The sequence below is a fragment of the Streptomyces seoulensis genome (genome assembly GCF_004328625.1).
GTDB lineage: Bacteria > Actinomycetota > Actinomycetes > Streptomycetales > Streptomycetaceae > Streptomyces > Streptomyces seoulensis.
The window spans coordinates 3676348-3729852 of sequence record NZ_CP032229.1; the positions used below are offsets into that span (position 1 = coordinate 3676348).

General features: G+C 70.0%; 66 protein-coding genes (1 of these 66 only partly in view). 55 read left to right on the forward strand and 11 right to left on the reverse strand.

Annotated elements, in window-relative coordinates; all coding sequences use genetic code 11:
• From fusA to truA, 33 genes are all read left to right on the forward strand, one after another.
• A protein-coding gene (gene fusA, locus D0Z67_RS17190; RefSeq protein WP_031180868.1) for an elongation factor G crosses the window boundary here: on the forward strand, window positions 1–1407 show its 3' portion. The gene continues 720 nt to the left of window position 1, outside the view; only the last 1407 of its 2127 coding nucleotides appear in the window; its start codon lies beyond the left edge, outside the window; its stop codon occupies window positions 1405–1407.
• 142 nt (window positions 1408–1549) lie between these two features.
• Window positions 1550–2743 (forward strand): elongation factor Tu, encoded by a 1194-nt coding sequence (gene tuf, locus D0Z67_RS17195; protein ID WP_031180867.1) that lies wholly within the window; start codon window positions 1550–1552, stop codon window positions 2741–2743.
• A gap of 612 nt (window positions 2744–3355) precedes the next feature.
• Complete coding sequence (gene rpsJ, locus D0Z67_RS17200) at window positions 3356–3664, forward strand: 30S ribosomal protein S10 (protein ID WP_003948644.1); 309 nt, start codon at window positions 3356–3358, stop codon at window positions 3662–3664.
• 17 nt (window positions 3665–3681) lie between these two features.
• Window positions 3682–4326 (forward strand): 50S ribosomal protein L3, encoded by a 645-nt coding sequence (gene rplC / locus D0Z67_RS17205; RefSeq protein WP_030811658.1) that lies wholly within the window; start codon window positions 3682–3684, stop codon window positions 4324–4326.
• A 5-nt stretch (window positions 4327–4331) separates the two neighbouring features.
• A complete protein-coding gene (gene rplD, locus D0Z67_RS17210; protein ID WP_030811662.1) occupies window positions 4332–4988 on the forward strand; it encodes a 50S ribosomal protein L4 in 657 nt (218 codons plus the stop codon).
• Window positions 4988–5407: a 50S ribosomal protein L23 gene (rplW, locus tag D0Z67_RS17215; protein WP_030811665.1), complete on the forward strand. Its 420-nt coding sequence runs from the start codon at window positions 4988–4990 to the stop codon at window positions 5405–5407. Before rplD ends, rplW begins: the two co-directional genes overlap by 1 nt.
• A 40-nt stretch (window positions 5408–5447) precedes the next feature.
• Window positions 5448–6284, forward strand: a complete 837-nt coding sequence (gene rplB / locus D0Z67_RS17220) for a 50S ribosomal protein L2 (RefSeq protein WP_030811669.1) — start codon at window positions 5448–5450, stop codon at window positions 6282–6284.
• Between the two features lie 12 nt (window positions 6285–6296).
• The gene (gene rpsS / locus D0Z67_RS17225) at window positions 6297–6578 is read left to right on the forward strand and encodes a 30S ribosomal protein S19 (protein ID WP_030619138.1); all 282 of its coding nucleotides are present in this window, start codon (window positions 6297–6299) and stop codon (window positions 6576–6578) included.
• Window positions 6579–6622: 44 nt separating this feature from the next.
• The gene (gene rplV, locus D0Z67_RS17230; RefSeq protein WP_003974262.1) at window positions 6623–6970 is read left to right on the forward strand and encodes a 50S ribosomal protein L22; all 348 of its coding nucleotides are present in this window, start codon (window positions 6623–6625) and stop codon (window positions 6968–6970) included.
• Window positions 6970–7800, forward strand: coding sequence for a 30S ribosomal protein S3 (gene rpsC, locus D0Z67_RS17235; RefSeq protein ID WP_030811675.1), 831 nt, complete (start codon window positions 6970–6972; stop codon window positions 7798–7800). The genes rplV and rpsC overlap by 1 nt, the downstream gene beginning before the upstream one ends.
• 5 nt (window positions 7801–7805) lie before the next feature.
• Window positions 7806–8225 (forward strand): 50S ribosomal protein L16, encoded by a 420-nt coding sequence (rplP, locus tag D0Z67_RS17240; RefSeq protein WP_030811678.1) that lies wholly within the window; start codon window positions 7806–7808, stop codon window positions 8223–8225.
• The gene (rpmC, locus tag D0Z67_RS17245; RefSeq protein ID WP_007494763.1) at window positions 8225–8449 is read left to right on the forward strand and encodes a 50S ribosomal protein L29; all 225 of its coding nucleotides are present in this window, start codon (window positions 8225–8227) and stop codon (window positions 8447–8449) included. The genes rplP and rpmC overlap by 1 nt, the downstream gene beginning before the upstream one ends.
• Window positions 8449–8733 (forward strand): 30S ribosomal protein S17, encoded by a 285-nt coding sequence (gene rpsQ, locus D0Z67_RS17250; protein WP_030811683.1) that lies wholly within the window; start codon window positions 8449–8451, stop codon window positions 8731–8733. Before rpmC ends, rpsQ begins: the two co-directional genes overlap by 1 nt.
• Before the next feature lie 110 nt (window positions 8734–8843).
• The gene (gene rplN / locus D0Z67_RS17255) at window positions 8844–9212 is read left to right on the forward strand and encodes a 50S ribosomal protein L14 (protein WP_003992364.1); all 369 of its coding nucleotides are present in this window, start codon (window positions 8844–8846) and stop codon (window positions 9210–9212) included.
• Window positions 9213–9214: 2 nt separating this feature from the next.
• Entirely contained in the window at window positions 9215–9538 is a 324-nt protein-coding gene (gene rplX / locus D0Z67_RS17260; protein WP_018543913.1) for a 50S ribosomal protein L24, read from the forward strand.
• Entirely contained in the window at window positions 9538–10095 is a 558-nt protein-coding gene (gene rplE / locus D0Z67_RS17265) for a 50S ribosomal protein L5 (protein ID WP_007494758.1), read from the forward strand. Before rplX ends, rplE begins: the two co-directional genes overlap by 1 nt.
• Window positions 10096–10100: 5 nt before the next feature.
• Window positions 10101–10286, forward strand: a complete 186-nt coding sequence (locus tag D0Z67_RS17270; RefSeq protein ID WP_003948630.1) for a type Z 30S ribosomal protein S14 — start codon at window positions 10101–10103, stop codon at window positions 10284–10286.
• A gap of 211 nt (window positions 10287–10497) precedes the next feature.
• The gene (rpsH, locus tag D0Z67_RS17280; protein WP_030811690.1) at window positions 10498–10896 is read left to right on the forward strand and encodes a 30S ribosomal protein S8; all 399 of its coding nucleotides are present in this window, start codon (window positions 10498–10500) and stop codon (window positions 10894–10896) included.
• Between the two features lie 24 nt (window positions 10897–10920).
• Window positions 10921–11460, forward strand: a complete 540-nt coding sequence (gene rplF / locus D0Z67_RS17285) for a 50S ribosomal protein L6 (RefSeq protein ID WP_031180866.1) — start codon at window positions 10921–10923, stop codon at window positions 11458–11460.
• Window positions 11461–11463: 3 nt separating this feature from the next.
• Complete coding sequence (gene rplR / locus D0Z67_RS17290; protein ID WP_030811697.1) at window positions 11464–11847, forward strand: 50S ribosomal protein L18; 384 nt, start codon at window positions 11464–11466, stop codon at window positions 11845–11847.
• Window positions 11848–11915: 68 nt separating this feature from the next.
• A complete protein-coding gene (gene rpsE / locus D0Z67_RS17295; protein WP_007494753.1) occupies window positions 11916–12521 on the forward strand; it encodes a 30S ribosomal protein S5 in 606 nt (201 codons plus the stop codon).
• Window positions 12521–12703 carry a 50S ribosomal protein L30 gene (gene rpmD / locus D0Z67_RS17300; RefSeq protein ID WP_003974250.1) on the forward strand — a complete coding sequence of 61 codons (183 nt, stop codon included), beginning with the start codon at window positions 12521–12523 and terminating at the stop codon, window positions 12701–12703. Before rpsE ends, rpmD begins: the two co-directional genes overlap by 1 nt.
• A gap of 2 nt (window positions 12704–12705) precedes the next feature.
• Window positions 12706–13161, forward strand: coding sequence for a 50S ribosomal protein L15 (gene rplO, locus D0Z67_RS17305; protein ID WP_031180865.1), 456 nt, complete (start codon window positions 12706–12708; stop codon window positions 13159–13161).
• Window positions 13162–13362: 201 nt separating this feature from the next.
• On the forward strand, window positions 13363–14676 hold the full coding sequence (gene secY / locus D0Z67_RS17310; protein WP_031180864.1) for a preprotein translocase subunit SecY: 1314 nt from the start codon (window positions 13363–13365) through the stop codon (window positions 14674–14676).
• Entirely contained in the window at window positions 14676–15341 is a 666-nt protein-coding gene (locus D0Z67_RS17315) for an adenylate kinase (RefSeq protein ID WP_031180863.1), read from the forward strand. Before secY ends, D0Z67_RS17315 begins: the two co-directional genes overlap by 1 nt.
• Before the next feature lie 103 nt (window positions 15342–15444).
• On the forward strand, window positions 15445–16281 hold the full coding sequence (gene map, locus D0Z67_RS17320) for a type I methionyl aminopeptidase (protein ID WP_031180862.1): 837 nt from the start codon (window positions 15445–15447) through the stop codon (window positions 16279–16281).
• Window positions 16282–16554: 273 nt separating this feature from the next.
• Window positions 16555–16776, forward strand: a complete 222-nt coding sequence (gene infA, locus D0Z67_RS17325; RefSeq protein WP_003948620.1) for a translation initiation factor IF-1 — start codon at window positions 16555–16557, stop codon at window positions 16774–16776.
• A 60-nt stretch (window positions 16777–16836) separates the two neighbouring features.
• A complete protein-coding gene (gene rpmJ, locus D0Z67_RS17330; RefSeq protein ID WP_003974245.1) occupies window positions 16837–16950 on the forward strand; it encodes a 50S ribosomal protein L36 in 114 nt (37 codons plus the stop codon).
• 188 nt (window positions 16951–17138) lie between these two features.
• Window positions 17139–17519: a 30S ribosomal protein S13 gene (gene rpsM, locus D0Z67_RS17335; RefSeq protein ID WP_030811707.1), complete on the forward strand. Its 381-nt coding sequence runs from the start codon at window positions 17139–17141 to the stop codon at window positions 17517–17519.
• A gap of 70 nt (window positions 17520–17589) precedes the next feature.
• Complete coding sequence (gene rpsK / locus D0Z67_RS17340) at window positions 17590–17994, forward strand: 30S ribosomal protein S11 (protein ID WP_003956432.1); 405 nt, start codon at window positions 17590–17592, stop codon at window positions 17992–17994.
• A gap of 124 nt (window positions 17995–18118) precedes the next feature.
• A complete protein-coding gene (locus D0Z67_RS17345; protein ID WP_003966937.1) occupies window positions 18119–19141 on the forward strand; it encodes a DNA-directed RNA polymerase subunit alpha in 1023 nt (340 codons plus the stop codon).
• A 179-nt stretch (window positions 19142–19320) separates the two neighbouring features.
• Window positions 19321–19806: a 50S ribosomal protein L17 gene (gene rplQ, locus D0Z67_RS17350; protein ID WP_031180861.1), complete on the forward strand. Its 486-nt coding sequence runs from the start codon at window positions 19321–19323 to the stop codon at window positions 19804–19806.
• Window positions 19807–19895: 89 nt separating this feature from the next.
• The gene (gene truA, locus D0Z67_RS17355; protein ID WP_031180860.1) at window positions 19896–20750 is read left to right on the forward strand and encodes a tRNA pseudouridine(38-40) synthase TruA; all 855 of its coding nucleotides are present in this window, start codon (window positions 19896–19898) and stop codon (window positions 20748–20750) included.
• 16 nt (window positions 20751–20766) lie between these two features.
• Here the strand turns inward: truA and D0Z67_RS17360 are convergent, their stop codons facing one another.
• Entirely contained in the window at window positions 20767–21645 is an 879-nt protein-coding gene (locus D0Z67_RS17360; RefSeq protein ID WP_031180859.1) for a hypothetical protein, read from the reverse strand.
• Between the two features lie 330 nt (window positions 21646–21975).
• Here D0Z67_RS17360 and rplM point away from each other — a divergent pair, with 330 nt between their 5' ends.
• The 3 genes from rplM (at window position 21976) to glmM (ending at window position 24521) form a co-directional block, all read left to right on the forward strand.
• Window positions 21976–22419 (forward strand): 50S ribosomal protein L13, encoded by a 444-nt coding sequence (rplM, locus tag D0Z67_RS17365; RefSeq protein WP_030811719.1) that lies wholly within the window; start codon window positions 21976–21978, stop codon window positions 22417–22419.
• Window positions 22420–22461: 42 nt separating this feature from the next.
• On the forward strand, window positions 22462–22983 hold the full coding sequence (gene rpsI / locus D0Z67_RS17370; protein ID WP_031180858.1) for a 30S ribosomal protein S9: 522 nt from the start codon (window positions 22462–22464) through the stop codon (window positions 22981–22983).
• Between the two features lie 179 nt (window positions 22984–23162).
• The gene (gene glmM, locus D0Z67_RS17375) at window positions 23163–24521 is read left to right on the forward strand and encodes a phosphoglucosamine mutase (RefSeq protein ID WP_031180857.1); all 1359 of its coding nucleotides are present in this window, start codon (window positions 23163–23165) and stop codon (window positions 24519–24521) included.
• Here glmM and D0Z67_RS17380 read toward each other — a convergent pair.
• Window positions 24518–25483, reverse strand: a complete 966-nt coding sequence (locus D0Z67_RS17380) for a DUF389 domain-containing protein (RefSeq protein WP_031180856.1) — start codon at window positions 25481–25483, stop codon at window positions 24518–24520. The two genes, glmM and D0Z67_RS17380, sit on opposite strands and share 4 nt — an antisense overlap.
• 22 nt (window positions 25484–25505) lie before the next feature.
• A complete protein-coding gene (gene coaA, locus D0Z67_RS17385) occupies window positions 25506–26474 on the reverse strand; it encodes a type I pantothenate kinase (RefSeq protein ID WP_051887629.1) in 969 nt (322 codons plus the stop codon).
• Between the two features lie 212 nt (window positions 26475–26686).
• Between coaA and D0Z67_RS17390 the strand changes: the two genes are divergently transcribed.
• The 9 genes from D0Z67_RS17390 (at window position 26687) to D0Z67_RS29705 (ending at window position 35972) form a co-directional block, all read left to right on the forward strand.
• Window positions 26687–27472 carry a hypothetical protein gene (locus D0Z67_RS17390; protein ID WP_031180854.1) on the forward strand — a complete coding sequence of 262 codons (786 nt, stop codon included), beginning with the start codon at window positions 26687–26689 and terminating at the stop codon, window positions 27470–27472.
• A gap of 113 nt (window positions 27473–27585) precedes the next feature.
• On the forward strand, window positions 27586–28797 hold the full coding sequence (locus tag D0Z67_RS17395; RefSeq protein WP_031180853.1) for an acyltransferase family protein: 1212 nt from the start codon (window positions 27586–27588) through the stop codon (window positions 28795–28797).
• A gap of 147 nt (window positions 28798–28944) precedes the next feature.
• Window positions 28945–30792: a glutamine--fructose-6-phosphate transaminase (isomerizing) gene (glmS, locus tag D0Z67_RS17400; protein ID WP_031180852.1), complete on the forward strand. Its 1848-nt coding sequence runs from the start codon at window positions 28945–28947 to the stop codon at window positions 30790–30792.
• Between the two features lie 23 nt (window positions 30793–30815).
• Window positions 30816–31187: a holo-ACP synthase gene (locus D0Z67_RS17405; RefSeq protein WP_031180851.1), complete on the forward strand. Its 372-nt coding sequence runs from the start codon at window positions 30816–30818 to the stop codon at window positions 31185–31187.
• A gap of 46 nt (window positions 31188–31233) precedes the next feature.
• Entirely contained in the window at window positions 31234–32667 is a 1434-nt protein-coding gene (locus D0Z67_RS17410) for a bifunctional ADP-dependent NAD(P)H-hydrate dehydratase/NAD(P)H-hydrate epimerase (RefSeq protein WP_031180850.1), read from the forward strand.
• Between the two features lie 65 nt (window positions 32668–32732).
• A complete protein-coding gene (alr, locus tag D0Z67_RS17415; protein ID WP_031180849.1) occupies window positions 32733–33887 on the forward strand; it encodes an alanine racemase in 1155 nt (384 codons plus the stop codon).
• Window positions 33888–33977: 90 nt separating this feature from the next.
• On the forward strand, window positions 33978–35219 hold the full coding sequence (locus D0Z67_RS17420) for an alpha/beta fold hydrolase (protein WP_031180848.1): 1242 nt from the start codon (window positions 33978–33980) through the stop codon (window positions 35217–35219).
• On the forward strand, window positions 35185–35697 hold the full coding sequence (gene tsaE, locus D0Z67_RS17425; protein WP_031180847.1) for a tRNA (adenosine(37)-N6)-threonylcarbamoyltransferase complex ATPase subunit type 1 TsaE: 513 nt from the start codon (window positions 35185–35187) through the stop codon (window positions 35695–35697). The genes D0Z67_RS17420 and tsaE overlap by 35 nt, the downstream gene beginning before the upstream one ends.
• A gap of 128 nt (window positions 35698–35825) precedes the next feature.
• Window positions 35826–35972: a hypothetical protein gene (locus D0Z67_RS29705; RefSeq protein WP_165507352.1), complete on the forward strand. Its 147-nt coding sequence runs from the start codon at window positions 35826–35828 to the stop codon at window positions 35970–35972.
• A gap of 7 nt (window positions 35973–35979) precedes the next feature.
• Here D0Z67_RS29705 and D0Z67_RS17430 read toward each other — a convergent pair whose 3' ends face one another.
• Window positions 35980–36531, reverse strand: a complete 552-nt coding sequence (locus D0Z67_RS17430) for a hypothetical protein (RefSeq protein ID WP_031180846.1) — start codon at window positions 36529–36531, stop codon at window positions 35980–35982.
• A 132-nt stretch (window positions 36532–36663) separates the two neighbouring features.
• On the opposite strand from D0Z67_RS17430, the gene tsaB reads away from it, so the two are divergent.
• Genes tsaB through D0Z67_RS17450 form a run of 4 tightly spaced genes read left to right on the forward strand, consistent with a single transcriptional unit; the run spans window position 36664 to window position 39167 of the window.
• Complete coding sequence (tsaB, locus tag D0Z67_RS17435) at window positions 36664–37320, forward strand: tRNA (adenosine(37)-N6)-threonylcarbamoyltransferase complex dimerization subunit type 1 TsaB (RefSeq protein WP_031180845.1); 657 nt, start codon at window positions 36664–36666, stop codon at window positions 37318–37320.
• Between the two features lie 17 nt (window positions 37321–37337).
• A complete protein-coding gene (gene rimI / locus D0Z67_RS17440; protein ID WP_031180844.1) occupies window positions 37338–37820 on the forward strand; it encodes a ribosomal protein S18-alanine N-acetyltransferase in 483 nt (160 codons plus the stop codon).
• The gene (tsaD, locus tag D0Z67_RS17445; RefSeq protein WP_031180843.1) at window positions 37813–38916 is read left to right on the forward strand and encodes a tRNA (adenosine(37)-N6)-threonylcarbamoyltransferase complex transferase subunit TsaD; all 1104 of its coding nucleotides are present in this window, start codon (window positions 37813–37815) and stop codon (window positions 38914–38916) included. The genes rimI and tsaD overlap by 8 nt, the downstream gene beginning before the upstream one ends.
• Window positions 38913–39167 (forward strand): hypothetical protein, encoded by a 255-nt coding sequence (locus D0Z67_RS17450; protein ID WP_031180842.1) that lies wholly within the window; start codon window positions 38913–38915, stop codon window positions 39165–39167. The genes tsaD and D0Z67_RS17450 overlap by 4 nt, the downstream gene beginning before the upstream one ends.
• Before the next feature lie 217 nt (window positions 39168–39384).
• On the opposite strand, the gene D0Z67_RS17455 is transcribed toward D0Z67_RS17450, so the two are convergent.
• Genes D0Z67_RS17455 through D0Z67_RS17470 form a run of 4 tightly spaced genes read right to left on the reverse strand, consistent with a single transcriptional unit; the run spans window position 39385 to window position 44723 of the window.
• Window positions 39385–41691 (reverse strand): beta-xylosidase/alpha-l-arabinosidase, encoded by a 2307-nt coding sequence (locus D0Z67_RS17455; RefSeq protein ID WP_031180841.1) that lies wholly within the window; start codon window positions 41689–41691, stop codon window positions 39385–39387.
• A gap of 44 nt (window positions 41692–41735) precedes the next feature.
• Complete coding sequence (locus D0Z67_RS17460) at window positions 41736–42554, reverse strand: carbohydrate ABC transporter permease (RefSeq protein WP_031180840.1); 819 nt, start codon at window positions 42552–42554, stop codon at window positions 41736–41738.
• Between the two features lie 4 nt (window positions 42555–42558).
• Window positions 42559–43419, reverse strand: coding sequence for a carbohydrate ABC transporter permease (locus tag D0Z67_RS17465; protein WP_031180839.1), 861 nt, complete (start codon window positions 43417–43419; stop codon window positions 42559–42561).
• On the reverse strand, window positions 43416–44723 hold the full coding sequence (locus D0Z67_RS17470; RefSeq protein ID WP_031180838.1) for an ABC transporter substrate-binding protein: 1308 nt from the start codon (window positions 44721–44723) through the stop codon (window positions 43416–43418). The genes D0Z67_RS17465 and D0Z67_RS17470 overlap by 4 nt, the downstream gene beginning before the upstream one ends.
• 118 nt (window positions 44724–44841) lie before the next feature.
• On the opposite strand from D0Z67_RS17470, the gene D0Z67_RS17475 reads away from it, so the two are divergent.
• Window positions 44842–45864 carry a LacI family DNA-binding transcriptional regulator gene (locus D0Z67_RS17475; RefSeq protein ID WP_031180837.1) on the forward strand — a complete coding sequence of 341 codons (1023 nt, stop codon included), beginning with the start codon at window positions 44842–44844 and terminating at the stop codon, window positions 45862–45864.
• A gap of 25 nt (window positions 45865–45889) precedes the next feature.
• Here the strand turns inward: D0Z67_RS17475 and D0Z67_RS17480 are convergent, their stop codons facing one another.
• Complete coding sequence (locus D0Z67_RS17480; protein ID WP_031180836.1) at window positions 45890–47074, reverse strand: class I SAM-dependent methyltransferase; 1185 nt, start codon at window positions 47072–47074, stop codon at window positions 45890–45892.
• Window positions 47075–47164: 90 nt separating this feature from the next.
• On the opposite strand from D0Z67_RS17480, the gene D0Z67_RS17485 reads away from it, so the two are divergent.
• The 4 genes from D0Z67_RS17485 (at window position 47165) to groL (ending at window position 50965) form a co-directional block, all read left to right on the forward strand.
• Entirely contained in the window at window positions 47165–48079 is a 915-nt protein-coding gene (locus D0Z67_RS17485; RefSeq protein ID WP_031180835.1) for a polysaccharide deacetylase family protein, read from the forward strand.
• Complete coding sequence (locus D0Z67_RS17490) at window positions 48076–48594, forward strand: hypothetical protein (RefSeq protein ID WP_031180834.1); 519 nt, start codon at window positions 48076–48078, stop codon at window positions 48592–48594. Before D0Z67_RS17485 ends, D0Z67_RS17490 begins: the two co-directional genes overlap by 4 nt.
• A gap of 322 nt (window positions 48595–48916) precedes the next feature.
• Window positions 48917–49225, forward strand: coding sequence for a co-chaperone GroES (groES, locus tag D0Z67_RS17495; RefSeq protein WP_018543953.1), 309 nt, complete (start codon window positions 48917–48919; stop codon window positions 49223–49225).
• A 117-nt stretch (window positions 49226–49342) separates the two neighbouring features.
• Window positions 49343–50965, forward strand: coding sequence for a chaperonin GroEL (gene groL, locus D0Z67_RS17500; protein ID WP_031180833.1), 1623 nt, complete (start codon window positions 49343–49345; stop codon window positions 50963–50965).
• Window positions 50966–51031: 66 nt separating this feature from the next.
• Here groL and D0Z67_RS17505 read toward each other — a convergent pair whose 3' ends face one another.
• Together D0Z67_RS17505 and D0Z67_RS17510 are read right to left on the reverse strand one after the other, a co-directional pair.
• Window positions 51032–51805, reverse strand: coding sequence for an SDR family NAD(P)-dependent oxidoreductase (locus tag D0Z67_RS17505; protein ID WP_031180832.1), 774 nt, complete (start codon window positions 51803–51805; stop codon window positions 51032–51034).
• A 42-nt stretch (window positions 51806–51847) separates the two neighbouring features.
• The gene (locus D0Z67_RS17510; protein WP_031180831.1) at window positions 51848–52516 is read right to left on the reverse strand and encodes an MOSC domain-containing protein; all 669 of its coding nucleotides are present in this window, start codon (window positions 52514–52516) and stop codon (window positions 51848–51850) included.
• A 79-nt stretch (window positions 52517–52595) separates the two neighbouring features.
• Here D0Z67_RS17510 and D0Z67_RS17515 point away from each other — a divergent pair, with 79 nt between their 5' ends.
• Window positions 52596–53495, forward strand: coding sequence for a LysR family transcriptional regulator (locus D0Z67_RS17515; RefSeq protein WP_031180830.1), 900 nt, complete (start codon window positions 52596–52598; stop codon window positions 53493–53495).
• The last annotated feature ends 10 nt before the right edge of the window (window positions 53496–53505 follow it).

The window sequence follows — 53505 nt, forward strand, 5'->3', positions numbered from 1 at the left end:
GAGCCCACCGAGGAGCAGCTCTACGCCGCGATCCGCCGGATCACCATCGCGTCCGGCAAGTCCGAGGGCGTCACGGTCACCCCGGTGTTCTGTGGCACCGCGTTCAAGAACAAGGGCGTCCAGCCCCTGCTCGACGCGGTCGTGCGCTACCTGCCGACCCCGCTCGACGTCGAGGCCATCGAGGGCCACGACGTCAAGGACCCCGAGGTCGTCGTCAAGCGCAAGCCGTCCGAGGACGAGCCGCTGTCCGCGCTCGCGTTCAAGATCATGAGCGACCCGCACCTGGGCAAGCTCACCTTCGTCCGGGTCTACTCGGGCCGCCTGGAGTCCGGCACCTCGGTGCTGAACTCCGTCAAGGGCAAGAAGGAGCGCATCGGCAAGATCTACCGCATGCACGCCAACAAGCGTGAGGAGATCGAGTCGGTGGGCGCCGGCGACATCGTCGCCGTCATGGGCCTGAAGCAGACCACCACCGGTGAGACGCTGTCCGACGACAAGAACCCGGTCATCCTGGAGTCCATGGACTTCCCGGCGCCGGTCATTCAGGTCGCCATCGAGCCCAAGTCCAAGGGTGACCAGGAGAAGCTGGGTGTCGCCATCCAGCGTCTCGCGGAGGAGGACCCCTCCTTCCAGGTCCACTCGGACGAGGAGACCGGCCAGACCATCATCGGCGGTATGGGCGAGCTGCACCTCGAGGTGCTGGTCGACCGCATGCGCCGTGAGTTCAAGGTCGAGGCGAACGTCGGCAAGCCGCAGGTGGCTTACCGCGAGACGATCCGCAAGGCCGTCGAGCGGCTCGACTACACCCACAAGAAGCAGACCGGTGGTACCGGTCAGTTCGCCAAGGTGCAGATCGCGATCGAGCCGATCGAGAGTGGCGACACCTCGTACGAGTTCGTGAACAAGGTCACCGGTGGCCGCATCCCGAAGGAGTACATCCCTTCGGTGGACGCCGGTGCGCAGGAGGCCATGCAGTTCGGCATCCTGGCCGGCTACGAGATGACGGGCGTCCGCGTCATTCTTCTCGACGGTGGCTACCACGAGGTCGACTCCTCCGAGCTCGCCTTCAAGATCGCCGGTTCGCAGGCCTTCAAGGAGGCCGCGCGCAAGGCTTCTCCCGTGCTCCTCGAGCCGATGATGGCCGTCGAGGTCACCACGCCCGAGGACTACATGGGTGAGGTCATCGGCGACATCAACTCCCGCCGTGGCCAGATCCAGGCCATGGAGGAGCGGGCCGGTGCCCGCGTCGTGAAGGGCCTCGTGCCCCTCTCGGAGATGTTCGGCTACGTCGGAGACCTCCGCAGCAAGACCTCGGGTCGCGCAAGCTACTCGATGCAGTTCGACTCCTACGCCGAGGTTCCCCGGAACGTCGCCGAGGAGATCATCGCGAAGGCCAAGGGCGAGTAACGCACCCCGTTTACACGCTTTAGGCTTGACACCGACCGCCGGGGTCGGACCACACGGAAGGATCCCGGCGGGCGGCATCCCAGCAAAGATCACCTGGCGCCGATGAGTAAGGCGTACCAGAACCACTCCACAGGAGGACCCAGTGGCGAAGGCGAAGTTCGAGCGGACTAAGCCGCACGTCAACATCGGCACCATCGGTCACATCGACCACGGTAAGACGACCCTCACGGCCGCCATTACCAAGGTGCTGCACGACGCGTACCCGGACCTGAACGAGGCCTCGGCCTTCGACCAGATCGACAAGGCTCCCGAGGAGCGCCAGCGCGGTATCACGATCTCGATCGCGCACGTCGAGTACCAGACCGAGACGCGTCACTACGCCCACGTCGACTGCCCCGGTCACGCGGACTACATCAAGAACATGATCACCGGTGCCGCGCAGATGGACGGCGCGATCCTCGTGGTCGCCGCCACCGACGGCCCGATGCCGCAGACCAAGGAGCACGTGCTCCTGGCCCGCCAGGTCGGCGTTCCGTACATCGTCGTCGCCCTGAACAAGGCCGACATGGTGGACGACGAGGAGATCCTGGAGCTCGTCGAGCTCGAGGTCCGTGAGCTCCTCTCCGAGTACGAGTTCCCGGGCGACGACCTGCCGGTCGTCAAGGTCTCGGCGCTCAAGGCGCTCGAGGGCGACAAGGAGTGGGGCAACACCGTCCTCGAGCTCATGAAGGCCGTGGACGAGAACATCCCGCAGCCCGAGCGTGACGTCGACAAGCCGTTCCTGATGCCGATCGAGGACGTCTTCACGATCACCGGTCGTGGCACCGTCGTCACCGGCCGCATCGAGCGTGGTGTCCTCAAGGTCAACGAGACCGTCGACATCGTCGGTATCAAGCAGGACAAGACCACCACCACGGTCACCGGCATCGAGATGTTCCGCAAGCTGCTCGACGAGGGCCAGGCCGGTGAGAACGTCGGTCTGCTCCTCCGTGGCATCAAGCGCGAGGACGTCGAGCGCGGCCAGGTCATCATCAAGCCCGGTTCGGTCACCCCGCACACCGAGTTCGAGGCCCAGGCCTACATCCTGTCCAAGGACGAGGGTGGCCGCCACACGCCGTTCTTCAACAACTACCGCCCGCAGTTCTACTTCCGCACCACGGACGTGACCGGCGTCGTGACCCTCCCCGAGGGCACCGAGATGGTCATGCCGGGCGACAACACTGAGATGACCGTTTCGCTCATCCAGCCCGTCGCCATGGAAGAGGGCCTGAAGTTCGCCATCCGCGAGGGTGGTCGCACGGTGGGCGCCGGCCAGGTCACCAAGATCGTCAAGTAAGCACCCCTTGCTTGAGGGTCACTGACTGACCCAGAGAGGCCCGCACGACTTAGGTCGCGCGGGCCTCTTTGCTGTTGCGTGAGCGGTGCGTACAGCGGTGCTCAAGCGCTTCGTGGGCTCTCCCAGGGACCTTTGGTGCCCTCAAGGGGCCAAGGCCGCGGTGTGGGCGGGTCGTTGCGCGTGACGTTCACCTCAGGCGCTGATCCCGATGGGTTTGACCTGCGTCACTATCGGGGTAATCTACTCGGCTCGATTGGCCAGGGGGGTAGGCCATATGGCAGACTGTCGGAGTTGCTCGGTCGAGTGTTGATGCTGCGCGCCTCCCGCCGGGAGGACCGGAAGCGAGTCCCACAGTACTCGTCAACCCCCTGGGGTTGGACGTACGGGAATCTTCCGGGAAGCGTGGGCGCAGCACCGACCAGGCGCCCGGTGGGCCTTCCGCCCCCGGTCCGCGGTTCCGGCAGGGCCGTGTGCATTCCCTGAAGGGATGTTCCAGCGATGGGCATTCTCGTTAGCGGCAGTGCGACACGCCCGACCGCGTGGGTCGGAGAGAAGGCAGTGTGAAACTGCCGGGTTCCAGAGCGTGAGAGAAGACAGGACTACTGAGTAGCCATGGCGGGACAGAAGATCCGCATCCGGCTCAAGGCCTACGACCACGAGGTCATCGACTCCTCGGCGAAGAAGATCGTCGAGACGGTGACCCGCACTGGTGCGTCGGTCGCGGGCCCGGTGCCGCTGCCCACTGAGAAGAACGTGTACTGCGTCATCAAGTCGCCGCACAAGTACAAGGACTCGCGCGAGCACTTCGAGATGCGCACGCACAAGCGCCTGATCGACATCCTCGACCCGACGCCCAAGACCGTTGACTCCCTGATGCGACTCGACCTCCCGGCCGGTGTCGACATCGAGATCAAGCTCTAGGGATCGGTGATCTGAGAATGGCTAAGCAGATCAAGGGCATCCTGGGCGAGAAGCTCGGCATGACGCAGGTGTGGGACGAGAACAACCGTGTTGTTCCGGTCACCGTCGTCAAGGCCGGCCCCAACGTCGTCACCCAGGTCCGTACGAACGACGTCGACGGCTACGAGTCGGTCCAGATCGCCTTCGGCGAGATCGACCCGCGCAAGGTGAACAAGCCCCTCAAGGGCCACTTCGCCAAGGCCGACGTCACCCCGCGCCGCCACCTGGTGGAGCTCCGCACCTCCGACGCCAGCGACTACACGCTGGGCCAGGAGATCACTGCCGAGGTCTTCGAGTCGGGCGTCAAGGTCGACGTCACCGCGAAGAGCAAGGGCAAGGGCTTCGCGGGTGTCATGAAGCGCCACAACTTCAAGGGTGGCAAGGCGTCCCACGGTGCCCACCGTGTGCACCGCATGCCTGGTTCCATCGGTGGCTGTGCCACCCCCGGCCGTGTCTTCAAGGGCATGCGCATGGCGGGTCGCATGGGCAACGAGCGGGTGACCACCCAGAACCTGACCGTTCACGCCGTTGACGCGGAGAAGGGCCTGCTCCTCATCAAGGGCGCGGTTCCTGGTCCGAACGGCGGCCTCGTCCTGGTCCGCACCGCGGCCAAGGGGGCCTGAGGACTATGAGCACCATTGACATTCTGTCGCCCTCCGGCGACAACGCCGGGACCGTAGAGCTCCCGGCCGAGATCTTCGACGTCGAGAAGATCAGCGTTCCGCTGCTTCACCAGGTCGTCGTCGCGCAGCTTGCCGCCGCCCGTCAGGGCACGCACAAGGTCAAGCGTCGTGGCGAGGTCCGCGGTGGTGGCCGCAAGCCGTACCGCCAGAAGGGCACCGGCCGCGCGCGCCAGGGTTCGACCCGTGCGCCGCAGTTCGCCGGCGGTGGCGTCGTCCACGGCCCCACGCCGCGTGACTACTCGCAGCGGACCCCGAAGAAGATGAAGGCCGCGGCCCTGCGCCACGCCCTCACCGACCGGGCCCGCAACGCTCGTATCCACGTCATCACCGGCGTGGTCGAGGGCGACACCCCCTCCACCAAGGCCGCGAAGAGCTTCCTCGGCAAGGTCAGCGAGCGCAAGAACGTGCTCCTGGTCATCGAGCGCTCCGACGAGGCCGCGCTGCTTTCCGCGCGCAACCTGCCCCAGGTCCACATCCTGGAGCCGGGCCAGCTGAACACGTACGACGTTCTCGTCTCGGACGACGTGGTCTTCACCCAGGCCGCTTTCGAGTCCTTCGTGTCCGGCCCGAAGGCCAATGACACCGAAGGGAGCGAAGCCTGATGGCTACGCGCCACCCGAGCATCGCCTCGAAGGCCGCCAAGGCCGCCAAGGCCGCGCGCGTCGCCAAGGCGAAGCGTCACGCCACCGAGGGCAAGAACACGGTCGAGACCCCGCTGAGCAAGTCCTTCACGGACCCCCGTGACGTGCTGCTCAAGCCGGTCGTCTCGGAGAAGAGCTACGCGCTCCTCGACGAGGGCAAGTACACGTTCATCGTCGCCCCGAACGCCAACAAGACCCAGATCAAGCAGGCCGTCCAGGCGGTCTTCGACGTCAAGGTCACCGGGGTCAACACGATCAACCGCCAGGGCAAGCGCAAGCGCACGAAGACCGGCTTCGGTCAGCGTGCCGGCAGCAAGCGTGCGATCGTGACCCTCGCCGAGGGCGACCGTATCGACATCTTCGGCGGTCCGACCGCCTGACGGCGGTCTGGATCGTCCGATATCGGACGAGGACTGAGAAATGGGAATCCGCAAGTACAAGCCGACTACGCCGGGCCGTCGTGGCGCCAGCGTCGCCGACTTCGTCGAGGTCACGCGGTCCACGCCGGAGAAGTCGCTGGTCCGCCCGCTGCACAGCAAGGGCGGCCGTAACAACGCCGGTCGTGTGACCGTTCGCCACCAGGGTGGCGGACACAAGCGCGCCTACCGAGTGATCGACTTCCGTCGTCACGACAAGGACGGCGTGCCGGCGAAGGTCGCGCACATCGAGTACGACCCCAACCGCACCGCGCGCATCGCGCTGCTGCACTACGCGGACGGCGAGAAGCGCTACATCCTCGCCCCGCGCAACCTGCAGCAGGGCGACCGCGTCGAGAACGGTCCGGGCGCCGACATCAAGCCGGGCAACAACCTGGCGCTCCGCAACATCCCGGTCGGTACCACGATCCACGCGATCGAGCTCCGTCCCGGTGGCGGCGCCAAGTTCGCCCGCTCCGCCGGTGCGTCCGTGCAGCTGCTCGCGAAGGAGGGCTCCATGGCCCACCTCCGCATGCCGTCCGGCGAGATCCGTCTCGTCGACGTGCGCTGCCGCGCCACCGTCGGTGAGGTCGGCAACGCCGAGCAGAGCAACATCAACTGGGGTAAGGCCGGCCGTAAGCGGTGGCTGGGCGTTCGCCCGACCGTCCGTGGTGTGGTCATGAACCCGGTCGACCACCCGCACGGTGGTGGTGAGGGCCGGACCTCCGGTGGTCGCCACCCTGTGTCCCCGTGGGGCAAGAAGGAAGGCCGTACTCGTTCGCCCAAGAAGGCGTCGAACAAGTACATCGTCCGCCGCCGCAAGACGAACAAGAAGCGCTAAGGACGGGTTGAGATGCCTCGTAGCTTGAAGAAGGGACCCTTCGTCGACGACCACCTGATCAAGAAGGTGGACGTCCAGAACGAAGCCGGTTCCAAGAACGTCATCAAGACCTGGTCCCGTCGCTCGATGATCGTCCCGGCCATGCTCGGCCACACGATCGCGGTGCACAACGGCAAGACCCACATCCCGGTGTTCGTCACCGAGTCGATGGTCGGCCACAAGCTCGGCGAGTTCTCGCCGACTCGCACCTTCCGCGGCCACGTCAAGGACGACCGGAAGTCGAAGCGCCGCTAGTAGCGGATCGCATTCAGACACGTAAGTAACTGAGAGGGACAACCATGGAAGCCAGGGCCCAGGCGCGGTACATCCGCGTTACGCCCATGAAGGCCCGCCGCGTGGTGGACCTTATCCGTGGCATGGATGCCACGGAGGCTCAGGCTGTTCTGCGATTCGCTCCGCAGGCAGCCTCCGTGCCGGTCGGCAAGGTGCTCGACAGCGCCATCGCCAACGCCGCGCACAACTACGACCACACCGACGCCGACAGCCTCTTCATTTCCGAGGCCTACGTCGACGAGGGCCCGACCCTGAAGCGGTTCCGGCCGCGCGCCCAGGGCCGTGCCTACCGGATCCGCAAGCGGACCAGCCACATCACCGTGGTCGTCAGCAGCAAGGAAGGAACCCGGTAATGGGCCAGAAGGTAAACCCGCACGGGTTCCGGCTCGGTGTCACGACCGACTTCAAGTCGCGTTGGTACGCCGACAAGCTGTACAAGGACTACGTCAAGGAAGACGTGGCCATCCGTCGCATGCTGACGCAGGGCATGGAGCGCGCGGGCATCTCCAAGGTGGAGATCGAGCGCACCCGTGACCGTGTCCGCGTGGACATCCACACCGCGCGTCCGGGCATCGTCATCGGCCGCCGCGGTGCGGAGGCCGACAAGATCCGCGGTCAGCTGGAGAAGCTGACGGGCAAGCAGGTCCAGCTGAACATCCTCGAGGTCAAGAACCCCGAGACGGATGCGCAGCTCGTGGCCCAGGCCGTCGCCGAGCAGCTCTCCTCGCGTGTCTCCTTCCGCCGTGCCATGCGTAAGAGCATGCAGTCGGCGATGAAGGCCGGCGCCAAGGGCATCAAGATCCAGTGCGGTGGCCGCCTCGGTGGCGCCGAGATGTCCCGCTCGGAGTTCTACCGCGAGGGCCGTGTGCCCCTGCACACGCTCCGCGCGAACGTGGACTACGGCTTCTTCGAGGCCAAGACGACCTTCGGCCGCATCGGCGTGAAGGTCTGGATCTACAAGGGCGACGTCAAGAACATCGCCGAGGTCCGCGCCGAGAACGCTGCGGCCCGTGCGGGTAACCGCCCGGCTCGTGGCGGCGCCGACCGCCCGGCCCGTGGTGGCCGCGGCGGCGAGCGTGGCGGGCGTGGTCGCAAGCCGCAGCAGGCTGCCGGCGCCGAGGCCCCCAAGGCCGAGGCTCCCGCTGCCGCCGCTCCGGCTGAGAGCACCGGAACGGAGGCCTGACCGTCATGCTGATCCCCCGTAGGGTCAAGCACCGCAAGCAGCACCACCCGAAGCGCAGTGGTATGGCCAAGGGTGGCACGCAGGTCGCGTTCGGCGAGTACGGCATCCAGGCGCTGACCCCGGCGTATGTGACGAACCGTCAGATCGAAGCGGCTCGTATCGCCATGACCCGCCACATCAAGCGTGGCGGCAAGGTCTGGATCAACATCTACCCGGACCGTCCCCTCACCAAGAAGCCTGCCGAGACCCGCATGGGTTCCGGTAAGGGTTCCCCGGAGTGGTGGATCGCCAACGTCAAGCCCGGACGCGTCATGTTCGAGCTGTCGTACCCCAACGAGAAGATTGCGCGTGAGGCCCTCACTCGTGCGGCTCACAAGCTGCCGATGAAGTGCCGGATCGTCAAGCGCGAGGCAGGTGAAGCGTGATGTCGGCCGGTACCAAGGCGTCCGAGCTGCGCGAGCTGGGCAACGAGGAGCTTCTTGCGAAGCTCCGCGAGGCCAAGGAAGAGCTTTTCAATCTCCGCTTCCAGGCGGCGACTGGTCAGCTCGAGAACCACGGCCGTCTGAAGGCGGTCCGCAAGGACATCGCGCGGATCTACACCCTGATGCGCGAGCGTGAGCTGGGCATCGAGACGGTGGAGAACGCCTGATGAGCGAGAAGAACGTGACTGAGAACGCAGAGGCCCGCGGCTTCCGCAAGACCCGCGAGGGTCTCGTCGTCAGCGACAAGATGGACAAGACCGTCGTCGTCGCTGTCGAGGACCGCGTGAAGCACGCGCTGTACGGCAAGGTCATCCGCCGTACGAACAAGCTCAAGGCTCACGACGAGCAGAACGCCGCCGGCGTCGGCGACCGTGTCCTCCTCGCGGAGACCCGGCCGCTGTCGTCGACGAAGCGCTGGCGCATCGTCGAGATCCTCGAGAAGGCCAAGTAATTTTCCTGCGGGATAATCCGCAGGACAGTTCCGCCAGGCTCGGTCGGGGTTCCCGTTCCTCATAGGGACGGGACCCCGGCCGGGAACCGGCAGACAAACAGGAGATAGACGTGATCCAGCAGGAGTCGCGGCTGCGTGTCGCCGACAACACTGGTGCGAAGGAGATCCTTTGCATCCGTGTGCTCGGTGGCTCCGGTCGCCGCTACGCGGGCATCGGTGACGTCATCGTCGCCACCGTCAAGGACGCGATCCCCGGCGGCAACGTGAAGAAGGGTGACGTCATCAAGGCGGTCATCGTTCGCACCGTCAAGGAGCGCCGCCGTCCCGACGGCTCGTACATCCGCTTCGACGAGAACGCCGCTGTCATTCTCAAGAACGACGGCGACCCTCGCGGCACCCGTATCTTCGGCCCCGTCGGCCGTGAGCTGCGCGAGAAGAAGTTCATGAAGATCATCTCGCTCGCGCCGGAGGTGCTGTAAGCATGAAGATCAAGAAGGGCGACCTGGTCCAGGTCATCACCGGTAAGGACAAGGGCAAGCAGGGCAAGGTCATTGCCGCTTACCCGCGCGACGAGCGTGTCCTGGTCGAGGGTGTCAACCGGGTCAAGAAGCACACCAAGGCCGGCCCCACCGCCAGCGGTTCGCAGGCGGGCGGCATCGTCACGACCGAGGCGCCCATCCACGTCTCCAACGTCCAGCTGGTCGTTGAGAAGGATGGCAACAAGGTCGTCACGCGTGTCGGCTACCGCTTCGACGACGAAGGCAACAAGATCCGCGTTGCCAAGCGGACGGGTGAGGACATCTGATGGCTACCACCACCACTCCGCGTCTGAAGACGAAGTACCGCGAGGAGATCGCGGGCAAGCTGCGTGACGAGTTCAAGTACGAGAACGTCATGCAGATCCCCGGCCTCGTCAAGATCGTGGTCAACATGGGTGTGGGCGACGCCGCCCGCGACTCCAAGCTGATCGAGGGCGCCATCCGCGACCTCACCACGATCACCGGTCAGAAGCCGGCCGTCACCAAGGCCCGCAAGTCCATCGCGCAGTTCAAGCTGCGCGAGGGTCAGCCGATCGGTGCCCACGTCACGCTCCGTGGCGACCGCATGTGGGAGTTCCTGGACCGCACCCTGTCGCTGGCGCTTCCGCGCATCCGCGACTTCCGCGGCCTGTCCCCCAAGCAGTTCGACGGCCGTGGCAACTACACCTTCGGTCTCACGGAGCAGGTCATGTTCCACGAGATCGACCAGGACAAGATCGACCGCGTCCGGGGTATGGACATCACCGTGGTCACCACGGCGACCAATGACGCTGAGGGCCGCGCGCTCCTTCGTCACCTCGGCTTCCCGTTCAAGGAGGCGTGAGCGAGATGGCGAAGAAGGCTCTTATCGCTAAGGCTGCTCGCAAGCCCAAGTTCGGTGTGCGTGGCTACACGCGCTGCCAGCGCTGCGGCCGTCCGCACTCCGTGTACCGCAAGTTCGGCCTCTGCCGCGTGTGCCTTCGTGAGATGGCTCACCGTGGCGAGCTGCCGGGCGTGACCAAGAGCTCCTGGTAATCCCCCTAATCAGGGATTCCGGAAGCTCTCGGTAAGCAACTGGGTCGACAGGGCCCGCCCCCACATGCCGTAGGCTTGCGGGGTCGGGCGTCTGTCGCGCCCGTACGACTTACTACGCCGTAGGTCCACCGCGCCGCACCCGTCCCGTCCCGGATCGGGGAGAGGGATGGCGCACCAGGAAACCCCGGCGAGAGAGGCCGAAGGCCAATTCATGACCATGACTGATCCGATCGCAGACATGCTTACGCGTCTGCGGAACGCGAACTCGGCATACCACGACTCCGTGACGATGCCGTCCTCGAAGATCAAGTCTCACATCGCAGAGATCCTCCAGCAGGAGGGCTTCATCACGGGCTGGAAGGTCGAGGACGCCGAAGTCGGCAAGAACCTCGTCCTGGAGCTGAAGTTCGGCCCCAACCGTGAGCGCTCCATCGCGGGGATCAAGCGCATCTCCAAGCCCGGTCTCCGGGTTTACGCGAAGTCCACCAACCTGCCGAAGGTGCTCGGCGGCCTGGGCGTGGCGATCATCTCCACGTCGCACGGTCTCCTCACCGACAAGCAGGCCGGCAAGAAGGGCGTGGGTGGGGAAGTCCTCGCCTACGTCTGGTAACGGAAGGGAACGGAGGAAACAGCTATGTCGCGTATTGGCAAGCTCCCCATCACGGTTCCCGCCGGCGTGGACGTCACCATCGACGGCCGCACGGTCGCGGTCAAGGGCCCCAAGGGCTCGCTGACCCACACCGTCGTCGCGCCGATCGACATCGTCAGGGATGAGGACGGCACCCTCGCGGTGACCCGTCCCAACGACGAGCGTCAGAACAAGGCCCTGCACGGCCTGTCCCGCACGCTGGTGGCGAACATGATCACCGGCGTGACCCAGGGTTACGTGAAGAAGCTCGAGATCAGCGGTGTCGGTTACCGCGTCGTGGCCAAGGGTTCGAACCTCGAGTTCGCGCTCGGCTACAGCCACCCGATCGTCGTCGAGGCGCCCGAGGGCATCACCTTCAAGGTGGAGAGCCCGACCCGCTTCCAGGTCGAGGGCATCGACAAGCAGAAGGTCGGCGAGGTTGCGGCCAACATCCGCAAGCTGCGCAAGCCTGACCCGTACAAGGCCAAGGGTGTCAAGTACGAGGGCGAAGTCATCCGCCGCAAGGTCGGAAAGGCGGGTAAGTAAGCCATGGCATACGGACAGAAGATCCTCAAGGGCGACGCCTACAAGCGCGCCGCGATCAAGCGCCGCCACATCCGGATTCGCAAGAACATCTCCGGTACGGCGGAGCGTCCGCGTCTGGTCGTGACCCGCTCCAACCGTCACATCGTGGCGCAGGTGATCGACGACCTCAAGGGCCACACCCTGGCCTCCGCGTCCACGCTGGACGCGTCGGTCCGGAGCGGCGAGGGCGACAAGTCGGCGCAGGCCAAGCAGGTCGGCGCCCTGGTCGCCGAGCGTGCCAAGGCCGCCGGCGTCGAGGCTGTCGTGTTCGACCGTGGTGGCAACCAGTACGCCGGGCGCATCGCCGCCCTGGCGGACGCCGCCCGCGAAGCCGGCCTGAAGTTCTAAGGCCGCCCGTCGCGCCAGCGACAAAATCGTTGGCGCGTAGCTAGCGGAAACAGAGAGAGGTAATTCCAATGGCTGGACCCCAGCGCCGCGGTGGCGGTGCCGGTGGCGGCGAGCGGCGGGACCGGAAGGGCCGTGACGGCGGCGCAGCCGCCGCCGAGAAGACCGCTTACGTTGAGCGCGTTGTCGCGATCAACCGTGTCGCCAAGGTTGTGAAGGGTGGTCGTCGCTTCAGCTTCACCGCGCTGGTCGTGGTGGGCGACGGTGACGGCACCGTGGGTGTCGGTTACGGCAAGGCCAAGGAGGTGCCGGCCGCCATCGCCAAGGGTGTTGAGGAGGCCAAGAAGCACTTCTTCAAGGTCCCCCGTATCCAGGGCACCATCCCGCACCCCATCCAGGGTGAGAAGGCTGCCGGCGTCGTGCTGCTCAAGCCCGCGTCCCCGGGTACCGGTGTTATCGCCGGTGGTCCGGTGCGTGCCGTGCTCGAGTGCGCCGGTATCCACGACATCCTGTCGAAGTCCCTGGGCTCCGACAACGCGATCAACATCGTGCACGCCACCGTGGCGGCCCTCAAGGGCCTGCAGCGTCCCGAGGAGGTCGCGGCCCGCCGCGGTCTGCCGCTCGAGGACGTCGCCCCCGCGGCTCTGCTGCGTGCGCGTGCCGGGGCTGGTGCGTAATGGCGCAGCTCAAGATCACGCAGGTCAAGTCCTACATCGGCAGCAAGCAGAACCACCGTGACACCCTGCGTTCCCTTGGTCTCAAGGGGATCAACACGCAGGTCGTCAAGGAGGACCGCCCCGAGTTCCGCGGAATGGTGCACACCGTCCGCCACCTCGTGACGGTCGAGGAGGTCGACTGATCATGGCGGAGCAGAACCCGCTCAAGATCCACAACCTCCGTCCGGCCCCCGGCGCCAAGACCGCGAAGACCCGTGTCGGTCGTGGTGAGGCGTCGAAGGGTAAGACGGCCGGTCGTGGTACCAAGGGCACGAAGGCCCGTTACCAGGTTCCGGAGCGCTTCGAGGGTGGCCAGATGCCCCTCCACATGCGTCTTCCGAAGCTGAAGGGCTTCAAGAACCCGTTCAAGACCGAGTTCCAGGTCGTGAACCTCGAGAAGCTGGCCGCGCTCTACCCCGAGGGTGGCGAGGTCACCGTCGAGGGTCTGGTGGCCAAGGGTGCCGTTCGCAAGAACAGCCTCGTCAAGGTCCTGGGCCAGGGCGAGATCTCCGTGGCGCTGCAGGTGACGGTCGACGCCGTCTCCGGTTCCGCCAAGGAGAAGATCACCGCCGCCGGCGGTACGGTCACCGAGCTGGTCTGAGGCCCTCAAGGGTCCCTCAGGGTCACTCGATGACGTAGACGATCCCGACCGGGGATACCCCACAATGGGGTATCCCCGGTTGGTCGTTCCTAGGGGGGCGGTGTCGCCGGTAAGGTGGCCAGCGCTGTTCCCTTCCACTTATTCGTCGAACCTCTAGACCGTCACCCTTGACGCAGTTGCGCGGGGGTCGCAGGAGGCACCGTGCTCACCGCGTTCGCCCGGGCGTTCAGGACGCCCGACCTGCGCAAGAAGCTGCTCTTCACGCTGGGCATCATCGTGGTCTACCGGGTCGGTACCCACATCCCGATCCCCGGCGTCAATTACAAGGCCGTCCAGACCTGCGTGACCGAGGCCTCCGGCAACCAGGGCCTGTTCGGTCTGGTCAACATGTTCAGTGGTGGAGCGCTGCTCCAGATCACGATCTTCGCCCTCGGCATCATGCCGTACATCACGGCGAGCATCATCCTTCAGCTCCTCACCGTGGTGATCCCGCGTCTGGAGGCCCTCAAGAAGGAGGGTCAGTCCGGCACCGCGAAGATCACGCAGTACACCCGCTATCTGACCGTGGCGCTCGCCATCCTCCAGGGCACCGGCCTGGTGGCCACCGCCCGCAGCGGCGCGCTGTTCAGCGGGTGCACGGTGGCCGGGAACATCGTCCCGGACCAGGCGATCTTCACCACGATCACCATGGTGATCTGCATGACCGCCGGTACGGCGCTGGTGATGTGGCTCGGTGAGCTGATCACCGACCGCGGCATCGGCAACGGCATGTCGATCCTGATGTTCATCTCGATCGCCGCGACCTTCCCGTCCGCGCTGTGGGCCATCAAGAAGCAGGGCACGCTGGCCGGCGGCTGGATCGAGTTCGGCACCGTCATCCTGGTCGGCCTGGTCATGGTCGCGCTCGTCGTCTTCGTGGAGCAGGCCCAGCGCCGCATCCCGGTGCAGTACGCGAAGCGCATGATCGGCCGCCGGTCCTACGGGGGTACGTCGACGTACATCCCGCTGAAGGTCAACCAGGCCGGTGTGATCCCGGTCATCTTCGCCTCGTCGCTGCTCTACATCCCCGCGCTGATCGCGCAGTTCGCCGGCGGCGACTCGGGCTGGAAGCGCTGGATCACGGCGAACCTGACCAAGGGCGACCACCCGATCTACATCACGATGTACTTCCTTCTCATCGTGTTCTTCGCGTTCTTCTACGTGGCGATCTCCTTCAACCCCGAGGAAGTCGCCGACAACATGAAGAAGTATGGTGGCTTCATTCCGGGTATCCGGGCAGGCCGGCCGACCGCTGAGTACCTGAGTTACGTACTCAACCGGATCACCTGGCCGGGCTCGCTGTATCTGGGTCTGATCGCTCTCGTACCGACGATGGCGTTGGTGGGCTTCGGAGCAAGTCAGAACTTCCCCTTCGGCGGGACCAGCATCCTGATCATCGTGGGTGTGGGTCTTGAGACGGTGAAGCAGATCGAGAGCCAGCTCCAGCAGCGCAATTACGAAGGGTTCCTCCGCTGATGCGTATCGTCCTCGTCGGGCCGCCGGGTGCCGGTAAGGGAACGCAAGCCGTCCGTCTCGCCGAGAAGCTGGGCGTACCGCACATCTCCACGGGCGACCTGTTCCGCGCCAACATCTCTCGGCAGACGGAGCTGGGCAAGCTGGCCAAGTCCTACATGGACGCGGGGAACCTCGTCCCGGACGAGGTCACCATCGCCATGGCCAAGGACCGCATGGAGCAGCCGGACGCCGAGAGCGGCTTCCTGCTCGACGGCTTCCCGCGCAACGTCTCCCAGGCCGAGGCGCTGGACGAGCTGCTGCAGGGCGAGGGCATCAAGCTGGACGCCGTCCTGGACCTGGAGGTCCCGGAGGAAGAGGTCGTCAAGCGGATCGCCGGCCGGCGCATCTGCCGCAACGACTCCTCGCACGTCTTCCACGTGACGTACAGCGCGCCGAAGAAGGAGGGCGTCTGCGACGTCTGCGGCGGCGAGCTGTACCAGCGTGACGACGACTCCGAGGACACCGTCCGCAAGCGGCTCGAGGTCTACCACACGCAGACCGAGCCGATCATCGACTACTACAAGGCGCAGGGGCTCGTCGTGACGATCTCCTCGCTGGGCCCGGTGGACGAGATCACCAAGCGGGCGCTGGAGGCTCTCAAGCGCGAGAAGGCCGGCAGCGAGTAAGACCCCCGGTCCTTCCGGCCGCGGTGCCCGACCCGGGCGCCGCGGCCGTAGTGTTGTGCAGGTAACCCAGTCGGTGACGAGTGACGGAGAGCGCAGGCCCCCCATGGTGCAGATCAAGACCCCCGAGCAGATCGCGAAGATGCGGGCGGCGGGCCTGGTCGTCGCCGCGATCCACGCGGCCACCCGCGAGGCGGCGGTGCCCGGCGCGACCACCAAGGACCTGGACGACGTGGCGCGCAAGGTGCTGGACGAGCACGGCGCGAAGTCGAACTTCCTCGGGTACGGCGGGTTCCCCGCGACCATCTGCACGTCGGTGAACGACGTGGTGGTGCACGGCATCCCCTCCGAGAACGTCGTCCTGAACGACGGCGACATCATCTCCATCGACTGCGGCGCGATCGTGGACGGCTGGCACGGTGACGCGGCCTACACCGCGTTCGTCGGCTCGGGGCACGCGCCGGAGCTGGTCGAGCTGTCCCGGGTGACCGAGGAATCCATGTGGGCCGGGATCGCCGCGATGAAGCTGGGCAACCGGCTGGTCGACATCTCCCGCGCGATCGAGACGTACATCCGCCGGCAGCCCAAGCCGGGCGGTGGCAAGTACGGCATCGTCGAGGACTACGGCGGCCACGGCATCGGCACCGAGATGCACATGGACCCGCACCTGCTGAACTACGTCGAGCGGCGCCGCGGCAAGGGCCCCAAGCTGGTCCCCGGCTTCTGCCTCGCCATCGAGCCCATGGTCTCCCTCGGCACCCCCCGCACGAAGGTCCTCGAAGACGACTGGACCGTCATCACCACGGACGGCACCTGGTCCTCCCACTGGGAGCACTCGGTAGCCCTGACGGAAGAGGGCCCCTTGGTCCTCACGTCTCCGGACGGCGGCAAGGCCAAGCTCGCCGAATACGGCGTCACGACGGCACCGGACCCGCTCGCCTGAGCCAGCGATGGGGCGGGCCGCCGATGGCGGCTGCGGGTGCCCGGCTGTGCCCACCCGTTCCGCCCTGCGGAACGACTGCCCACAGCCGCCGCCGGGCCGCAACGCGTAGCTACCCGCATAACGATCAGCGGTATGGGGCAGAATTCTTCGATTCGTTTTTCCGGGTGGGCTGACGTAGACTGACTCGTCGGCTCTCGTGCACCCGCATGTCCGCATGCGCCCGTTAGGGAACGCGGGGGAGTCGATCAAGGTAGTCGATTCGAAGGGCGAAGCGTGGCCAAGAAGCAAGGTGCCATCGAGATCGAGGGCACTGTCGTCGAGTCTCTGCCGAACGCCATGTTCAAGGTCGAGCTCCAGAACGGCCACCAGGTCCTGGCACACATCAGCGGCAAGATGCGTATGCACTACATCCGTATCCTCCCTGACGACCGGGTCGTGGTGGAGCTGTCTCCGTACGACCTGACGCGTGGCCGGATCGTCTACCGGTACAAGTAGATCTTGCCCGCATCCCGGTTCGCGCCGGGGTGATGGCACTGACCCGGAGAACCTCACCCCATGAAGGTCAAGCCGAGCGTCAAGAAGATCTGCGACAAGTGCAGGGTGATCCGCCGTCACGGCCGGGTCATGGTCATCTGCGACAACCCGCGCCACAAGCAGCGCCAGGGCTGACGCACGGCCGAACCCTCTGCCCTCATCGCAGAGATTCGCGCGACGCAAGCTGAATTTGTTCATACGCAGAGCCCGAGCCAACCAGCTCGACACCCTCGGTCGGAGGCCGAGGACCCGGTTCGTACCTAGTACGGCGGCCGGGAACCGGTTCTGTGGAAGACCTCCGAAGAATCACCAGGAGCCATTGAATGGCACGCGTTTCCGGTGTTGACATCCCGCGCGAAAAGCGCGTGGAGGTCGCCCTCACCTACGTGTTCGGCATTGGCCGGACCCTCTCCCAGGAGACGCTGGCTGCGACCGGCGTCGACCCGAACACCCGCGTCCGCGACCTGAGCGAAGAGCAGCTCGTCGCGATCCGCGAGTACGTGGACAACAACATCAAGACCGAGGGTGACCTCCGTCGCGAGATCCAGGCCGACATCCGCCGCAAGGTCGAGATCGGTTGCTACCAGGGTCTCCGTCACCGTCGCGGCCTGCCCGTCCGCGGTCAGCGCACCAGCACCAACGCCCGCACCCGCAAGGGCCCGCGTCGCGCCATCGCCGGCAAGAAGAAGCCGGGCAAGAAGTAGTCCTCAGCGGACAACGCTTCATCAGCGGTCTTCGCTGTAGGACCGACCACCTCCCCGTAGGAGTTTGTAGATGCCCCCCAAGGGACGTCAGGGCGCTGCCAAGAAGGTGCGCCGCAAGGAAAAGAAGAACGTCGCTCACGGCCACGCGCACATCAAGAGCACGTTCAACAACACGATCGTCTCGATCACGGACCCGTCCGGCAACGTGATCTCCTGGGCCTCCGCCGGCCACGTCGGCTTCAAGGGCTCCCGGAAGTCCACGCCGTTCGCCGCGCAGATGGCCGCCGAGTCGGCTGCCCGCCGCGCCCAGGAGCACGGCATGCGCAAGGTCGACGTGTTCGTCAAGGGTCCGGGTTCCGGTCGTGAGACCGCGATCCGTTCGCTCCAGGCCACGGGCCTCGAGGTCGGCTCCATCCAGGACGTCACCCCGACCCCGCACAACGGCTGCCGCCCCCCGAAGCGCCGCCGCGTCTGACGCACAGCGCTCCGCTGGTTTCGCGGGTCCGGGCGGTACGGCTCTTTCGGGCCGTGCCGCCCGTACCCTTGCAGTACTGAGTCGGGCGTCAAATAGCGGGCGCCCCTGACTGAAGGATTCACACATGCTGATCGCTCAGCGTCCCTCGTTGACCGAAGAGGTCGTCGACGAGTTCCGCTCCCGGTTCGTGATCGAGCCGCTGGAGCCGGGCTTCGGTTACACCCTCGGCAACTCCCTCCGCCGTACCCTCCTCTCCTCGATCCCCGGTGCCGCTGTCACCAGCATCCGGATCGACGGTGTCCTGCACGAGTTCACCACCGTGCCGGGCGTCAAGGAGGACGTCACCGACCTGATCCTCAACATCAAGCAGCTGGTCGTCTCCTCGGAGCACGACGAGCCGGTCGTGATGTACCTGCGCAAGCAGGGCCCGGGTCTGGTCACCGCCGCCGACATCGCGCCCCCGGCCGGTGTCGAGGTGCACAACCCCGACCTCGTCCTCGCCACGCTGAACGGCAAGGGCAAGCTGGAGATGGAGCTGACCGTCGAGCGCGGTCGCGGCTACGTCTCCGCCGTGCAGAACAAGCAGGTGGGCCAGGAGATCGGCCGTATCCCGGTCGACTCCATCTACTCGCCGGTTCTCAAGGTCACGTACAAGGTCGAGGCCACGCGTGTCGAGCAGCGCACCGACTTCGACAAGCTGATCGTCGACGTCGAGACCAAGCAGGCGATGCGTCCCCGTGACGCCATGGCCTCCGCCGGTAAGACGCTGGTCGAGCTGTTCGGTCTCGCGCGCGAGCTGAACATCGACGCCGAGGGCATCGACATGGGTCCGTCCCCGACGGACGCCGCGCTGGCCGCTGACCTGGCTCTTCCCATCGAGGAGCTCGAGCTCACGGTCCGTTCCTACAACTGCCTCAAGCGCGAGGGCATCCACTCCGTGGGTGAGCTGGTCGCTCGCTCCGAGGCGGACCTGCTGGACATCCGCAACTTCGGTGCGAAGTCCATCGACGAGGTCAAGGCCAAGCTCGCGGGCATGGGCCTGGCGCTCAAGGACTCGCCTCCCGGGTTCGACCCGACCGCCGCCGCCGACGCGTTCGGCGCCGACGACGACGCGGACGCGGGTTTCGTGGAGACCGAGCAGTACTAAGCGCTCCGCGGGGAGGCCGTACTGCGTCTGCGGGCCGGCTGTGACTGGTTCGCGCAGTTCCCCGCACCCCTTCCGAGCGGGCCCTTCAGGGCCTGCTCGGATCTCCGAAGAGCAACCGCTCGCTCGGATACTGACCTCGGTACCTGACACGGCCGGGGCAGACACTTAGGAGAAACATCATGCCGAAGCCCGCCAAGGGTGCCCGTCTGGGCGGCAGCGCCGCGCACGAGAAGCTGCTTCTCGCGAACCTCGCGAAGAGCCTCTTCGAGCACGGCCGCATCACCACCACCGAGGCGAAGGCGCGCCGTCTGCGCCCGTACGCCGAGCGTCTGGTCACCAAGGCGAAGAAGGGCGACCTTCACAACCGCCGTCAGGTGCTCCAGGTGATCACGGACAAGAGCGTCGTCCACACGCTCTTCGCCGAGATCGGCCCGCGCTACGAGAACCGCCCCGGTGGTTACACCCGCATCACCAAGATCGGTAACCGCCGTGGCGACAACGCGCCCATGGCTGTCATCGAGCTGGTCGAGGCGCTGACCGTCGCGCAGCAGGCCACCGGTGAGGCCGAGGCCGCCACCAAGCGTGCGGTCAAGGAGTCCGACGAGGCGAAGGTCGAGCAGACCGAGGCCACCGAGGCTCCCGCCGAGGAGTCCAAGGACGCCTGAGGCTGACGCCTGAGAGCGGGCCTGCCCTTCCGGGGGCGGGCCCGCTTTCGCGTTTCCCGACCGATACGGCGCCCTGAGAGGATTCCCGCGTGAGTGACGAAGCACAGCCCGGCCATGTCCGTATCCGCCTCGACCTGTCCTACGACGGCACCGACTTCCACGGCTGGGCCAAGCAGGCCGGCGGGCGGCGGACCGTGCAGGGCGAGATCGAGGACGCCCTGCGCACGGTGACCCGGTCCAAGGAGACGTACGAGCTGACGGTGGCCGGGCGGACGGACGCCGGGGTGCACGCGCGCGGCCAGGTCGCCCATGTCGACCTGCCGGAGCCGGTGTGGGCCGAGCACCGGGAGAAGCTGCTGAAGCGGCTCGCGGGCCGGCTGTCCAAGGACGTACGGGTCTGGTCCCTGACCGAGGCCCCGCCCGGCTTCAACGCCCGTTTCTCCGCCGTCTGGCGGCGCTACGCGTACCGCGTCACCGACAACCCCGGCGGTGTCGACCCGCTGCTGCGCAACCATGTCCTGTGGCACGACTGGCCGTTGGACGTGGACGTGATGAACGAGGCGGCCCGCGCCCTGCTGGGCGAGCACGACTTCGCGGCGTACTGCAAGAAGCGCGAGGGCGCCACCACCATCCGCACCCTCCAGGAGCTGAGCCTGGTGCGCGGCGCGGACGGGGTGATCACGGCCACCGTGCGCGCGGACGCCTTCTGCCACAACATGGTGCGCTCGCTGATCGGCGCCCTGCTGTTCACCGGCGACGGGCACCGGGGCCCCGAGTGGCCCGGGAAGGTGCTGGCGGCCGGGGTGCGGGACTCCGCCGTGCACGTGGTGCGGCCGCACGGGCTGACGCTGGAGGAGGTCGGCTATCCCGCCGACGAGCTGCTGGCCGCCCGGAACAAGGAGGCCCGCAACCGGCGCTCGCTCCCGCCGGCGGGCTGCTGCTGAGCCGGCGGGCGGCCGCTCACTGGCCCGCGGCCGCCGACGCCTGGGCCTCGCCGCGCCGCCGGATCTGGCGGAAGGAGAACTGGGCCAGGTCGTTGCCGGCCGCGAACACCTTGGTGTCCTTGGTCGTCACGTCCTTGCCGTTGGTGAACCCGGCGATGGTGAAGTAGGCGTACCGGCCCAGGGTGTTGGTGGTGGAGCGGCAGATCGCTGAGTCGCAGAACGCCTTGACGCCCTTGCCGGGCAGCGCGGCGACGATGCTCTTCTTGTCGGCGCGGTCCTTGAAGCGCTGGGCGTCGGTGTCGTTGTCGAAGACGGCGACGCCCACGGTGACGGCCACGCCGTCCTTCACATAGCTGACCCGCATCAGGCGGGTGCACTTCCCCGCGGTGAGCGCCTTGGCCAGGGTGCCGCCGGCGCCGGACGCGCAGTCCTTGCTGTCGCTGGTGGCGCCCTTCTTGTACACCGTCTCGCCCATGGTGAGCTGGGTGCCGGGGAACAGGGTCTCCGGGCTCAGCGGGGCGGTGTCCTTGTTGGCGCTGGCGATGAAGTCCTTCGGGTCCAGCGGCGGGGGCGCGCTGGTCGGGGCGAAGGAGGGGGCCGTGGTCGCCGTGCCGCCCGGCAGGGACGCGGTCGCGGGCAGGCCGGAGGGACCGCCCGCCCGGCTGTCGCCGCCCGTGTTCGAGACGGCCATGGCGACGGCGGTGCCTATCGCGCCCGTGGCGAGCACGCCGCCCGCGACGAGCAGCACCTTGCGACGCTTCTTACGGTTCTCCGAGGCGTCCGCGAGCGCGGCCCAGTCCGGGGTTCCGTCGTCGTCGCCGCTCTTCCACGGCTGCTGGGATTGAGGTGTCCAAGGGTCCCACTGAGACTGGGGACCCCCCTGCCCGTAACTCATGGGGCGCATCTTAGAGGGGGCCGCGAGGTCCCGGCGCGCCCGAGGGGAGCGGGCCCGGAGACGATACGGGGACCTTCGGCGCACGGGGGAACATTGCGGCCGGGAGGATTTCCGGCAAGCTCGTTTTGACCCGTGTGGGGGCGGGCTAGTAACCTAGCTCCTCGTTGTGTATTGGCTTGCTCATTCTCACGGGACGGGCCCTTACACCGGTCCACCGGGCCGATGACCAGCGATCAGCACGCGGTTGCGTCACCGCAGTGTGATCCAGGCTGTCGTGATCGTTTCGGTGACCTGTTCAGGACCATTCACTCGAAGCGAAGGCTACGAACCGTGCGTACGTACAGCCCCAAGCCCGGCGATGTGACGCGCCAGTGGTACGTCATCGACGCTCAGGACATCGTCCTGGGTCGTCTCGCCACCACCGCCGCGACCCTTCTCCGGGGCAAGCACAAGCCGATCTACGCGCCGCATGTCGACACCGGTGACTTCGTCATCGTCGTCAACGCCGACAAGGTGCACCTGTCCGGCAACAAGCGGACCCAGAAGATGGCTTACCGCCACTCCGGCTACCCGGGTGGTCTGCGCTCCGTCCGTTACGACGAGCTGCTGGACAAGAACCCCGAGAAGGCCGTCGAGAAGGCCGTCAAGGGCATGCTCCCCAAGAACTCCCTTGGCCGTCAGATGCTCTCGAAGCTGAAGGTCTACAAGGGTGACCAGCACCCGCACGCTGCCCAGCAGCCGGTGCCGTTCGAGATCACCCAGGTCGCGCAGTAATTCCGGCCACCCTTTAAGACTGAAGAGAATCTGAGGAGAATCGTGGCCGAGACCACCCCCGAGCAGCCGCTCGAAGAGACTGAGCTCGTCGACATCGAGAGCTACACCACCGAGACCGAGCTCCCCGTCGAGGGCGAGTACACGTCGGAGTCCCTCGCGTCCCACTTCGGCGAGCCCCAGCCGGCCGCCGGCCTGGGCCGTCGCAAGAACGCCATCGCCCGCGTCCGGATCGTCCCGGGCACCGGCAAGTGGAAGATCAACGGTCGCACCCTCGAGGACTACTTCCCGAACAAGGTGCACCAGCAGGAAGTCAACGAGCCCTTCAAGGTGCTCGAGCTCGAGGGCCGTTACGACGTCGTCGCCCGCATCGCGGGTGGCGGTGTCTCCGGTCAGGCCGGTGCGCTCCGTCTCGGTGTCGCCCGTGCGCTGAACGAGGCGGACGTCGACAACAACCGCGGCGCCCTGAAGAAGGCCGGGTTCCTCAAGCGCGACGACCGTGCGGTCGAGCGCAAGAAGGCCGGTCTCAAGAAGGCCCGCAAGGCTCCGCAGTACAGCAAGCGCTAAACAGCGGCGCTTCGCGCGTACTCCGAACGCCCCGGCGGCACGCCCTGTGTGCCGCCGGGGCGTTCGTTTATCTCCGCCAAGGGCGTATAACGACACAAGACGCTCAAAGTCTTGTGTGATCGGATGCTCGGGCGCATGCCATGATTCCTGGCAGCAGTGACGCTTTCTCGGGAGGACAAGTGGGACGACTCTTCGGTACCGACGGCGTGCGTGGCGTCGCCAACGCGGACCTGACGGCCGAGATGGCGCTCGGCCTGTCCGTCGCGGCGGCGCACGTGCTGGCCGAGGCGGGCACGTTCGAGGGCCATCGGCCGACCGCCGTGGTGGGCCGTGATCCGCGTGCGTCCGGGGAGTTCCTGGAGGCCGCCGTCGTCGCGGGCCTCGCCAGCGCGGGCGTGGACGTGCTCCGCGTCGGTGTGCTGCCCACCCCCGCCGTCGCCCACCTGACCGGAGTGCTCGGCGCCGACCTCGGTGTGATGCTGTCCGCCAGCCACAACGCGATGCCGGACAACGGCGTCAAGTTCTTCGCCCGCGGCGGCCACAAGCTCGCGGACGAGCTGGAGGGCCGTATCGAGGCCGTCTACGAGTCGCACCGCCACGGCGAGCCCTGGGAGCGCCCCACCGGCGCCGGGGTCGGCCGGGTCCGTGACTACGAGGCGGGCTCGGAGACGTACGTCTCCCACCTGCTGTCGGTACTGCCCAACCGGCTCGACGGGCTGACGATCGTCCTGGACGAGGCGCACGGCGCGGCCGCCGGTGTCTCCCCGGAGGCGTTCTCCCGTGCCGGTGCGACCCTCGTCACCATCGGTGCCGAGCCGGACGGCCTCAACATCAACGACGGCTGTGGCTCGACCCACCTGGACCTGCTGAAGGCCGCCGTGCTGGAGCACGGCGCGGACCTCGGCATCGCGCACGACGGGGACGCCGACCGCTGCCTGGCCGTGGACCACACCGGCGAGGAGGTCGACGGCGACCAGATCCTCGCGGTGCTGGCGCTGGCGATGCGGGAGCGCTCGGCGCTGCCCGCCGACACCGTCGTGGCCACCGTCATGTCCAACCTGGGCTTCAAGCTCGCCATGGAGCGGGCCGGCATCCGCCTGGTGCAGACGGCCGTGGGGGACCGGTACGTGCTGGAGGAGATGAAGGAGCACGGCTACGCCCTCGGCGGCGAGCAGTCCGGGCACGTCATCATCCTGGACCACGCCACCACCGGTGACGGCACGCTGACCGGGCTGCTGCTGGCGGCGCGGGTCGCCGAGACCGGCCGGGCGCTGCGTGAGCTGGCCTCGGTGATGGACCGGCTGCCGCAGGTGCTGGTCAACGTCCCGGACGTGGACCGCTCGCGGGTGGGCACCTCGGCCGACCTCGCGGCCGCCGTGGGCGAGGCCGAGCGTGAACTCGGGCAGACCGGGCGGGTGTTGCTCCGCCCCTCGGGCACCGAGCCGCTGGTCCGCGTGATGGTCGAGGCCGCCGACATCGACCAGGCCCGCACGGTCGCCGGGCGGCTGGCGGACGCGGTCAAGTCGGCGCTGGGCTAAGCCGTTTCGGGCTTGCCGCCCTTTGTACCCTGCGCGCTCTTCCTGCCCTTCCTGGCCCAGAACGCCTTCTGGGCCAGGAGGGTCAGCACGCCCGCCACCACGATGCCGAACAGGTTCAGCAACAGTTGCTCGCTGGAGCCGACGGTCTGCGTGGTGTCCCCGTAGGCGAGGGCCACGGCCGCGTTCGCGGCGGCCGGCACGGTGGTGACCGAGATGGCCACGCCGACCAGCGCGCCTGACTTGGCCGAGGTCAGCGAGAGCGTGCCCGCCGCCCCCGCGAGCAGCGCCACCACGAACGAGAACGCGTCCGGCGCGTACACGAACCCGGTGTTGGGCCGGGACCCGTCCAACTGGTCCTTGCTGAACTGGCCGAGCAGGTCCATCAGCACGCTGAAGCCGACGGTGAGCGCCATCGCCACGGCGAAGCCCACCACCAGCGCGATCAGCGATCGCGCCGCGAGCCGGGGCTTCCCACGCACCAGCGCGGTACTGATCCCCGCCAGCGGTCCGAACTCCGGGCCCACCGCCATCGCGCCGACGATCAGCACCGCGTTGTCCAGCACCACACCGCAGGCCGCGATCATCGTGGCGATGGCGAGGAAGGCGACGTAGGTCACCGAGAGGGTCGACTCCTCGTGCGTCTCCTCCACCAGGTGCTGCCACAGCACGGCGTCCGCGGCCTCGCCGGGCGCCTCCTCCTCGGCGCGGTCGGCGCGTGTCGACAGCGACAGGTCCACGTTGTCCGCGGCGATCGAGCCGGTGCGGTCGATGCCGAGGTCCTGGAGCCGGGAGAGCAGGCCGTCGCCCGCCTCCCGGGCCACGTCGCACATCACCACGTCCCCGGCCGGGTCGCGGGCGGCGCCGGGCAGCACCACGAGGTGGACGGCGCCGACCGTGGACTCGATCAGGCGCACCACCTCGTCCGTGCGGTCGGACGGGACGATCAGGCGCAGATGCAGCATGCGCCCATCCAACCGTCCCCGGCTACAGCTTGCGCAGCCGGAGTCGCTGCACGGTGTGGTCGGGGCCCTTGCGGAGCTGGAGGGTGGCCCGGCCGCGGGTGGGGGCGATGTTCTCGGTCAGGTTGGGCTTGTTGATGGTCCGCCAGAGCATGCGCGCGTAGTCCACCGCCTCCTGCTCGGAGACCTGGGTGTACTTGCGGAAGTACGAGGACGGGTTGTGGAACGCGGTCTGGCGCAGCTTCTTGAACCGCTCCAGGTACCAGCGCTCGATGTCCTCGCCGCTCGCGTCGACGTACACGCTGAAGTCGAAGTAGTCGGCGAGACCGACCCGGGTGCGGCCGTCGCTGCCGGGCAGGGCGGGCTGGAGGACGTTGAGTCCCTCGACGATGAGGATGTCCGGGCGGCGCACGGTGAGACGCTCGCCGGGGACGATGTCGTAGATCAGGTGGGAGTAGACCGGTGCGGTGACCTCGTCCTTGCCGGCCTTGATGTCGGCGACGAAGCGGGTCAGGGCGCGGCGGTCGTAGGACTCGGGGAAGCCCTTCCTGGACATCAGTCCGCGGGCCTGCAGCTCCTTGGTGGGCAGCAGGAAGCCGTCGGTGGTGACCAGCTCCACGCGGGGGTGTTCGGGCCACCGGGAGAGCAGGGCCTGGAGCAGGCGGGCCACGGTGGACTTGCCGACGGCCACCGAGCCGGCCACGCCTATGACGAAGGGGGTGCCGGACTGGGAGCCCTTCTCGCCCAGGAAGGTGTTCAGGGCGCCTCTGAGGCCGTCGGTGGCGCCGACGTAGAGGTTGAGCAGCCGGGAGAGCGGGAGGTAGATGTCCCGCACCTCGTCGAGGTCGATGACGTCGCCGAGGCCGCGCAGCTTCTCCACCTCCTCGGCGGTGAGCGGCTGCGGCGTCTTGTCGCGCAGCGCGCTCCATTCGGCGCGGGTGAGATCGACGTAGGGAGTCGCCTCCGGCCTGTGCCGGTGGGCGCTCCGGGGCATCGCGGAGACCGGTGAGATCACATTCCATTGTTAACGCTGTTTGAACGGGGACGAGCGTGGGGTGCGTCACGCGTCCCGGTATGGAGATCACATTGCCGTCACGGTCCGCCTCCGGTTGCCATCGCCATGATCATTTGTGTGTCGGCCGTACGTAATGTGTGTCTCAATCGTGCGCAAAGCGCGGGGAAAGCGCCGAAGAGAAGAGTGTTCACATGAGTGCCACCGCCGTCCGCCGTACCGTCCTGGCCGCGTCCGCCGCCGCACTGGCCCTGCTCGCCACCGCCTGTGGCGGCTCCGGTGACTCGGACAAGGCGGCCGATGGCAAGGGGGAGGGCTCGTCCACCGCCGCGGCCGCCCCGGCGGCCAGGGCGCTGACCGGCGCCGAGCTGGAGAAGGCCGCGCTCGCGCAGTCGGACGTGAAGAGCGGCAAGGTCACCGCGAAGGTCCCGGCGAGGGACGACATCGCCGCGGGCAAGGTCACCGCCGACGACGCGGCGTGCCTGCCGCTGGCCCGTGCCCAGGCGGGCGTGGCGCAGGGTGAGCCCGCGGCGACGGCGAAGCGGTCCTGGCTCGGCACGCCGAAGAAGCCGGCGGCCGGCAGCAAGCCCGAGGACGCCCTGCTGGCCGCGCTCGACGTGAACAAGACGCTGATCGGTCTCGCGTCCTACGACGGCGGTGCGGCCGAGGCCGCCCTCAAGGGGCTGAGCACGGCCGCGCGCAAGTGCGCGGGCGGCTTCACGGCCACCATCGACGGCGAGAAGACGAAGTTCCCCGCGGTCGCCACCACCGCCGCCCCGCAGGGTGGGGACGAGGGTGTCGCGCTGACCCTGACCATGGCCGCCGACGAGGGCGTGAAGGCCCCGGTCAAGGTCGTCGTGATCCGTGAGGGCGCCACCCTGGCCACCTTCAGCACGATCAACATGGCCGCCATGACCGCCGGCCAGGACTACCAGGTTCCGGCCGACGTCATCGGCGCTCAGGTGGCCAAGCTGGGTTGAGGGGTGAGGGAGTTGTTCTGAGACGGCAGGGCAACTTTTCTCCCGCCCACGTGTCGTGTGAACGTAAGTTCGCACAGCACGTATGCAGAGCCCGGCACTGAAACGGTGGATGGATGACCCAGAGGGATGACACGGCCGTGGCCGTCACGGCCGATGAGCGACACATGGAGGAGGCCGTCAGCGTCCACGTTCCGGTGTCACAGGCACCGTCGGAGCCGAAGGAGGCCGCGCCCACTGCGCGGGCGAAGGGGCAGCGTCTTGCCGCGCTGGACGGGCTGCGGTTCCTGGCCGCCGTCGCGGTGGTGGTCTTCCACTTCACCGGGCAGACGCCGGGCACGATGGAGCACATCTGGGGGCGCCCGTACCAGGCGATCTTCCCGGACTCGCACCGCTATCTGGCCTTCGGCCGGCTCGGGGTCGACCTGTTCTTCCTGATCAGCGGCTTCGTGATCTGCATGAGCGCCTGGGGCCGCTCGCCCCGCGACTTCTTCATCTCCCGGGTGACCCGGCTGTACCCGATGTACTGGATCGGCGTGCTGGTGTCGACGGCCGTCATCTACCTGTTCGACACCCCGATGGGGCACCCGAACCCGAGGGTGATCTTCGCCAACCTCACGATGCTGCAGAAGCCGCTGGGCGTGGACGACCTGGACTCGGTGTACTGGACGCTCTGGCCGGAGCTGTGCTTCTACCTGACGTTCTCGATCGTGGTGTGGAAGGGGCTGACGTACACCCGTGTCGCCGTCTTCGCCGGTATCTGGACGGTCGCCGCGGTGCTGGCCCCGGCCGCGCATCTGCCGCTGCTGACGGTGCTGGTCAACCCGGTCTCCGCGCCGTTCTTCATCGCGGGCATGGCGTTCTACCTGATGTACCGGTTCCGGGCGACCCCGCTGCTGTGGGGGATCGTGCTGATGTCGTGGCTGCTGGCGATGCACTTCATCCTCACCCCGCACGGCGGCCGGCTCGACTGGGACACCTGGCACCCGTGGCGCGGCTGGCTGGTGCTGACGATCACCGGCTTCTTCGCGCTGATCGCCGCCATCGCGCTCGGCTGGACCAGCCGCATCCAGTGGCGCTGGCTGAGCGTGGCGGGGACGATGACCTTCCCGCTGTACCTGCTGCACGACGTGATCGGCCTGACCGTCGCCCATCACTTCGGTGACCGGATGGACCCCCGCCTGCTGGTGGTGTGCACGGTGGCCGCGCTGGTCCTGCTCGCCTACGTGGTGCACCGGCTGGTGGAGCGCCCGATAGCGAAGTACATGCGCCGCTGGCTCAACAGCGCCTCCTTCGGCCTGGAGGCCCCGGCGGTCCGCCGAGGCTGAGCCCCGCGAAGAGGGGCACCGCGTGGACGACGTTCCCGCGGTGCCCCCTTTTTTTGTCTCTTTCGGCCTCCGTACCCGGGTGAAAATTTCCGAATCCGGGCACGCGGAAGCGGTTTCCGATCGCTGACGGACCGTAGGCTGCGGCACATGTGCGGAATCGTGGGATACGTAGGGGCGCGGTCGGCGCTCGATGTCGTGATGGCCGGGCTGAAGCGGCTGGAGTACCGGGGCTACGACTCGGCCGGTGTCGCGGTACTCGCGGACGGCGGCCTGGCCACGGCGAAGCGGGCCGGGAAGCTGGTCAACCTGGAGAAGGAGCTGGCCGAACACCCGCTCCCGGCCGGCGCCACCGGCATCGGGCACACCCGCTGGGCCACCCACGGCGGCCCCACGGACGCCAACGCCCACCCGCACCTGGACAACGCGGGCCGGGTCGCGGTCGTGCACAACGGCATCATCGAGAACTTCGCCGCCCTGCGTGCCGAACTCGCCGAGCGCGGCCACGACTTGGCCTCCGAGACCGACACCGAGGTGGTCGCGCACCTGCTCGCGGAGGAGTTCTCCGCGAGCGCCGACCTCGCGGAGGCGATGCGGCTGGTGTGCCGCCGTCTGGAGGGCGCGTTCACCCTGGTCGCGGTGCACGCCGACGAGCCGGACGTGGTCGTGGGCGCCCGCCGCAACTCCCCGCTGGTGGTGGGCGTCGGCGAGGGCGAGACGTTCCTCGCCTCCGACGTGGCCGCGTTCATCGCGCACACCCGCGAGGCGATCGAGCTGGGCCAGGACCAGGTCGTCGAGCTGCGCCGCGACGGCGTCACCGTGACCGGCTTCGACGGCAGCCCCGCCGAGGTCCGCGCCTACCACGTCGACTGGGACGCCTCGGCCGCCGAGAAGGGCGGCTACGACTACTTCATGCTCAAGGAGATCGCCGAGCAGCCCAAGGCGGTCGCGGACACCCTCCTCGGCCGCATCGACCCGGCCGGCTCGCTCACCCTGGACGAGGTGCGGATCGGAGCGGCCGAGCTGCGCGAGGTGGACAAGGTCGTCATCGTCGCCTGCGGCACCGCCTTCCACGCCGGGATGATCGCCAAGTACGCCATCGAGCACTGGACCCGCATCCCCTGCGAGGTCGAGCTGGCCAGCGAGTTCCGCTACCGGGACCCGATCCTGGACGGGCGTTCGCTGGTCATCGCCATCTCCCAGTCCGGCGAGACCATGGACACCCTGATGGCGCTCAGGCACGCCCGCGAGCAGGGCTCCAAGGTGCTCGCCATCTGCAACACCAACGGCTCGACCATCCCGCGCGAGTCCGACGCCGTGCTCTACACGCACGCCGGGCCCGAGGTCGCCGTCGCCTCCACCAAGGCGTTCCTGACCCAGCTGGTCGCCTGCTACCTCGTCGCCCTCTACCTGGGCCAGGTGCGCGGCACCAAGTGGGGCGACGAGATCCGGGACGTCGTGCGCGACCTCTCCCGCATCTCCGGCGCGGTCGACCGGGTCCTGGAGACCATGGAGCCGGTACGGGAACTCGCCCGCTCCCTCGCCGGGAAGAACACCGTGCTCTTCCTCGGCCGCCATGTGGGCTACCCCGTCGCCCTGGAGGGCGCCCTCAAGCTCAAGGAACTCGCCTACATGCACGCCGAGGGCTTCGCGGCCGGCGAGCTGAAGCACGGCCCGATCGCGCTGATCGAGCCGGACCTGCCGGTCGTCGTCATCGTGCCCTCCCCGCGCGGCCGCTCGGTGCTGCACGACAAGATCGTCTCCAATATCCAGGAGATCCGCGCCCGGGGCGCCCGCACCATCGTCATCGCCGAGGAGGGCGACGAGGCGGTCGTCCCGTACGCCGACCACCTGATCCGCGTCCCGGCCACGCCGACGCTGCTCCAGCCGATGGTCTCGGCGGTGCCGCTCCAGGTGTTCGCCTGCGAACTGGCCACCGCGCGCGGCAACGAGGTGGACCAGCCGAGGAACCTGGCGAAGTCGGTGACGGTCGAGTAGCCCGGCCGCCGTAGGCTCCCGGCATGAGCATCATCGGGGTCGGGATCGACGTGGCCGAGATCGACCGGTTCCGGGCGGCGCTGGAGCGCACCCCCAACCTGGCCGCCCGGCTGTTCGTCGCGGCGGAGCTGACGCTGCCGGGCGGGGAGCGGCGCGGGATCGCCTCGCTCGCCGCCCGCTTCGCGGCCAAGGAGGCCCTCGCCAAGGCGCTGGGCGCCCCCGCCGGGCTGCTGTGGACCGACGCCGAGGTGTACGTCGAGGCCAGCGGGCAGCCCCGGCTGCGGGTCAAGGGCACCGTCGCGGCCCGCGCGGCCGAGCTGGGGGTGCGGTCCTGGCACGTCTCGCTCAGCCATGACGCGGGCGTCGCCTCCGCCGTGGTGATCGCCGAGGCGTGAACCATCCGGGTGCGCGGGCCCGCGCACCGGGGGCAGACTCGGACCCATGCGACGTGCGTACAGCGTGGAGACGGTACGGGCCGCCGAGCGCGCCCTGATGGCCCGGCTGCCCGAGGGCACCCTGATGCAGCGGGCGGCCGCCGGACTGGCCGCCGCCTGCGCCGATTTCCTCGGGCGGGTGTACGGCAGCCGGGTGGTGCTGCTGGTCGGCAGCGGCGACAACGGCGGCGACGCGCTGTACGCCGGGGCCCGGCTGCGCCGGCGCGGCGCCGGGGTCACCGCCGTCCTCCTCTCGCCCGACCGCGCCCACGAGGGCGGCCTCGCCGCGCTGCGCCGGGCGGGCGGCGCCGTCATCGGCCCCGAGCGGGCGCTCGGCGCGATCGAGCGGGCCGACCTCGTGGTGGACGGAGTCGTCGGCATCGGCGGCAAGGGGGGCCTGAGGCCCGACGCCGCCCGCCTCGCCTCGGCCGCCGAGCGGGCGCGGGCCGCGATCGTCGCCGTGGACCTGCCCAGCGGGGTCGACGCGGACACCGGCGAGGTGTCCGGCGCCGCCGTACGCGCCGACCTCACCGTCACGTTCGGCGCCTACAAGCCCGGCCTGCTGATCGACCCCGGCCGGGAGTACGCCGGGACGGTACGGCTCGTCGGGATCGGCCTCGAACTCCCCCCGGACCCGGTACTTCAGGCGCTCCAGCACGAGGACGTGGCCCGGCTGCTGCCCCGGCCCGGCGCGGAGAGCGACAAGTACCGGCGCGGGGTGCTCGGCGTCGCCGCCGGCTCCGCGCGCTACCCGGGCGCCGCCGTCCTCGCCGTCTCCGGCGCCCTGCGCGGCGGCGCGGGCGCCGTACGGTACGTCGGCCCCGCCGGGGACGCGGTCATCGCCCGTTTCCCCGAGACCCTCGTCTCCGACCAGGGCCCCGACCACGCGGGTCGGGTGCAGGCGTGGGTGGTGGGACCGGGCGCCGGGGACGACGCGGCGACCGTGGCGAAGGTGCTCGGCGCCGACGTACCCGTGCTGCTGGACGCCGACGGGCTGCGCCTGGCCGACCGCGACCTCGTACGCGGGCGCACCGCGCCGACCCTGATGACCCCTCACGCGGGCGAGGCCGCCGCCCTGCTGGGGGTGCGCCGCGAGGAGGTCGAGGCGGCCCGGCTGACCTCGGTGCGCGAACTGGCCGCCACCTACCGGGCGACGGTGCTGCTGAAGGGCTCCACCACCCTGGTCGCCGACCCCGGCGGCGGCCCGGTCCGGGTCAACTCCACCGGCACCGGCTGGCTGGCCACGGCCGGCAGCGGTGACGTGCTGTCAGGGCTCGCCGGATCACTGCTCGCCTCCCACCTGTCCGCGCTGGACGCGGGCAGCGTCGCCGCCTACCTCCACGGCCTCGCCGGCCGCCTGGCCTCGCGCGGTGCCCCCATCGCGGCCCTGGACATCACCGAGCACCTGCCCGACGCCTGGCGGGACGTCGTACGGGACTGAGCACGGCGGATCGCCGAGGAGTGCGGCCGGGGGCCGCCGACGCCCTCTGAGAGACTGGGGGCGCCATGAACGAGACTTCCGCTGTGCCGACCGCGCCCCTGCGCGCCCGCGCCGAGATCGATCTGGGTGCCCTGCGCGCCAACGTCCGGGCGCTGCGCGCCCGTGCCGAGGGCGCGCACCTGATGGCCGTCGTCAAGTCGGACGCGTACGGCCACGGTGCCGTGCCGTGCGCCCGCGCGGCCCTGGACGCCGGGGCGACCTGGCTGGGCACGGCCACCCCGGAGGAGGCCCTCGCGCTGCGCGCGGCCGGACTGCCGGGCCGGATCATGTGCTGGCTCTGGGTGCCCGGCGGGCCCTGGCGGCAGGCGATCGAGGCCGACCTCGACGTCGCGGTCAGCGGAATGTGGGCGCTGCGCGAGGTCACCGAGGCGGCGCGCGCGGCGGGCCGTACCGCGCGGGTGCAGCTCAAGGCCGACACCGGGCTCGGCCGCAACGGCTGCGGGCCCGAGGACTGGCCCGAACTGGTCGGCGCGGCCCTCGACGCCGAGGCCGCCGGGCTGGTCAAGGTCACCGGACTGTGGTCCCACTTCGCCTGCGCCGACGAACCCGGCCACCCCTCCATCGCCGCCCAGCTCACCCGGTTCCGCGAGATGGTGGCGTACGCCGAGGAGCGGGGCGTGGCGCCCGAGGTGCGGCACATCGCCAACTCCCCGGCCACGCTGACCCTTCCGGAGACCCACTTCGACCTCGTCCGCACCGGCATCGCGATGTACGGCATCTCGCCCAGCCCCGAGCTGGGCACCCCGGCCGACTTCGGGCTGCGCCCGGTGATGACGCTGAGCGCGTCGCTGGCGCTGGTCAAGCGGGTGCCGGGCGGGCACGGCGTCAGCTACGGCCACCACTACGTCACCCCCGGCGAGACCACCCTCGGCCTGGTGCCGCTGGGGTACGCCGACGGCATCCCCCGGCACGCCTCGGGCGGCGGGCCGGTGCTGATCGAGGGCAAGCTGCGGACCGTCGCGGGGCGGGTCGCTATGGACCAGTTCGTGGTCGACCTCGGCGGCGACGAGCCCGAACCGGGCACCCGCGCCGTGCTGTTCGGCCCCGGCGACCGGGGCGAGCCCACCGCCGAGGACTGGGCGCAGGTGTGCGGCACGATCGCGTACGAGATCGTCACCCGGATCGGCACCCGCGTGCCCCGCGTCCATCTGAACGGATGACCCTCGCGGGTACCGGGCACGCTACTGTCCGGTAGCTCCGGGGCGCACCGGCCCGGGCAGGACGGCAGGACGGCGAGGAGGGAACGGTACGTGAGCGAGAGCAGTGCCAAGGCCGTGGTGGACGCGGTGGCCGCGACGGCCGCGTCCGGCGGCTGGCGCAAGGCGACCGGTCTCGCCGGCGCCGCGATAGGCGTCCTCGCCGCGGGCGCGGCGGCCGGGGTGGCCATAGAGCGGATGACGGTCGGCCGCGGCATGCGCCGCAAGGCCGCCCTGGCGCTGGACTCCACCGGCCCCTACGGCACCCTGCGCGGCACCCCCGGCAGGGCGACCGCCGACGACGGCACCGAGCTGTACTACGAGGTCGACGACGTCGAGCCCGACCCCGGCCCGCACGTCTCCCCGCGCCGCCGCAGGCTCTTCGGCCGCAAGGCGCCCGCCCCGGTGACCGTCGTCTTCTGCCACGGCTACTGCCTCGGCCAGGACTCCTGGCACTTCCAGCGGGCCGCCCTGCGCGGCGTCGTCCGCACCGTCCACTGGGACCAGCGCAGCCACGGGGAGTCCGGGCGGGGCGTGGCCCAGACCCGCGACGGGCTGCCCGTCACCATCGACCAGCTCGGCCGGGACCTGAAGGCGGTGCTGGACGCGGCGGTGCCCGAGGGGCCCGTGGTGCTGGTGGGGCACTCGATGGGCGGGATGACGGTGATGGCACTGGCCGCGCAGTTCCCGGAGTACATCCGGGAGCGGGTCGTCGCCACCGCGTTCGTCGGCACCTCCTCCGGGCGGCTCGGCGAGGTCAACTTCGGGCTGCCGGTGGCCGGGGTGAACGCGGTGCGCCGCGTACTGCCGGGCGTACTGAAGGCGCTGGGGCAGCAGGCGGAGCTGGTGGAGAAGGGGCGCCGGGCCACCGCGGAGCTGTTCGCCGGGGTGATCAAGCGGTACTCGTTCGCGGGGCGGGACGTCGACCCGGCGATCGCGCGGTTCGCGGAGCGGATGATCGAGTCCACGCCGATCGACGTGGTCGCGGAGTTCTACCCGGCCTTCACCGACCACGACAAGACCGACGCGCTGGCCTGCTTCACGGACATGCCGGTGCTGGTGCTGGCCGGGGTGCGGGATCTGGTCACGCCGAGCGAGCACAGCGAGGCCATCGCGGACCTGCTGCCCGACGCCGAGCTGGTGCTCGTGCCGGACGCCGGGCATCTGGTGATGCTGGAGCACCCCGAGGTCGTCACCGACCGGCTCGCGGACCTGCTGACCCGCGCGGGAGCCGTCCCGGCAGGAGCTACCGTTAGCGGCTATGGACGAGGCAGCAGTACCGCACAACCCGGCTGAGATCCGGCTCACCGTCACCTCCCCCGAGCAGATGCGGGAGCTGGGCCTCAGACTGGCCGGGCTGCTGCGCGCGGGCGACCTGGTGATGCTCACCGGGGAGCTGGGCGCGGGCAAGACGACGCTGACCCGGGGGCTCGGCGAGGGGCTCGGGGTGCGCGGCGCGGTCACCTCGCCGACCTTCGTCATCGCCCGGGTCCACCCCTCGCTGGTGGACGGACCGCCGCTGGTCCACGTCGACGCCTACCGGCTCTCCGGCGGCCTGGACGACATGGAGGACCTCGACCTCGACGTGTCCCTGCCCGAGTCGGTCATCGTCGTGGAGTGGGGCGAGGGCAAGGTCGAGGAACTCACCGACGACCGGCTGCAGATCCTCATCCACCGCGCGGTCGGCGACACCACCGACGAGGTCCGCCACGTCACCCTGACCGGGCTCGGGGACCGCTGGGCGAAGACCGACCTGGACGCGCTCGCGGGCTGAGGACGCCGATATCCCGACAGGCTGTCGGAAACGTATTGCGCGGGACGTACCGGGCGTGGTCACATGGTACCCAGCCCGTAGTTAGGCATACCTAACTCCGCCCGCCCCCGCAGCTCAGGAGGCGCCCCATGCCCGCTCCGCACCGCCCCGAGCCGACCCCCCAGGTCCCCATGCGAGCCCTGCTGGCGTCCTGCGCGGCGGCCAAGGCCGTCTCCACCCCACCTCCGCCCCCGGACCCGGTCGAACACGCGCCGGTCCACCGCGAAGCGGCGTAAAGCCACGTCATCGGATCACCACCACCGGCACCCCGATCGTGGCGAACTGCCACATCGCCTCGCCGTCCGGGCGGGTTTCGCGGATGGCGCCGGTGTGGGGGGCGCCGGGGTCGGGGGACTGGTTGCGGGTGGCGGCGCTGAAGCCGACGGTGACGCCGTTGACCTGGGTGAAGCGGACGACGTGTTCGACGGGGAGGCCGTCGCTGCCGGTGATGGCGTTGGAGCGGGAGGTCACCCAGTAGGAGCCGGGGACCGGGTCGACGCCGCCGGGGCGGACGCCGAAGGTGCGGGTCACCCGGTTGTGGTCGTTCACCAGCCAGACGCGGTCGTCGTCGACCGAGTACACGACCCGCTCGCCCTTGCCCGAGTCGGCCGGCAGCGCCGTGGGGTGGCGGCGGTCGCGCGGGGCCTTGGTGACGGCCACCGAGGGGGAGGCGCTCGCCGAGGGGGTGCGCAGGCTCGCCGGGACGGTCGCGTCGGCCCGGTAGGCGAGGATGCCGACGGTGCCGACGGACACCGCGACGAGTCCGGCCACGATCCCCGAGCTGGTCCCTGTCACGTGCGCCACCCCTGTCTCGTACCGACCCGTTGCGGTTCGCGGACTTTGTCGTAATTCATACAGACCGTAGCAGTCAGTGACGGTCCGACCGGGACGGGCGTGCGCGAGCCGTCGGCGCCGTAGGCTGTTCGCGTGCTTCTGCTCGCTCTGGATACCGCCACCCCCGCCGTCACCGTCGCCCTGCACGACGGGACGGACGTCGTCGCCTCGTCGAGCCAGGTGGACGCCCGCCGCCACGGAGAGCTGCTGCTGCCCGCCGTGGACCGCGTCCTCGCCGCCGCCGGGGTCAAGCTGGACGCCGTCACCGGCATCGTCGTCGGCACCGGACCCGGCCCCTACACCGGGCTGCGGGTCGGCCTGATGACCGCCGACACCTTCGGGCTCGCCCTCGGCGTCCCCGTGCACGGCGTGTGCACGCTGGACGGTCTGGCGTACGCGGCCGACATCACCGAGGGCCCCTTCGTCGTGGCGACCGACGCCCGCCGCAAGGAGGTCTACTGGGCGACGTACGCCGACTCCCGCACCCGGCTCACCGGCCCGGCCGTGGACCGCCCGGCCGACATCGCCGAGCAGGTCGCGGGGCTGCCCGCCGTGGGCGCGGGCGCGCTGCTCTACCCGGACGCCTTCCCCGACGTGCACGAGCCGGAGCACGTCTCCGCCGCCGCGCTCGCCTCGCTGGCCGCCGAGAGGCTGGCCGCCGGGCAGGAGCTGGACGAGCCCCGCCCGCTGTACCTGCGCAGGCCCGACGCCCAGGTGCCGAAGAACTACAAGGTGGTCACCCCCAAGTGACCGCGAAGCTGCGCGAGATGCGCTGGTGGGACATCGACCGGGTCCTGGAGCTGGAGAAGGACCTGTTCCCCGAGGACGCCTGGTCGCGGGGGATGTTCTGGTCCGAGCTGGCCCACGCGCGCGGGGACGGCGCCACCCGCCGCTACCTCGTCGCGGAGGACGGCGCCCGGCTCGTCGGGTACGCCGGGCTCGCCTCCTCCGGCGACCTGGGCGACGTGCAGACCATCGCCGTCGCCCGCGACCAGCAGGGCACCGGCCTCGGCGCCCGCCTGCTGACCGAGCTGCTGCGGGCCGCCACCGCCTTCGAGTGCGCCGAGGTGATGCTGGAGTGCCGGGTGGACAACACCCGCGCCCAGAAGCTCTACGAGCGCTTCGGCTTCGCCCCCATCGGCTTCCGGCGCGGCTACTACCAGCCGGGCAACGTGGACGCCCTGGTGATGCGCCTGACCGACCCCTCTTCCTCCCTGGAAGACGTACAAGGAACCGAGATCAATGGCTGACGAACCTCTCGTCCTCGGCATCGAGACCTCCTGCGACGAGACCGGCGTCGGCATCGTGCGCGGCACCACCCTGCTCGCCGACGCGGTCGCCTCCAGCGTCGACGAGCACGCCCGCTTCGGCGGTGTCGTGCCCGAGGTGGCGTCACGCGCGCACCTGGAGGCGATGGTCCCGACCATCGACCGCGCCCTGAAGGAGGCGGGCATCACCGCCCGTGACCTGGACGGCATCGCGGTCACGGCCGGTCCCGGCCTCGCGGGCGCCCTCCTGGTCGGAGTCTCCGCCGCCAAGGCGTACGCCTACGCCCTCGGCAAGCCGCTGTACGGCGTGAACCACCTCGCCTCGCACATCTGCGTGGACCAGTTGGAGCACGGCCCGCTGCCCGAGCCGACCATGGCCCTGCTGGTCTCCGGCGGCCACTCCTCGCTGCTGCTCTCCTCCGACATCACCTCCGACGTCCGGCCGATGGGCGCGACCATCGACGACGCGGCCGGCGAGGCGTTCGACAAGATCGCCCGCGTGCTGAACCTGGGCTTCCCCGGCGGCCCGGTCATCGACCGCTACGCCCGCGAGGGCGACCCGACGGCCATCGCCTTCCCGCGCGGCCTGAGCGGCCCCCGCGACCCCGCGTACGACTTCTCCTTCTCCGGTCTGAAGACCGCCGTGGCCCGCTGGATCGAGGCGAAGCGCGCGGCCGGCGAGGAGGTGCCGGTGCGGGACGTGGCCGCGTCCTTCCAGGAGGCCGTGGTGGACGTGCTGACCCGCAAGGCGGTGCGCGCCTGCAAGGACGAGGGCGTGGACCACCTGATGATCGGCGGCGGTGTCGCGGCCAACTCCCGGCTGCGGGCGCTTGCCCAGGAGCGCTGCGAGGCGGCCGGCATCCGGCTGCGCGTGCCGCGCCCCAAGCTGTGCACGGACAACGGCGCGATGGTGGCCGCGCTCGGCGCCGAGATGGTCGCCCGCAACCGGTCCGCCTCCGACTGGGACCTGTCCGCCGACTCCTCCCTGCCGGTGACCGACCCGCATGTGCCGGGCACCGGGCACAGCCACGACCACGACCATGTGCACGAGGTCAGCAAGGAGAACCTGTACTCGTGAGCGTCGCCCTGATGTGGGAGGCGAAGGCCGCCGAGGGCCGGGGCGGGGAACTCCTCGCCTGGGCCCGCGCGCAGCGGCTCGACGGCAGCCCGCTGCGCCGCGAGACCTTCCGCGCGCCGGGCGACCGGGTCCTGGTCATCACCTGGTGGGACGCGGCCTACGACGCGGACGTGCCGGAACTCCCGGCGCCGGACGCGGAGCTGGTGTCCCGGCCGGTGCACCGGTGGCGGTTCGAGCCGGTCGACGACTGAGGGGCCCGGTCCGGCTCGGGTGGCGCACCTCCGCGATCACGCGCTATGATCATCACACAGCGAACGGCCGGAACAACTCCGGTACGAACGCCGCGCGTTGGTGGTCCAAGTCAAGACGCCCCGCTTCCTGCGGGGAAATGCAGGTGCAATCCCTGCCCAGCGCTCCAGCACGAAGGCCGCTCCGGTTCCGACCGGGGCGGCCTTCGCCGTTCCCGGCCTACTCCACCGGTGCCACCGAGGTCCCGCAGCGCAGCACCCGGTCCGGCCCGGCCTCCCGCACCGGCCCGGTCAGCCGGAGCCGGGTGGTGTGCCGGACCTCGGTACTGGACGGGCCGAGCCGCAGCTCCAGCAGCCCCGGCTCGACCACCCGTACCCCGGCGGGGCCGGTGAAGGACGCCAGGTCGGCGTGGAAGGCAAAGGTGATCCGGCGGGCCTCGCCGGGCGCCAGCCCGACCCGCTGATAACCGACCAGCCGTACGTCCGGCCGGGTCACCGAGGCCACCGGGTCGTGCAGATAGAGCTGGACCACCTCCGCGCCTGCCCGGTCCCCGGTGTTGCGCACGGTCACCGTCACCTCGTACGAGCCGTCGGTGCCGGTCTCCGCCTCCGGCGGGCCGAAGTCCGTCCAGGTGAAGGAGGTGTACGACAGGCCGTGGCCGAAGGGGTGCAGCGGGGTCGGGTCGAGGCTGCTGACCTCGCTCGCCAGACCCAGCGGCGGCTGGAGGTAGGTCCACGGCTGGCCGCCCGGCGTACGCGGCACGCTCACCGGCAGCCGCCCGGAGGGGTTCACCCGGCCCGCCAGGACCCCGGCCAGCGCGGAGCCGCCCTCCTCGCCGGGGAAGAACGCCTGCACCACCGCGCCGAGCCGGCCCGCCCAGCGGCCCAGCGCGTAGGGGCGCCCGGTGAGCAGCACCAGCACCACCGGCGTACCGGTCGCCACCAGTGCGTCCAGCAGCTCGCCCTGGACGCCCGGCAGGCTCAGGTCGGCCGCGTCGCAGCCCTCGCCCGAGGTGCCGCGTCCGAACAGCCCGGCCCGGTCGCCGAGCACCGCCACGCACACATCGGCCTCCGCCGCGCGGGCCACCGCCCCGGCGAACCCGGAGGAGTCCGGGTCCGACACCCCGCAGCCCTGTGTGAACGTGACCTCGCAATCGGGGAGTTCGGCCCGCAGCGCCTCCAGCACGGTCGGGATCCCGATGCCCGGCGCGACCCCGGGGTGGTGGGGGAGGACATGGGCCGGGAAGGAGTAGCAGCCCAGCATGGCCAGCGGATCGGCGGCACGCGGGCCGACCACCGCGACGCTCGCGCCGGGGCTCAGCGGGAGCAGCCCCGCCGGGTTCTCCAGCAGGATCACCGACTCCTCCGCCAGCCGCCGGGCCAGCGTCCGCCCCTCGGGGGAGTCCAGGACGACGGGACCGGCCGGCTCCGGGTCCCAGTCTGGGTCCAGCAGACCCAGCTCGCACTTCTGCAGCAGCACCCGGCGGGCCGCCCGGTTCACCAGCGCCTCGGGGACGCGGCCCGCCTCGACGGCGTCAACCAGCGACGTGCCGTAGCAGTCCACGGTGGGCAGTTCCACGTCCACGCCTGCCTCCAGCGCCAGGTGGGCGGCGCCGGCGCGGTCCTCGGCGAGGCGGTGCTGGGTGCGCAGGAAGCCGATGCCGAAGTAGTCCGCGACCACCGTGCCGGTGAACCCCCACTCCTCGCGCAGCACCCCGGTCAGCAGCCGGGCGTCGGCCGAGGCGGGCACCCCGTCGGTCTCGGTGTACGCGGCCATCACCGACCGGGCCCCGCCCTCGCGCAGCGCCAGCTCGAACGGGGGCAGCGTCACATCGGCCAGCTCCCGCGCGCCCGCCCGCACCGGCGCCAGATTCCGGGCGCCCGCCGAGGCCGCGTACCCGGCGAAGTGCTTGAGCGTGGCCACGATCCCGGCCGACTCCAGGCCGCGTACGTAGGCGGCGCCGACCGTGCCGACGAGGTACGGGTCCTCGCCGACCGTCTCCTCCACCCGGCCCCAGCGCGCGTCGCGGACCACGTCCAGCACCGGGGCGAGGCCCTGGTGGACGCCGGCCGCGCGCAGGTCGGCGCCGATGCGGGCGCCCACCTCGGCCACCAGCTCCGGGTCGAAGGAGGCGCCCCAGGCGAGCGGCACCGGGTAGGCGGTGGCGCCCCAGGCGGTGAACCCGGCCAGGCACTCCTCGTGGGCGAGGGCGGGGATGCCGAAGCGGTTGGCGGCGGCGATCCGGCGCTGGGCTGCGGCCAGCGCACGGGCGCCCTGGCCGGCCTCCACCGGGGCGGTGCCGAAGGAGCGGGTCAGCTGGCCGAGGCCGTGCGCGATCAGCTCGTCCCAGTCCGGCACCGCGCTCATCTCGCTCTGCAGCGGGGCGACTTCGCCGCCGTCCGGACCGGCGCCCACCCAGACGCCGTACAGCTGGGCGGTCCTCTCGCGCAGCGTCATCCGGGACAGCAGGTCCTCGACGCGTTCGGCGGCGGGCAGGGCGGGGTCGCGCCAGGCGGCGGAGGTCATGGAACTCCTGTCGTGAGACGTGGGGGAGGCGTGGCGGAAGGGGGTCACTTGCCGCCCGCGCCCATCAGGCCGCCGACCAGGGTGCGCCGGGCCACCAGGTAGACGGCGAACACGGGGACGCCGGAGAGGACGACCGAGGCGAGCAGGGCGGGGATGTCCACGCCGAACTGGCTGACGTAGGTGAACAGGCCGAGGGTGAGCATCCGGCTGTCCTCGGACTGGGTGAAGATCAGCGGGAAGAGGAAGCCGTTCCACGCCTGGAGGGACGCGTAGACCACCACCGTCCCGATGCCGCCCCGGGCCAGCGGTACGACCAGCCGGAACAGCATCCTGGCCGGGGACGCGCCGTCCAGGGCCATCGCCTCGTACAGCTCCTCGGGGATGTCCCGCAGGGTGCCGGTGAGGACCAGGACGGAGACCGGCATGGCGAAGGCGGCGGTCGGCAGGGCGACGGCGAGCAGGCTGTCGTACAGGTTCAGCTTGGTGATCATCAGGTAGAGCGGGACCACCACCGCCTGCGCGGGGACGGCGACGCCCAGCAGGAACAGCCGGAACGCGCCGCCCGACCAGAAGCCGCGGGTGCGCACGGCGACGTACGCCAGCGGGACGCACAGCACCAGGACGATCCCCACCACCACGGCCGCGACCAGCACGGTATTGCCCAGGAAGTGGCCGAAGCCGCCCGCCAGGACGGTGCCGTAGTTGGCGAGGGTGGGGTGGCGCGGCGGGCGCAGGGCGTTGCTGCCGAGCGCCTCGTCCTGGCGGGTCAGGGACACCGACACCATGACGTAGACCGGGACGAGGACGACGGCGAGCCAGATCACCGCGCCCAGGCCCGCCAGTGGGTTGGCCGGGCGCTTCACGGCCTCACATCCCTTCCCGGGTGCTGCGCATGGCGCCGAAGCCGGTCACCCGGACCAGCAGCAGCGACAGCGTGGTGGCGGCCACGACCAGGAAGGACGCGATGGCGCTCGCGTAGCCGAAGTCGTAACTCTTGAAGCCCGCCTCGTACATCAGGTACGGCAGGATCGCGGTGTCGGTGCCGGGGCCGCCCTGGGTGAGGATCAGCACGGTCTCGAAGTAGGTCAGCGAGCCGACCACCATCAGCACCAGCGAGGTCGCCGCGGTGTTGCGGAGCTGGGGGAGCGTGATGGAACGGAACCGGCGCAGGCGTCCGGCGCCGTCGATCGCGGCCGCCTGGTAGAGCACCTCGGGGATCTGCCGGGCGCCGCCCTGGTAGATCAGGGTGTGGAACGGGATGAACTGCCAGCCGCCGACGAAGACCAGCGCGAGGAACGCCCCGGAGGTGGTGCCGAGGGTGTCGCCGGGCACGATGCCGAAGTTGGGGTCGAGCAGGGCGTAGAACAGCAGCGAGACGGCGGTCGAGGAGAGCAGGAACGGTACGAAGAACACCGCCGACAGCACCGCCCGGTTGCGCTGCGGGCCCGCCGCCCAGACGCCGAGGAGCAGGGCGGCGGTCGTCTGGAAGGCGCAGCTCACCACGGTCAGCGCGACGGTGACGGCCAGCGAGCGGGCCAGCCGGCCGTCGGTCAGCAGGGCGTGCCAGTTGGCGAGTCCGGCCGGGCGGGGCTCGCCCAGGCCGTTCCACGTGGTGAAGGACAGGCCGAACGCCAGGGCCATCGGGGCCAGGGCGAAGAAGCCGAAGAACAGCACGGCGGGCAGCGCCCAGGAGGGGTGCGGGCGTCCGGCGCCTCGCTGGTGGCTCACTTCAGCTCCTTCAGCGCCGCCACGAACCGCTCCGGCGAGGACTTGCCGACGAACAGCTTGTTGACCTCGGTGAGCATCGGGGTGGCCGCGTCCGGGTCGACCGCCTGGTCCCAGCTGAGCGTGAAGGCGGGGGCCTCGCGGACCATCCGGTACTGGAAGCGGGCGAACTCGGGGCTGGGGGAGGCGTCCAGCAGCTTGTCGGCGCCGGCGGTGGCGGGCACGTCCCCGTTGGCGATCAGCTCGCGGGCGTAGGTGTCCGAGGCGCAGGTCCGCAGGAAGGCGAGCGCGGTGTCCTTGTTGCGGGTACGGGTGTTCACGGACCAGTAGTTGGTGGGGTTGCCGACCACGTTGCGGATGTCACCGGCACCTCCGTCGAACGTGGGGAACGGGCACCAGCCGAGCTGCTTGCGGGCGAAGTCGGGGAACTTGCCGAGCTGGGTGGAGTACTCCCAGGACCCCATCAGATGCATCGCGGCCTTGCCCTTGGCCAGCGCGGCCGGGGCCCCGCCGTTGGTGTACGCGACCGAGCTGAAGCCCTTGCCGAAGGCGCCGTCGTCGACGAGTTCGCGTACCGTCCGGGCCGCCTTCAGCACGGCGGGGTCGCCCCAGCCGGCCGGGTCGCCGTTCTTGACCCGGTCGAAGACCTTCGGGCCGCCGATCCGGTCCACCAGGTACTCCAGCCACATGAGTTCGGGCCAGATGTCGGCGCCGCCGAGGGCGAAGGGGGTGATCCCGGCCTTCTTGAGCTTGGCGTTGTTGTCGAGGAGCTGGTCCCAGGTGGCGGGAGGCTTCAGGCCGTGCTCGGCGAACAGGGTCTTGTTGTAGAAGAGGATCACCGGCTGCATGCCGCGCATCGGGATGCCGTACTTCCGGCCGCCGAGCGCGCCGGCGTCGAGGACGGAGGGCAGGAAACCGTCCCCCAGTACCGGGTCGCCGGCGATGACATCGGTGAGGTCGAGGATCTGGCCGGCCTCCCGGTACGCCTTGATGGAGCCGCCGCCCCAGTTGAAGAACACGTCGGGGGCGTTCGGGGAGCCCATCGCGGTGCGCAGCTTGGCCGGGTACTCGGCGCCGGGCACCTTCTCCAGCCGGAGGCTGCCCTTGGTCTCGCGGGCCGCCGCCGAGGAGTTGAAGCGGGAGACCGCCTTCGCCTGCACCTTGGCCGCGTCGTCGCCGTACACGAACGCGGTGAGGGTGCCGTCAGAGCCGCCGGAGCCGCCCGAGCCGCAGGCGGTGAGACCGGCGGCCGAGACGAGGGCGGTGGTACTCGCGCCGAGGAACCAGCGTCTGCTGTAGGTCTCCATGTGCCGGGCACCCCTCATGATCGCGGCCGAAAGTTTCGAGCGACAACTCGAATGTTCCGGGAACGTAAGGCCCTCCTGAGGGTTCGTCAAGGGGTCGCGCAGGGATACGATCGCGGCCATGGAACCGCCGAAGACCGCAGCGAAGCGGAGCGCCACGCTCGCCGAGATCGCCCGAGAGGCCGGGGTGTCGGCTCCGACTGTTTCGAAGGTGCTGAACGGCCGGGCCGACGTGGCCGCCGCCACCCGCACCCGGGTCGAGGAGCTGCTGCGCACCCACGGCTACCGGCGCAGGCGTGCCGAGGTGAGCCGCTCGCCGCTGATCGACCTGGTCTTCCACGAGCTGGAGAGCGCCTGGGCGATGGAGGTCATCCGGGGCGTGGAGAACGTGGCCCGCGACGCCGGGCTGAGCGTGGTCCTCTCCGAGAGCGCCGGGCGCCTGACACCGGGCCGCACCTGGGCCGACCAGGTGGCCGGACGCCGGCCGCACGGGGTGATCCTGGTGCTGTCCGGGCTCGACGCGGCCCAGCAGGCGCTGCTGACCAGCCGTTCGGTGCCGTTCGTGGTGATGGACCCGGCGGGCGACCCGGGGGCCGACGTGCCCTCGGTCGGCGCCACCAACTGGCAGGGCGGGCTGGCCGCCACCCGGCATCTGATCGACCTCGGCCACACCCGGATCGGCGCGATCGGCGGGCCCTCGCGCATGATGTGCGCCCGCGCCCGGCTCGACGGCTACCGGGCCGCGCTGGACACCGCCGGGCTGCCCGCCGACCCGGCGCTGATCCTGGAGGGCGACTTCCACCACGAGTCCGGCCACCGCCTCGGCCTCGACCTGCTCGGCCGCCCCGACCGGCCCACGGCCGTCTTCGCGGGCAACGACCTCCAGGCGCTCGGCCTGTACGAGGCCGCCCGCGAACTCGGGCTGCGGGTACCGGAGGACGTGAGCGTCGTCGGCTTCGACGACCTGCCCGTCGCCCGCTGGGTGGGCCCGCCGCTCACCACCGTGCGCCAGCCGCTGACCGAGATGGCCGAGGCGGCGGCACGGCTGGTGCTGGAGCTGGGACGCGGGGAGCGGGAGCGGACGGCGACCCGGCTGGAGCTGGCGACCAGCCTGGTGGTGCGGTCGAGCACCGCCGCTCCCTGACGGCGTCTCGAAACTTTCGAAGCCGTTAGGCCGGGTGCCCGATCAGCATGGTCGGCGCGCCCGCCACCCGGGTCATGAACACGGTCGCCGCGTTGGGCCCCTGCGGCTTGACCTTGCGGCGCAGTTCCTCCGGCTCCACCGCCGAGCCGCGCTTCTTCACGGTCAGGTTGCCGACCCCGCGCTCCCGCAGCAGCGCCTTCAGCTTCTTGACGTTGAACGGCATCCGGTCGGTGATCTCGTAGGCGTTGGCGTACGGCGTCGGGCGGAGTTCGTCGGCCGTGATGTAGGCGATCGTCTCGTCCAGCAGGCCGCCGCCCAGCTCCTCTGCGACCTCCGCGACCAGATGCGCCCGGATCACCGCGCCGTCCGGCTCGTACAGGTACCGGCCGGGCGGGCGCACCGCCGGGTCGGGCAGGCCCCGGCCCTCAAGGGTGCGCGGGCCGGGGAGGAGGGTGGCGCGGACACCGCCGGGTGATCCGGTGCCGAACCAGAGCACGGCCTCCTTCACATCACCCCCGTCCGAGATCCACTCCGCCTCGGCCTCGGCGGGCACCGCCTCGTGCGGGATGCCGGGGGCGATCTTCAGGGCGGCGCGGGGCGCGGCGAGCGCGGTGGCCACGGCCCAGGACAGGGGTGGCGAGTACGCCTCGGGGTCGAAGATGCGGCCGCGTCCGCCGCGCCGGGCGGGGTCCACGAACACCGCGTCGTATCCGGCGGTGCCGACCTCGGTGACGTCGGCCTCGCGCACCTCGATCAGGTCGCCCAGGCCCAGCACCTCGGCGTTGGCCCGCGCGACGGCCGCGGTCAGCGGGTCCCGGTCCACCGCGAGGACCCGGATGCCCGCGCGGGCCAGGGCGAGGGCGTCGCCGCCGATCCCGCAGCAGAGGTCGGCCACCGAGGTGACACCGAGCGCCCGCATCCGCTCCGCCCGGTACGCGGCCACGCTCGCCCGCGTCGACTGCTCGACCCCGTTGGGCGTGAAGAACATCGCCCGCGCGTCCGCCGCGCCGAACTTGGCCTCCGCCCGCCGGCGCAGCCGGGCCTGGCCGAGCGCGGCCGACACCAGCCCGGCGGGGTGGGTGCGGCGCAGCCGGGTGGCCACGGCGAGTTCGTCGGCCGGCGCGGTGCCGCGCACCTCGTCGAGGAGGGCCCGGCCCTCGTCGGTGCGCAGCGCGTGGAATCCCTGGAGGGGGGAGAGCTGGTCGTTCACCGGCTCATTGTGGGCCAGTCGGTGGACCGTACGCCTCCGGCGGCGGTGTCGGGCCGGGATCGGGGCGGGGTCCTGCCAGGATCCGGCACCATGCGACATGTAAGACAAAATGACAAATTCCGGGCCAGTTCACGGTCCCTCGCCGTGCGCTGTTCGGTCGCCGCGCTGGCCACCGCCGCCGTGCTCACCGGCTGCTCGGGCTCCGGCGCCACGGGCTCCGCCCCCGCCGGGCAGGGGGGCCCCGCCAAGGCCCCTGACGCCGCCTCGGCCCGCCTCGCGGAGCAGCGGCGCATGGTGGCAGCGGCCCGCAAGTGGCGGCTCGACCAGGTGCCGCTCACGGCTCCGGCCCCGCCGAAGGTCAAGCCGAGGATCACCGCGCGCGCGGGCTTCCAGGTGGACCACCAGGAGGACGAGAACCTCCCCCCGGTCTTCACCACCGTCCCCACCGACAAGAAGATCGTCTTCCTCACCATCGACGACGGCGCCGAGAAGGACCCCCGCTTCCTGGAGATGATGCGGGAACTGAAGGTCCCGTACACCGCCTTCCTCAGCAACTACCTGGTGAAGGACGACTACGGCTACTTCCGCAAGAGCCAGGCGTACGGCAACACGCTGGACAACCACACCCTGACCCACCCCTACCTGCCCGGCCTCTCCTACGAGCAGCAGCGCCAGGAGATCTGCGGCATGCAGGACATCATGGAGAAGCAGTACGGCAAGCGCCCCGAGGTCCTGCGCCCGCCCTACGGCGACTACAACCAGGACACCCTGCGCGCGGCCAAGTCCTGCGGCATCAAGTACGCGCCGATCTGGAACGAGGAGGTCTACGTCGACCACTGGGAGTACCGCGAGGACGACCAGCGGCTGCGCAAGGGCGACATCGTCCTCACCCACTTCCGGGGCACCAGCGACTGGGACGGCACCATGGTCGACGACATGCGCCGCTTCCTGAACAAGGTCACCCGCGAGGGATACGCCGTGGCGCGCCTGGAGGACTACCTGTGAGGCGCGGGGCGCGGCCGGCCGTCCGTGCGGCACGGGCCGTCGCGCTCGCCTCGGCCGCACTGCTGCTCACCGGCTGCGCCCAGTCGGTCGACCCCATCGAACGCCTCGGCAAGAAGGCCGCGCAGGGCGTCCGCCACTCCGCCCCGGCGCAGGTCCGCCCCCTCCTGGCCCGGACGGGGACGCGTATGGCGGACCACGTGGCCACGACCGACCGGGTCGTCTTCCTGACCTACGGCGCGGGGGCCGAACGGGACCGGAGGCTGGCCACCCTGGTCGGCGAACTCCACCTGCCGGTCACCGTCCTCACCCGCGCCGAAGCCCCCGCCCGCTGGCGCGCCAGGACCACCCGCCACGGCCGCCTCGTCTACCGGGGTACCCCCCGACACCTGACCCCGGGCGACATCATCCGCATCACCCCGGGCGGGGAGAGCACCTTGGCCGAGCGCACGGCGCAGGTGCTGAAGGAGGCCCGGGAGCGGCACCTGACGCCGGGAAAGCTGACGGACTACCTCTAGGCACCTCAGCCCGTCCGGCGCTTGAGGACGAGGCCCGTCCAGGGCCGAAGCGGGGGCCCGGGGGCGGCAGCCCCCTGGACGGCGAGCGTCCCAACAGCACAGTGAAGCCACACCAAAGAGGTACCCATCCCCGACGCGCCGCACGGCAATTGGCACTCCGCTTGACCGAGTGCTAACCCCGGTCATAGTCTCGGCACTGGCACTCGGCACGCGAGAGTGCCAACAAAGCGACGGGCAGGTCCGGCACCCGCGACGACGGATCGACCTGGTCGCCACCTCAGACAGTCAACCCCGTGAATTCTCAGAAGGGGGAGGTCGGATCGTGACGACCGCCAGCTCCAAGGTTGCCATCAAGCCGCTCGAGGACCGCATCGTGGTCCAGCCGCTGGACGCCGAGCAGACCACGGCCTCTGGCCTGGTCATTCCGGACACCGCGAAGGAGAAGCCCCAGGAGGGCGCCGTCCTCGCCGTCGGTCCGGGCCGCTTCGAGAACGGCGAGCGCCTGCCGCTCGACGTCAAGGTCGGCGACATCGTGCTGTACAGCAAGTACGGCGGCACCGAGGTGAAGTACAACGGCGACGAGTACCTCGTCCTCTCGGCTCGCGACGTGCTCGCGATCATCGAGAAGTAGTTCACCCCGAAGCATCTGCTTCACCACTGCGCCCCTGGTTCCCGCGACCGTAAAGAAGCCGGGCGGCCGGGGGCGCAGGCACATCCACCCAGATTTTCCGAGAGGGCTCCCGCTGTCATGGCGAAGACACTGAAGTTCGACGAGGACGCCCGTCGCGCCCTTGAGCGCGGCGTCAACAAGCTGGCCGACACGGTGAAGGTGACGATCGGCCCCCGTGGCCGCAACGTCGTCATCGACAAGAAGTTCGGCGCGCCGACCATCACCAACGACGGTGTCACGATCGCCCGTGAGGTCGAGATCGAGGACCCGTTCGAGAACCTCGGCGCCCAGCTCGTGAAGGAGGTGGCGACCAAGACCAACGACATCGCGGGTGACGGCACCACCACCGCCACCGTGCTCGCCCAGGCCCTGGTCCGCGAGGGTCTGAAGAACGTCGCCGCCGGCGCGTCCCCGGCCGCCCTGAAGAAGGGCATCGACGCCGCCGTCAAGGCGATCTCCGAGGACCTGCTCGCCTCCGCGCGCCCGATCGACGAGAAGTCCGACATCGCCGCCGTCGCCGCGCTGTCCGCCCAGGACCAGCAGGTCGGCGAGCTGATCGCCGAGGCCATGGACAAGGTCGGCAAGGACGGTGTCATCACCGTCGAGGAGTCCAACACCTTCGGTCTGGAGCTGGACTTCACCGAGGGCATGGCCTTCGACAAGGGCTACCTGTCCCCGTACTTCGTCACCGACCAGGAGCGTATGGAGGCCGTCCTCGACGACCCGTACATCCTGATCAACCAGGGCAAGATCTCCTCGATCACCGAGCTGCTCCCGCTGCTCGAGAAGATCATCCAGACCAACGCCTCGAAGCCGCTGCTGATCATCGCCGAGGACGTCGAGGGCGAGGCCCTGTCGACCCTGGTGGTCAACAAGATCCGTGGCACCTTCAACGCCGTCGCGGTGAAGGCCCCCGGCTTCGGCGACCGCCGCAAGGCGATGCTCCAGGACATGGCCGTCCTCACCGGCGCCACCGTCATCTCCGAGGAGGTCGGCCTCAAGCTCGACCAGGCCGGTCTCGACGTGCTGGGCACCGCCCGCCGCGTGACCGTCACCAAGGACGACACCACGATCGTCGAGGGCGGCGGCAACGCGGCCGACCTGACGGGCCGTGTCAACCAGATCAAGGCCGAGATCGAGAACACCGACTCCGACTGGGACCGCGAGAAGCTCCAGGAGCGCCTCGCCAAGCTGGCCGGCGGCGTGTGCGTGATCAAGGTCGGCGCCGCCACCGAGGTGGAGCTGAAGGAGAAGAAGCACCGTCTGGAGGACGCCATCTCCGCGACCCGCGCCGCGGTCGAGGAGGGCATCGTCTCCGGTGGCGGTTCCGCGCTGGTCCACTCCGCGAAGGTCCTCCAGGACGGTCTCGGCAAGACCGGCGACGAGGCCACCGGCGTGAGCGTCGTCCGCAACGCGGTCGTCGAGCCGCTGCGCTGGATCGGCGAGAACGCCGGCCAGGAGGGCTACGTCATCGTCTCCAAGGTCAAGGACATGGAGAAGGGCCAGGGCTACAACGCGGCCACCGGCGAGTACGGCGACCTGGTCAAGGCCGGCGTCATCGACCCGGTCAAGGTCACCCGCTCCGCCCTGGAGAACGCCGCCTCCATCGCCTCCCTCCTCCTCACGACCGAGACCCTGGTCGTCGAGAAGAAGGAAGAGGAAGAGGCCCCGGCCGGCCACAGCCACGGTCACTCGCACTAAGGCAACCCGCCTTCAGGGCACGCGACTTCGCCCCGCCAGGATCTCCTGGCGGGGCGAAGTGCTGTGTCAGCGCGGTCCGTACTTGCGGCCCGTTCGGGCGCTGATTCCGCCCAGGAGGTTGCGGGGCGCGATCTTCGCCAGGCCCATGAGGGTTTTGTAGCGGGGGTCGGGGATGGAGACGGTCTTGTTGCGGGCGAGGTCGTTGAGGGCCTCGGCGACGAGTTTGTCGGCGTCGAGCCACATCCAGCCGGGGATGTTGTCCGTGCCCATGCCGGCCCGCTCGTGGAACTCGGTGCGGACGAAGCCGGGGCACAGGGCCATCAGCCGGACCCCGCTGCCCGCGAGGTCCTTCGCCGCGCCCTGGGTGAACTGCACGACCCACGCCTTCGAGGCGCCGTACGTACCGCGCGGGACGAAGGCCGCCACCGAGGCGACGTTGACCACCCCGCCGCGCCCCCGCTCCCGCATCGCCTCCGTCGCCGCCGAGGTCAGCCGGAGCACCGCCTCGCAGTGCACCTTGATCATGCGCAGCTCGTCGGCCATGGAGACGTCGAGATAGCGGCCCTTGTTGCCGAACCCGGCGTTGTTGACCAGCAGGTCGACCGGGTGCCGGCGGTCACCGAGCCGCTCGGCCACCGTCTCGATGCCCTTGTCCTCGGCGAGGTCGGCGGTCAGCACCTCCGCCTCGATGCCGTGCCGGTCGTGCAACTCGGTCGCCTGCTCCCGCAGCCGCGCCGTGTCGCGCGCCACCAGCACCAGATCGTGCCCGTCCGCCGCCAGCCGCCGTGCGAACGCGGCGCCGATGCCCGCGGTCGATCCCGTAATCAGAGCCGTTGTCATGGCCCAAGAGTAGGGCGGCCACCGGACCGTGGTGACGGCCGCTCAGCGCGCCTGGTCCGCCAGGTACTTGTGGACCCGGGCCAGCGTCTCGCCGTGCAGGGCGTCCCCCGCCGCGAGCAGCGACGGCAGCAGCTCCCGCTCGGTGGTCACCGCGCGGAACTGCGTCGCCGCCGTCACCCCGTGGTCCGGCCGGCGCACGATCTCCACCGCGTCCCCGGCCCGTATCTCGCCCGGTTCGATCACCCGCAGGTAGGCCCCCGTGACGGCCTTCCGGGTGAACCTCCTCACCCAGCCCCGCTCGGCCATATGGCCCTGGAACGTCCGGCACGGAATCCGCCCCGACGTCACCTCCAGCACCACGGCGGCCCCGATCCGCCAGCGCTCCCCGATCAGCGCCCCGGAGACGTCGAGCCCCCCGGTGGTCAGGTTCTCCCCGAAGAAGCCGTTGGACAGCGGCCGGCCCAGCTCGCGCTCCCAGTCGTCCAGGTCCTCGCGCGCGAAGGCGTACACCGCCTGGTCGTCCCCGCCGTGATGGCGCAGCTCGCACACCGCGTCCCCGGCCAGCCCGCTGCCGCCGACCCCCTTGGGCCCCGGCGCCGCCACCCGCACCGGACCCTCGACGGGCCGCTTGTCGATGCCCGTCACCCCCTCGGCCTGGTCGGTGTACGGCACCGCGCGGGGTCGCCCCAGATTGACGGAGAGAAGCTTCATGCGCGCACGGTACGTGACCGCGCCCAAAGCGTCGACGCGATATCGGGACTCGTTCCCAAGCACCGCTTATGCTCGAAGGGTGATCGAGGCCCGCCATCTCCGCGTCCTGCGCGCCGTCGCCGCCAGTGGTTCCTTCTCGGCGGCGGGGCGCGAACTGGGCTGCACCCAGCCCGCCGTCAGCCAGCAGATGAAGGCGTTGGAAGCCTCCGTCGGCACCCCGCTGCTGGTCCGGGGCGGCCGCGAGATGCGGCTGACCCAGGCGGGAGAAGCCCTGGTCAGGCACGCCTCCGGCATCCTCGCCGGACTCACCGCCGCCGAGGAGGAGGTCGCCGCCATCGCGGGGCTGCGCGCGGGCCGGGTCCGGCTGGTCTCCTTCCCCAGCGGCACCTCCACCCTGGTCCCCACCGCGCTGGCCGCCCTGCGCGCCGCCCACCCCGGCACCCGCGTCTCCCTGGAGGACGCCGAGCCGCCGAGGTCGGTGGAGCTGCTGCGCGAGGGCGACTGCGACGTGGCCCTCGCCTTCCGCTACCAGGGCGCCCCCGCCACCGAGGAGTGGGACGACCTGGTCGTACGACGGCTGCTGACGGACCGTCTGGTCGCGCTGGTCCCGGAGCGGCACCGGCTCGCGGGCGCCGAGGCCGTCGCCATCGGGGAGCTGGCCGAGGAGCCCTGGATCGCGGGCTGCCCGCGCTGCCGGGGCCGGCTCGTGCAGGTCTGCGAGGGCGCCGGGTTCACCCCCCGCATCGACTTCGCCACCGACGACTACCCGGCCGTGGTCGGCCTGGTCGGCGCCGGCCTGGGCGTGGCCGTACTCCCCCAGCTCGCGGTGGAGTCGGTACGGCCCAGGGGGGTGCGCGTGGTCCGGCTGGAGCCCGCGGTACGACGGGAGATCGTCGCCCTCACCCTGCCCGACCTGGCCCAGGTCCCGGCCGTGGCCGCGACACTGGAACAGCTGGGCAGGGCGGCTTCGCGGGGCTAGAAGGGGCTGG

Bases quoted from the DNA above. Each gene is read 5' to 3' on its own strand.
- rpsJ (WP_003948644.1), top strand. From the start codon at position 3,356: ATGGCGGGACAGAAGATCCGCATCCGGCTCAAGGCCTACGACCACGAG.
- rplC (WP_030811658.1), top strand. From the start codon at position 3,682: ATGGCTAAGCAGATCAAGGGCATCCTGGGCGAGAAGCTCGGCATGACG.
- rplD (WP_030811662.1), top strand. From the start codon at position 4,332: ATGAGCACCATTGACATTCTGTCGCCCTCCGGCGACAACGCCGGGACC.
- rplW (WP_030811665.1), top strand. From the start codon at position 4,988: ATGGCTACGCGCCACCCGAGCATCGCCTCGAAGGCCGCCAAGGCCGCC.
- rplB (WP_030811669.1), top strand. From the start codon at position 5,448: ATGGGAATCCGCAAGTACAAGCCGACTACGCCGGGCCGTCGTGGCGCC.
- rpsS (WP_030619138.1), top strand. From the start codon at position 6,297: ATGCCTCGTAGCTTGAAGAAGGGACCCTTCGTCGACGACCACCTGATC.
- rplV (WP_003974262.1), top strand. From the start codon at position 6,623: ATGGAAGCCAGGGCCCAGGCGCGGTACATCCGCGTTACGCCCATGAAG.
- rpsC (WP_030811675.1), top strand. From the start codon at position 6,970: ATGGGCCAGAAGGTAAACCCGCACGGGTTCCGGCTCGGTGTCACGACC.
- rplP (WP_030811678.1), top strand. From the start codon at position 7,806: ATGCTGATCCCCCGTAGGGTCAAGCACCGCAAGCAGCACCACCCGAAG.
- rpmC (WP_007494763.1), top strand. From the start codon at position 8,225: ATGTCGGCCGGTACCAAGGCGTCCGAGCTGCGCGAGCTGGGCAACGAG.
- rpsQ (WP_030811683.1), top strand. From the start codon at position 8,449: ATGAGCGAGAAGAACGTGACTGAGAACGCAGAGGCCCGCGGCTTCCGC.
- rplX (WP_018543913.1), top strand. From the start codon at position 9,215: ATGAAGATCAAGAAGGGCGACCTGGTCCAGGTCATCACCGGTAAGGAC.
- rplE (WP_007494758.1), top strand. From the start codon at position 9,538: ATGGCTACCACCACCACTCCGCGTCTGAAGACGAAGTACCGCGAGGAG.
- D0Z67_RS17270 (WP_003948630.1), top strand. From the start codon at position 10,101: ATGGCGAAGAAGGCTCTTATCGCTAAGGCTGCTCGCAAGCCCAAGTTC.
- rpsH (WP_030811690.1), top strand. From the start codon at position 10,498: ATGACCATGACTGATCCGATCGCAGACATGCTTACGCGTCTGCGGAAC.
- rplF (WP_031180866.1), top strand. From the start codon at position 10,921: ATGTCGCGTATTGGCAAGCTCCCCATCACGGTTCCCGCCGGCGTGGAC.
- rplR (WP_030811697.1), top strand. From the start codon at position 11,464: ATGGCATACGGACAGAAGATCCTCAAGGGCGACGCCTACAAGCGCGCC.
- rpsE (WP_007494753.1), top strand. From the start codon at position 11,916: ATGGCTGGACCCCAGCGCCGCGGTGGCGGTGCCGGTGGCGGCGAGCGG.
- rpmD (WP_003974250.1), top strand. From the start codon at position 12,521: ATGGCGCAGCTCAAGATCACGCAGGTCAAGTCCTACATCGGCAGCAAG.
- rplO (WP_031180865.1), top strand. From the start codon at position 12,706: ATGGCGGAGCAGAACCCGCTCAAGATCCACAACCTCCGTCCGGCCCCC.
- D0Z67_RS17315 (WP_031180863.1), top strand. From the start codon at position 14,676: ATGCGTATCGTCCTCGTCGGGCCGCCGGGTGCCGGTAAGGGAACGCAA.
- map (WP_031180862.1), top strand. From the start codon at position 15,445: ATGGTGCAGATCAAGACCCCCGAGCAGATCGCGAAGATGCGGGCGGCG.
- rpmJ (WP_003974245.1), top strand. From the start codon at position 16,837: ATGAAGGTCAAGCCGAGCGTCAAGAAGATCTGCGACAAGTGCAGGGTG.
- rpsM (WP_030811707.1), top strand. From the start codon at position 17,139: ATGGCACGCGTTTCCGGTGTTGACATCCCGCGCGAAAAGCGCGTGGAG.
- rpsK (WP_003956432.1), top strand. From the start codon at position 17,590: ATGCCCCCCAAGGGACGTCAGGGCGCTGCCAAGAAGGTGCGCCGCAAG.
- D0Z67_RS17345 (WP_003966937.1), top strand. From the start codon at position 18,119: ATGCTGATCGCTCAGCGTCCCTCGTTGACCGAAGAGGTCGTCGACGAG.
- rplQ (WP_031180861.1), top strand. From the start codon at position 19,321: ATGCCGAAGCCCGCCAAGGGTGCCCGTCTGGGCGGCAGCGCCGCGCAC.
- D0Z67_RS17360 (WP_031180859.1), bottom strand. From the start codon at position 21,645: ATGAGTTACGGGCAGGGGGGTCCCCAGTCTCAGTGGGACCCTTGGACA.
- D0Z67_RS17380 (WP_031180856.1), bottom strand. From the start codon at position 25,483: ATGCTGCATCTGCGCCTGATCGTCCCGTCCGACCGCACGGACGAGGTG.
- coaA (WP_051887629.1), bottom strand. From the start codon at position 26,474: ATGCCCCGGAGCGCCCACCGGCACAGGCCGGAGGCGACTCCCTACGTC.
- D0Z67_RS17390 (WP_031180854.1), top strand. From the start codon at position 26,687: ATGAGTGCCACCGCCGTCCGCCGTACCGTCCTGGCCGCGTCCGCCGCC.
- D0Z67_RS17395 (WP_031180853.1), top strand. From the start codon at position 27,586: ATGACCCAGAGGGATGACACGGCCGTGGCCGTCACGGCCGATGAGCGA.
- glmS (WP_031180852.1), top strand. From the start codon at position 28,945: ATGTGCGGAATCGTGGGATACGTAGGGGCGCGGTCGGCGCTCGATGTC.
- D0Z67_RS17405 (WP_031180851.1), top strand. From the start codon at position 30,816: ATGAGCATCATCGGGGTCGGGATCGACGTGGCCGAGATCGACCGGTTC.
- D0Z67_RS17410 (WP_031180850.1), top strand. From the start codon at position 31,234: ATGCGACGTGCGTACAGCGTGGAGACGGTACGGGCCGCCGAGCGCGCC.
- alr (WP_031180849.1), top strand. From the start codon at position 32,733: ATGAACGAGACTTCCGCTGTGCCGACCGCGCCCCTGCGCGCCCGCGCC.
- tsaE (WP_031180847.1), top strand. From the start codon at position 35,185: ATGGACGAGGCAGCAGTACCGCACAACCCGGCTGAGATCCGGCTCACC.
- D0Z67_RS29705 (WP_165507352.1), top strand. From the start codon at position 35,826: ATGCCCGCTCCGCACCGCCCCGAGCCGACCCCCCAGGTCCCCATGCGA.
- rimI (WP_031180844.1), top strand. From the start codon at position 37,338: ATGCGCTGGTGGGACATCGACCGGGTCCTGGAGCTGGAGAAGGACCTG.
- tsaD (WP_031180843.1), top strand. From the start codon at position 37,813: ATGGCTGACGAACCTCTCGTCCTCGGCATCGAGACCTCCTGCGACGAG.
- D0Z67_RS17455 (WP_031180841.1), bottom strand. From the start codon at position 41,691: ATGACCTCCGCCGCCTGGCGCGACCCCGCCCTGCCCGCCGCCGAACGC.
- D0Z67_RS17470 (WP_031180838.1), bottom strand. From the start codon at position 44,723: ATGGAGACCTACAGCAGACGCTGGTTCCTCGGCGCGAGTACCACCGCC.
- D0Z67_RS17475 (WP_031180837.1), top strand. From the start codon at position 44,842: ATGGAACCGCCGAAGACCGCAGCGAAGCGGAGCGCCACGCTCGCCGAG.
- D0Z67_RS17485 (WP_031180835.1), top strand. From the start codon at position 47,165: ATGCGACATGTAAGACAAAATGACAAATTCCGGGCCAGTTCACGGTCC.
- groL (WP_031180833.1), top strand. From the start codon at position 49,343: ATGGCGAAGACACTGAAGTTCGACGAGGACGCCCGTCGCGCCCTTGAG.
- D0Z67_RS17505 (WP_031180832.1), bottom strand. From the start codon at position 51,805: ATGACAACGGCTCTGATTACGGGATCGACCGCGGGCATCGGCGCCGCG.
- D0Z67_RS17510 (WP_031180831.1), bottom strand. From the start codon at position 52,516: ATGAAGCTTCTCTCCGTCAATCTGGGGCGACCCCGCGCGGTGCCGTAC.